The organism is Clostridia bacterium, from assembly GCA_017554615.1.
Lineage (GTDB): Bacteria > Bacillota > Clostridia > UMGS1840 > HGM11507 > SIG450.
The window spans coordinates 1-57,671 of the sequence record JAFZHY010000026.1; the positions used below are offsets into that span (position 1 = coordinate 1).

The 57,671-nt window shown below is 34.2% G+C and carries 56 protein-coding genes and 1 other annotated feature (1 of these 57 running past the window's edge); of the genes, 23 read left to right on the forward strand and 33 right to left on the reverse strand.

Features of this window, described 5'->3' with window-relative positions:
• From rpsH to rpsJ, 16 genes are all read right to left on the reverse strand, one after another.
• The coding region (gene rpsH, locus IKZ35_05820) for a 30S ribosomal protein S8 (GenBank protein MBR4893472.1) at nt 1-141 on the reverse strand (141 nt) is incomplete at its 3' end.
• Nucleotides 142-203: 62 nt separating this feature from the next.
• Nucleotides 204-389 carry a type Z 30S ribosomal protein S14 gene (locus tag IKZ35_05825; protein ID MBR4893473.1) on the reverse strand — a complete coding sequence of 62 codons (186 nt, stop codon included), beginning with the start codon at nt 387-389 and terminating at the stop codon, nt 204-206.
• A 21-nt stretch (nt 390-410) separates the two neighbouring features.
• Entirely contained in the window at nt 411-953 is a 543-nt protein-coding gene (gene rplE / locus IKZ35_05830; GenBank protein MBR4893474.1) for a 50S ribosomal protein L5, read from the reverse strand.
• Between the two features lie 26 nt (nt 954-979).
• Entirely contained in the window at nt 980-1,303 is a 324-nt protein-coding gene (gene rplX / locus IKZ35_05835) for a 50S ribosomal protein L24 (protein MBR4893475.1), read from the reverse strand.
• Nucleotides 1,304-1,322: 19 nt separating this feature from the next.
• Nucleotides 1,323-1,691, reverse strand: a complete 369-nt coding sequence (gene rplN / locus IKZ35_05840; protein ID MBR4893476.1) for a 50S ribosomal protein L14 — start codon at nt 1,689-1,691, stop codon at nt 1,323-1,325.
• Between the two features lie 30 nt (nt 1,692-1,721).
• Nucleotides 1,722-1,979, reverse strand: a complete 258-nt coding sequence (rpsQ, locus tag IKZ35_05845) for a 30S ribosomal protein S17 (GenBank protein MBR4893477.1) — start codon at nt 1,977-1,979, stop codon at nt 1,722-1,724.
• Nucleotides 1,980-1,999: 20 nt separating this feature from the next.
• A complete protein-coding gene (gene rpmC, locus IKZ35_05850; protein MBR4893478.1) occupies nt 2,000-2,200 on the reverse strand; it encodes a 50S ribosomal protein L29 in 201 nt (66 codons plus the stop codon).
• Nucleotides 2,190-2,627, reverse strand: coding sequence for a 50S ribosomal protein L16 (gene rplP, locus IKZ35_05855; GenBank protein MBR4893479.1), 438 nt, complete (start codon nt 2,625-2,627; stop codon nt 2,190-2,192). The genes rpmC and rplP overlap by 11 nt, the downstream gene beginning before the upstream one ends.
• A gap of 2 nt (nt 2,628-2,629) precedes the next feature.
• Nucleotides 2,630-3,298, reverse strand: a complete 669-nt coding sequence (gene rpsC / locus IKZ35_05860; protein MBR4893480.1) for a 30S ribosomal protein S3 — start codon at nt 3,296-3,298, stop codon at nt 2,630-2,632.
• Nucleotides 3,299-3,313: 15 nt separating this feature from the next.
• Complete coding sequence (gene rplV, locus IKZ35_05865; protein ID MBR4893481.1) at nt 3,314-3,649, reverse strand: 50S ribosomal protein L22; 336 nt, start codon at nt 3,647-3,649, stop codon at nt 3,314-3,316.
• A gap of 46 nt (nt 3,650-3,695) precedes the next feature.
• On the reverse strand, nt 3,696-3,971 hold the full coding sequence (gene rpsS, locus IKZ35_05870; GenBank protein ID MBR4893482.1) for a 30S ribosomal protein S19: 276 nt from the start codon (nt 3,969-3,971) through the stop codon (nt 3,696-3,698).
• Nucleotides 3,972-4,007: 36 nt separating this feature from the next.
• A complete protein-coding gene (rplB, locus tag IKZ35_05875) occupies nt 4,008-4,841 on the reverse strand; it encodes a 50S ribosomal protein L2 (protein MBR4893483.1) in 834 nt (277 codons plus the stop codon).
• A gap of 37 nt (nt 4,842-4,878) precedes the next feature.
• Nucleotides 4,879-5,175 (reverse strand): 50S ribosomal protein L23, encoded by a 297-nt coding sequence (gene rplW, locus IKZ35_05880; protein ID MBR4893484.1) that lies wholly within the window; start codon nt 5,173-5,175, stop codon nt 4,879-4,881.
• Nucleotides 5,175-5,798 (reverse strand): 50S ribosomal protein L4, encoded by a 624-nt coding sequence (gene rplD, locus IKZ35_05885; GenBank protein MBR4893485.1) that lies wholly within the window; start codon nt 5,796-5,798, stop codon nt 5,175-5,177. Before rplD ends, rplW begins: the two co-directional genes overlap by 1 nt.
• Before the next feature lie 27 nt (nt 5,799-5,825).
• On the reverse strand, nt 5,826-6,455 hold the full coding sequence (gene rplC / locus IKZ35_05890) for a 50S ribosomal protein L3 (protein ID MBR4893486.1): 630 nt from the start codon (nt 6,453-6,455) through the stop codon (nt 5,826-5,828).
• Nucleotides 6,456-6,550: 95 nt separating this feature from the next.
• On the reverse strand, nt 6,551-6,862 hold the full coding sequence (gene rpsJ / locus IKZ35_05895; GenBank protein MBR4893487.1) for a 30S ribosomal protein S10: 312 nt from the start codon (nt 6,860-6,862) through the stop codon (nt 6,551-6,553).
• Between the two features lie 467 nt (nt 6,863-7,329).
• Between rpsJ and IKZ35_05900 the strand changes: the two genes are divergently transcribed.
• Nucleotides 7,330-8,289: an RluA family pseudouridine synthase gene (locus IKZ35_05900; GenBank protein MBR4893488.1), complete on the forward strand. Its 960-nt coding sequence runs from the start codon at nt 7,330-7,332 to the stop codon at nt 8,287-8,289.
• Between the two features lie 71 nt (nt 8,290-8,360).
• Nucleotides 8,361-8,750 (forward strand): transcriptional repressor, encoded by a 390-nt coding sequence (locus tag IKZ35_05905; GenBank protein MBR4893489.1) that lies wholly within the window; start codon nt 8,361-8,363, stop codon nt 8,748-8,750.
• A gap of 62 nt (nt 8,751-8,812) precedes the next feature.
• Here IKZ35_05905 and IKZ35_05910 read toward each other — a convergent pair whose 3' ends face one another.
• The 5 genes from IKZ35_05910 to IKZ35_05930 all read right to left on the reverse strand — a co-directional run bounded on the left by IKZ35_05910 (nt 8,813) and on the right by IKZ35_05930 (nt 16,391).
• Complete coding sequence (locus IKZ35_05910) at nt 8,813-10,417, reverse strand: extracellular solute-binding protein (protein MBR4893490.1); 1,605 nt, start codon at nt 10,415-10,417, stop codon at nt 8,813-8,815.
• Nucleotides 10,418-10,555: 138 nt separating this feature from the next.
• Nucleotides 10,556-12,160 (reverse strand): extracellular solute-binding protein, encoded by a 1,605-nt coding sequence (locus IKZ35_05915; GenBank protein MBR4893491.1) that lies wholly within the window; start codon nt 12,158-12,160, stop codon nt 10,556-10,558.
• A gap of 146 nt (nt 12,161-12,306) precedes the next feature.
• Complete coding sequence (locus IKZ35_05920) at nt 12,307-14,676, reverse strand: NAD(P)-binding protein (protein MBR4893492.1); 2,370 nt, start codon at nt 14,674-14,676, stop codon at nt 12,307-12,309.
• A 16-nt stretch (nt 14,677-14,692) separates the two neighbouring features.
• Complete coding sequence (locus IKZ35_05925) at nt 14,693-15,763, reverse strand: Gfo/Idh/MocA family oxidoreductase (protein ID MBR4893493.1); 1,071 nt, start codon at nt 15,761-15,763, stop codon at nt 14,693-14,695.
• Between the two features lie 19 nt (nt 15,764-15,782).
• Nucleotides 15,783-16,391, reverse strand: a complete 609-nt coding sequence (locus tag IKZ35_05930) for a TetR family transcriptional regulator (GenBank protein ID MBR4893494.1) — start codon at nt 16,389-16,391, stop codon at nt 15,783-15,785.
• Between the two features lie 172 nt (nt 16,392-16,563).
• Nucleotides 16,564-16,775 (forward strand) — a binding site (T-box leader).
• A gap of 64 nt (nt 16,776-16,839) precedes the next feature.
• Between IKZ35_05930 and pheS the strand changes: the two genes are divergently transcribed.
• From pheS to IKZ35_05950, 4 genes are all read left to right on the forward strand, one after another.
• On the forward strand, nt 16,840-17,892 hold the full coding sequence (gene pheS, locus IKZ35_05935) for a phenylalanine--tRNA ligase subunit alpha (GenBank protein MBR4893495.1): 1,053 nt from the start codon (nt 16,840-16,842) through the stop codon (nt 17,890-17,892).
• Nucleotides 17,893-17,903: 11 nt separating this feature from the next.
• On the forward strand, nt 17,904-20,264 hold the full coding sequence (gene pheT, locus IKZ35_05940) for a phenylalanine--tRNA ligase subunit beta (protein MBR4893496.1): 2,361 nt from the start codon (nt 17,904-17,906) through the stop codon (nt 20,262-20,264).
• A gap of 86 nt (nt 20,265-20,350) precedes the next feature.
• On the forward strand, nt 20,351-20,593 hold the full coding sequence (locus IKZ35_05945; GenBank protein MBR4893497.1) for an IreB family regulatory phosphoprotein: 243 nt from the start codon (nt 20,351-20,353) through the stop codon (nt 20,591-20,593).
• A 57-nt stretch (nt 20,594-20,650) separates the two neighbouring features.
• Nucleotides 20,651-21,700 carry a hydroxyacid dehydrogenase gene (locus IKZ35_05950; GenBank protein MBR4893498.1) on the forward strand — a complete coding sequence of 350 codons (1,050 nt, stop codon included), beginning with the start codon at nt 20,651-20,653 and terminating at the stop codon, nt 21,698-21,700.
• 54 nt (nt 21,701-21,754) lie between these two features.
• On the opposite strand, the gene IKZ35_05955 is transcribed toward IKZ35_05950, so the two are convergent.
• From IKZ35_05955 to IKZ35_05965, 3 genes are all read right to left on the reverse strand, one after another.
• On the reverse strand, nt 21,755-23,929 hold the full coding sequence (locus IKZ35_05955; GenBank protein ID MBR4893499.1) for a topoisomerase IV: 2,175 nt from the start codon (nt 23,927-23,929) through the stop codon (nt 21,755-21,757).
• 5 nt (nt 23,930-23,934) lie between these two features.
• On the reverse strand, nt 23,935-25,911 hold the full coding sequence (locus IKZ35_05960) for a DNA topoisomerase (protein ID MBR4893500.1): 1,977 nt from the start codon (nt 25,909-25,911) through the stop codon (nt 23,935-23,937).
• A gap of 383 nt (nt 25,912-26,294) precedes the next feature.
• Nucleotides 26,295-28,925 carry a pyruvate, phosphate dikinase gene (locus IKZ35_05965; protein MBR4893501.1) on the reverse strand — a complete coding sequence of 877 codons (2,631 nt, stop codon included), beginning with the start codon at nt 28,923-28,925 and terminating at the stop codon, nt 26,295-26,297.
• Nucleotides 28,926-29,121: 196 nt separating this feature from the next.
• Here IKZ35_05965 and trpB point away from each other — a divergent pair, with 196 nt between their 5' ends.
• From trpB to IKZ35_05980, 3 genes are all read left to right on the forward strand, one after another.
• A complete protein-coding gene (trpB, locus tag IKZ35_05970; GenBank protein ID MBR4893502.1) occupies nt 29,122-30,363 on the forward strand; it encodes a tryptophan synthase subunit beta in 1,242 nt (413 codons plus the stop codon).
• A gap of 183 nt (nt 30,364-30,546) precedes the next feature.
• On the forward strand, nt 30,547-31,746 hold the full coding sequence (locus tag IKZ35_05975) for a coenzyme F420-0:L-glutamate ligase (GenBank protein MBR4893503.1): 1,200 nt from the start codon (nt 30,547-30,549) through the stop codon (nt 31,744-31,746).
• 282 nt (nt 31,747-32,028) lie between these two features.
• Complete coding sequence (locus IKZ35_05980) at nt 32,029-32,682, forward strand: HAD family hydrolase (protein MBR4893504.1); 654 nt, start codon at nt 32,029-32,031, stop codon at nt 32,680-32,682.
• Between the two features lie 53 nt (nt 32,683-32,735).
• On the opposite strand, the gene IKZ35_05985 is transcribed toward IKZ35_05980, so the two are convergent.
• The 3 genes from IKZ35_05985 to smc are packed head-to-tail and all read right to left on the reverse strand — an operon-like array spanning nt 32,736 to nt 39,904.
• Nucleotides 32,736-35,417: a UPF0182 family protein gene (locus IKZ35_05985; protein MBR4893505.1), complete on the reverse strand. Its 2,682-nt coding sequence runs from the start codon at nt 35,415-35,417 to the stop codon at nt 32,736-32,738.
• 18 nt (nt 35,418-35,435) lie between these two features.
• Nucleotides 35,436-36,341 carry a signal recognition particle-docking protein FtsY gene (gene ftsY, locus IKZ35_05990; protein ID MBR4893506.1) on the reverse strand — a complete coding sequence of 302 codons (906 nt, stop codon included), beginning with the start codon at nt 36,339-36,341 and terminating at the stop codon, nt 35,436-35,438.
• Nucleotides 36,341-39,904: a chromosome segregation protein SMC gene (gene smc / locus IKZ35_05995; protein MBR4893507.1), complete on the reverse strand. Its 3,564-nt coding sequence runs from the start codon at nt 39,902-39,904 to the stop codon at nt 36,341-36,343. Before smc ends, ftsY begins: the two co-directional genes overlap by 1 nt.
• 126 nt (nt 39,905-40,030) lie before the next feature.
• Here smc and IKZ35_06000 point away from each other — a divergent pair, with 126 nt between their 5' ends.
• The 13 genes from IKZ35_06000 (at nt 40,031) to upp (ending at nt 51,628) form a co-directional block, all read left to right on the forward strand.
• Complete coding sequence (locus tag IKZ35_06000) at nt 40,031-40,633, forward strand: M23 family metallopeptidase (GenBank protein MBR4893508.1); 603 nt, start codon at nt 40,031-40,033, stop codon at nt 40,631-40,633.
• The gene (locus tag IKZ35_06005; protein ID MBR4893509.1) at nt 40,630-41,454 is read left to right on the forward strand and encodes a hypothetical protein; all 825 of its coding nucleotides are present in this window, start codon (nt 40,630-40,632) and stop codon (nt 41,452-41,454) included. The genes IKZ35_06000 and IKZ35_06005 overlap by 4 nt, the downstream gene beginning before the upstream one ends.
• Before the next feature lie 65 nt (nt 41,455-41,519).
• The gene (gene priA / locus IKZ35_06010; GenBank protein MBR4893510.1) at nt 41,520-43,955 is read left to right on the forward strand and encodes a primosomal protein N'; all 2,436 of its coding nucleotides are present in this window, start codon (nt 41,520-41,522) and stop codon (nt 43,953-43,955) included.
• An 88-nt stretch (nt 43,956-44,043) separates the two neighbouring features.
• Nucleotides 44,044-44,493 carry a peptide deformylase gene (gene def / locus IKZ35_06015; GenBank protein ID MBR4893511.1) on the forward strand — a complete coding sequence of 150 codons (450 nt, stop codon included), beginning with the start codon at nt 44,044-44,046 and terminating at the stop codon, nt 44,491-44,493.
• A gap of 13 nt (nt 44,494-44,506) precedes the next feature.
• Complete coding sequence (fmt, locus tag IKZ35_06020) at nt 44,507-45,445, forward strand: methionyl-tRNA formyltransferase (GenBank protein MBR4893512.1); 939 nt, start codon at nt 44,507-44,509, stop codon at nt 45,443-45,445.
• Between the two features lie 15 nt (nt 45,446-45,460).
• Nucleotides 45,461-46,147, forward strand: a complete 687-nt coding sequence (locus tag IKZ35_06025; protein ID MBR4893513.1) for a zinc metallopeptidase — start codon at nt 45,461-45,463, stop codon at nt 46,145-46,147.
• 1 nt (nt 46,148) lies between these two features.
• A complete protein-coding gene (locus tag IKZ35_06030; GenBank protein ID MBR4893514.1) occupies nt 46,149-46,382 on the forward strand; it encodes a hypothetical protein in 234 nt (77 codons plus the stop codon).
• Between the two features lies 1 nt (nt 46,383).
• Nucleotides 46,384-47,718, forward strand: coding sequence for an MATE family efflux transporter (locus IKZ35_06035; GenBank protein ID MBR4893515.1), 1,335 nt, complete (start codon nt 46,384-46,386; stop codon nt 47,716-47,718).
• Nucleotides 47,719-47,739: 21 nt separating this feature from the next.
• Complete coding sequence (locus IKZ35_06040; protein ID MBR4893516.1) at nt 47,740-49,410, forward strand: formate--tetrahydrofolate ligase; 1,671 nt, start codon at nt 47,740-47,742, stop codon at nt 49,408-49,410.
• Nucleotides 49,397-49,831 (forward strand): tRNA (adenosine(37)-N6)-threonylcarbamoyltransferase complex ATPase subunit type 1 TsaE, encoded by a 435-nt coding sequence (tsaE, locus tag IKZ35_06045; protein ID MBR4893517.1) that lies wholly within the window; start codon nt 49,397-49,399, stop codon nt 49,829-49,831. Before IKZ35_06040 ends, tsaE begins: the two co-directional genes overlap by 14 nt.
• A gap of 1 nt (nt 49,832) precedes the next feature.
• Nucleotides 49,833-50,519, forward strand: coding sequence for a tRNA (adenosine(37)-N6)-threonylcarbamoyltransferase complex dimerization subunit type 1 TsaB (gene tsaB, locus IKZ35_06050; protein ID MBR4893518.1), 687 nt, complete (start codon nt 49,833-49,835; stop codon nt 50,517-50,519).
• Between the two features lie 15 nt (nt 50,520-50,534).
• Nucleotides 50,535-50,969, forward strand: a complete 435-nt coding sequence (gene rpiB, locus IKZ35_06055; GenBank protein ID MBR4893519.1) for a ribose 5-phosphate isomerase B — start codon at nt 50,535-50,537, stop codon at nt 50,967-50,969.
• A 29-nt stretch (nt 50,970-50,998) separates the two neighbouring features.
• Nucleotides 50,999-51,628 (forward strand): uracil phosphoribosyltransferase, encoded by a 630-nt coding sequence (gene upp, locus IKZ35_06060; GenBank protein ID MBR4893520.1) that lies wholly within the window; start codon nt 50,999-51,001, stop codon nt 51,626-51,628.
• A gap of 200 nt (nt 51,629-51,828) precedes the next feature.
• On the opposite strand, the gene IKZ35_06065 is transcribed toward upp, so the two are convergent.
• Nucleotides 51,829-52,017: a 50S ribosomal protein L28 gene (locus tag IKZ35_06065; GenBank protein ID MBR4893521.1), complete on the reverse strand. Its 189-nt coding sequence runs from the start codon at nt 52,015-52,017 to the stop codon at nt 51,829-51,831.
• A 175-nt stretch (nt 52,018-52,192) separates the two neighbouring features.
• Here IKZ35_06065 and yunB point away from each other — a divergent pair, with 175 nt between their 5' ends.
• Nucleotides 52,193-52,906 (forward strand): sporulation protein YunB, encoded by a 714-nt coding sequence (gene yunB, locus IKZ35_06070; GenBank protein MBR4893522.1) that lies wholly within the window; start codon nt 52,193-52,195, stop codon nt 52,904-52,906.
• Between the two features lie 51 nt (nt 52,907-52,957).
• Here the strand turns inward: yunB and IKZ35_06075 are convergent, their stop codons facing one another.
• The 5 genes from IKZ35_06075 to trkA all read right to left on the reverse strand — a co-directional run.
• Nucleotides 52,958-53,812, reverse strand: a complete 855-nt coding sequence (locus tag IKZ35_06075) for a nucleotidyltransferase (protein ID MBR4893523.1) — start codon at nt 53,810-53,812, stop codon at nt 52,958-52,960.
• The gene (gene galE / locus IKZ35_06080) at nt 53,796-54,809 is read right to left on the reverse strand and encodes a UDP-glucose 4-epimerase GalE (protein ID MBR4893524.1); all 1,014 of its coding nucleotides are present in this window, start codon (nt 54,807-54,809) and stop codon (nt 53,796-53,798) included. The genes IKZ35_06075 and galE overlap by 17 nt, the downstream gene beginning before the upstream one ends.
• Nucleotides 54,810-54,842: 33 nt before the next feature.
• Nucleotides 54,843-55,031 (reverse strand): PspC domain-containing protein, encoded by a 189-nt coding sequence (locus IKZ35_06085; protein MBR4893525.1) that lies wholly within the window; start codon nt 55,029-55,031, stop codon nt 54,843-54,845.
• 77 nt (nt 55,032-55,108) lie between these two features.
• Nucleotides 55,109-56,545, reverse strand: a complete 1,437-nt coding sequence (locus IKZ35_06090) for a TrkH family potassium uptake protein (protein MBR4893526.1) — start codon at nt 56,543-56,545, stop codon at nt 55,109-55,111.
• A 53-nt stretch (nt 56,546-56,598) separates the two neighbouring features.
• Nucleotides 56,599-57,671, reverse strand: partial view of a Trk system potassium transporter TrkA gene (gene trkA / locus IKZ35_06095; protein ID MBR4893527.1) — the 3' portion only. The gene runs 292 nt beyond the window's last position; the window shows 1,073 of its 1,365 coding nt (coding positions 293-1,365); its start codon lies off the right edge, out of view — the gene reads right to left on this strand; it ends in the stop codon at nt 56,599-56,601.

The window sequence follows — 57,671 nt, forward strand, 5'->3', positions numbered from 1 at the left end:
CTTTATATATCCTTCTTCAAGTAATATTTCTGCTATTGATTTCTTTAAATTAGACGCCGGAATGTCAACTGAAAGATGTCTTGCTGAGTTAGCATTTCTTATTCTTGTTAACATATCAGCGATTGGATCTGTGATTTGCATTCGTCATGCCTCCTTCCGTTTAAATAAGACTGTCAAGCCTTATCTCTTACGCAACATAATTTTTACCAACTTGCCTTTTTAACACCAGGAATTTGTCCTTTGTAAGCTAATTCTCTGAAACAAATTCTGCAGATGCCAAATTTTCTAAGATATGCATGCGGTCTTCCGCAAATTTTACATCTATTATAAAATCTTGTTGAAAACTTAGGTGTTCTTTGTTGTTTTAAAATCATCGCTTTTTTAGCCACTATTAAGAACCTCCCTTCAGGTTAGTTTTTAGCAAATGGAGCGCCCATAAGAGTTAATAACTCTTTTGCTTCTTCATCTGTTTTAGCGGTAGTAACAAAATTGATGTCCATACCTCTTAATTTTTCAATTTTATCGTATTCGATTTCAGGGAAAATAAGCTGTTCCTTAAGTCCCATAGAGTAATTACCTCTTCCATCGAATGAGTTAGGGTTAATTCCTCTGAAGTCTCTAACTCTTGGTAGTGCTACGTTAAATAATCTGTCAAGGAATTCGTACATTCTCTTGCCTCTTAATGTAACTTTGCAACCAAGTTTCATTCCTTCTCTAACCTTAAAGTTTGAAACTGATTTTTTCGCTGTTGTTATAATAGGCTGTTGACCTGTTATAATAGCAAGTTCTGAAACAGCAGCATCTAAAAGTTTGGAATTATCTTTAGAATCCCCGGCTCCGATATTGATTGTTATTTTATCAAGTTTTGGAATTTCCATAACATTTTTATAACCGAACTTTTCTTTAAGTGCTTTCGCAACTTCGTTCTTGTAGTATTCTTCTAATCTTGCCATAATTGTAAATCCTCCTTCCCAAACTTTTAGTTATCAATAACTTCGTTACATTTTTTACAGAATCTAACTTTTGTGCCGTCTGCAAGAACTTTTTTACCAACTTTTGCAGCGTTTTTGCACTTATCACAAACATACATAACTTTAGAAGCACTGATTGGAGCTTCCTGTTTAACGATACCGCCAACATCTCCCTGCTTTCTTGCTTTAGTATGTTTTGTAGCAATGTTGATACCTTCAACAATTACTTTACCTGTTTTAGGCATTACAACAAGAACTTTACCTTCCTTGCCTTTATCCTTACCGGATATAACCTTAACAGTTTCACCTTTTTTAACGTGAATTTTATTAATCATCTCTAATTTACCCCCCTTACAGTACTTCAGGTGCAAGAGATAAAATCTTCATGTATTCTTTATCACGTAGTTCTCTTGCAACAGGGCCAAAAATACGGGTTCCTTTAGGGTTTTTATCATCTTTGATGATAACTGCCGCATTTTCGTCAAATTTTATATATGAGCCGTCGGCTCTGCCAACGCCTTTTTTAGATCTTACGATAACTGCTTTAACAACTTCGCTTTTTTTCACAACTCCGCCGGGTGTTGCTTTCTTAACAGTAGCAATGATAACATCGCCAACGTTAGCGTACTTTCTTTTAGAACCACCCATAACTCTGATGCAAAGAAGTTCTTTAGCGCCGGTGTTGTCAGCAACTTTTAATCTTGTTTCTTGCTGGATCATAATTATCCTCCTTCTTTTACTAAGTTAGGATTATTTTGCTTTTTCGATTATTGAAACTAATCTCCATCTCTTGTCTTTAGATAGAGGTCTTGTTTCCATAACCTTAATTCTATCTCCTACTTTACATTCATTGTTTTCGTCGTGTGCTTTAAGTTTATATGTTCTCTTAACAACCTTTCCGTATAAAGGATGCTTAACGCTATCAACCACAGCAACAACAACGGTTTTGTCCATTTTATCACTTACTACTATACCTACTCTAGTTTTTCTGAAATTTCTTTCGGACATTTTAAACCCTCCTTACTGAATTAGTTAGCGTTTTTGATTTCCCTCTCACGAAGGACTGTTTTAATCTGCGCTATATTTTTCTTAACTTCCTTTATTCTCATAGGATTGTCAAGTTGGTTTATTTCTAATTGGAATCTTAAATTGAATAATTCTGATTTAAGTTCAGCTAATTTTTGATTTAATTCAACATCAGCCATTTCAATAATTTCATTAAACTTCACTGACTTCACCACCCTCTGATTGTTCACGAGCTATGATTTTACACTTAACAGGTAATTTATGCATAGCAAGTCTTAATGCTTCTCTTGCAACTTCTTCTGAAACCCCTGCAATTTCAAACATAACTCTTCCAGGTTTAACTACAGCCACCCAGTATTCAGGTGAACCTTTACCACTACCCATACGAGTTTCAGCAGGTTTTTCTGTTATTGGTTTGTCAGGGAATATTTTAATCCAAACCTGACCACCTCTTTTTATATAACGTGTCATAGCTATTCTGGCTGCTTCAATCTGATTTGAAGTAATCCATGAAGGTTCAGTCGCTACTAAACCAAAATCACCGTAAGCAACTTTGTTACCTCTTGTAGCAACACCTTTCATTCTGCCTCTCTGAACTCTACGACGTTTAACTCTTTTTGGCATTAACATTATTATTTTCCTCCTTCCGCTTGAGCTTTTGCTCTCTTGTTTTCAGGAAGAACTTCACCTTTGTATATCCAAACTTTAACGCCTATTTTACCATAGGTTGTATCTGCTTCCCAGAAACCGTAGTCAATGTCAGCTCTTAAAGTCTGTAGTGGAATAGTTCCTTCATGATAATGTTCACATCTTGCGATTTCAGCACCGCCTAAACGACCTGAAACTGCAGTTTTGATACCTTTTGCTCCCATTTTCATAGTTCTTTGCATACACTGTTTCATCGCTCTTCTGAAAGATATTCTCTTTTCAAGCTGAGCAGCAATGTTTTCTGCAACTAACTGTGCGTTCATATCAGGAACTTTGATTTCAACGATGTTTATGTGAACGTCTTTGCCGATTAATTTTTTAACATCTGCTTTTAACTTTTCAATTTCTGCTCCACCTTTACCGATGATGATACCAGGTTTAGCAGCATGAAGAGTAATTAATGTTTTTTCCTGTTTCTTTTCAATTTCGATTTTAGCAATACCGGAATTGAATAATTTTTTCTTTAAAAATTTTCTGATTTTATAATCTTCAACCAAACTGTCTCCGAAATCTTTGCGGTTAGCAAACCATTTGGAATCCCAGTCTTTGATTATTCCGACTCTAATACCATGGGGATTAACTTTCTGTCCCATAATTTCGCCTCCTTATTACTCTTTTTCTGCAACAACAACAGTTATATGGCTGGTTCTTTTGTTAATTCTGAACGCTCTACCCTGTGCTCTTGGCATAATTCTTTTAAGAATTGGACCAGGATTTGCATATATTTCTTTTACATATAAATTGTCAGCAGTCATATTGTGATTTGTTTCTGCATTTGCAATAGCAGATTTTAATAATTTTTCAACAATTGGAGATGCAGCTTTAGGAGTTGTTTTTAAAATACCGATCGCTACTCCTACTGGCTTATTTCTGATTAAGTCTATTACTATCTTAACTTTACGCGGAGAAATTCTCGCATAACTAAGCTTTGCTCTTGCTTCCATTGTTTAGTCCTCCTTTCATAACCGTAAAAAATCAGTTAATCTTATACTATCTAGCACCGGTTTTGGAACCTGCATGGCCTTTGAAAGTTCTTGTAGGTGCGAATTCACCTAACTTGTGTCCAACCATATCTTCGGTTACATAAACAGGAACGTGTTTTCTGCCGTCATAAACAGCGATTGTATGTCCAATGAATTCAGGGAAAATTGTGGATGCTCTTGACCATGTCTTAAGCACTCTTTTTTCTCCTTGAGCATTCATTTCTTCTATTCTTTTATATAGTTTAGCGTCAACGAAAGGTCCTTTTTTCAAAGATCTACCCATTTGACAACCTCCTCTCTTATAAAAACCGAAAAGTTATTATTTAGCATTTCTTGCCTTAACAATAAACTTACTACTTTGTTTTTTCTTACTTCTGGTTTTAAGACCAAGAGCTGGTTTACCCCAAGGAGTAACCGGTGCAGGTCTACCGATAGGTGATTTACCTTCACCACCACCGTGAGGGTGATCGCAAGGGTTCATAACAACACCTCTAACGGTTGGTCTCCAACCAAGATGTCTTTTTCTTCCGGCTTTACCGATAGAAACGTTTTCGTGGTCAACGTTACTAACCTGACCAATAGTTGCTTTACATACTGTAAGCACCATTCTAACTTCGCCTGATGGAAGTCTAACCTGTGCATATTTACCTTCTTTAGCCATAAGCTGAGCAGAGTTACCTGCACTTCTTACTAACTGAGCGCCTTTTCCTGGTGCTAATTCAATGTTGTGAATTATTGTACCAACAGGAATGTTTGCGATTGGTAATGTGTTACCAGGTTTGATATCTGCAGAAGCACTTGAAATAACAGTGTCTCCAACTTTAAGACCGTTTGGAGCGATGATATAACTCTTAACTCCGTCTTCATACTGGATTAAAGCGATAAATGCGCTTCTGTTTGGATCGTATTCAATAGTTAATACTTTTGCAGGAATATCTAATTTATTTCTTTTGAAATCGATAATTCTGTATTTTACTTTGTTTCCGCCGCCTCTGTGTCTTACAGTGATTCTACCGTAAGAGTTTCTGCCGGCAGTTTTCTTTAAGTTAACCAACAATGATCTCTCAGGTTTTACCTTTGAAAGTTCAGAATAATCTGTAACTGTCATAAATCTTCTTGAGGGAGTGGTTGGTTTATAACTTTTTATAGCCATAATTTTTCATCTCCTTATCTTATTTATAGGATTTATGCTACGCCATACTTTCAAAGAATTCGATAGACTTACTGTCAGCAGTAAGAGTAACAATGGCTTTTTTGTAGCTTGGTCTTCTACCGGTATGAACTCCTACTCTTTTCATTTTACCGGTAACGTTAACGGTGTTAACGCTTTTTACTTTAACGCCTTTGAAAACAGTTTCGATAGCGTTTTTGATTTCTATTTTGTTAGCATCTTTAGATACTTCGAAAGTATATTTCTTATCTGCGATACCTGACATACTTTTTTCAGAAATTATTGGTCTTCTGATAATATCGTGTGCATACTTCATTATGCGTACACCTCCTCTAATTTCTTAACAGCATCAAGAGTGATAACAAACTGTTCGCAGTTTAATACATCATAAGTATTAAGTGAAGTAGAAAGAGTTGTTTTAACATCCGGAATATTGTTTGCGGATTTAACAACAAAATCATTCTTTTCATTTAAAACGATTAATGCTTTTTTATCAACTTTTAAGTTAGCAAGCATTTTAACCATTTCTTTTGTTTTGTATTCTGCAACAGCAATATTATCAACAACGATAATGTTATTATCTATTACTTTGCTTGAAAGAGCAGATTTTAAAGCAACCTGTCTTAATTTTTTGTTTAAGCTGTATCTGTAGCTTCTTGGTTTAGGACCTAACGCAACACCGCCACCTGTCCACTGTGGAGCACGGATAGAACCCTGTCTTGCACGGCCTGTTCCTTTTTGTTTCCAAGGTTTGATACCGCCGCCTCTAACTTCAGTTCTTGTTTTAGTGCTTTGTGTACCCTGTCTGGAGTTTGCTAAGTGGTTAACAACTACAGCGTGCATAGCATTGTTATTTATTTCAACGCCAAATACTTTATCGCTTAATTCGATATCTCCAATTACTTTACCTTCCATATTATATAAATCAACTTTAGGCATGGTAATCCTCCTTTCTCAATTAATCATTTATTTCTTAACTGAATCTTTTATAATTAAAATGCCGCCTTTAGGACCAGGAACTGAACCTTTAACTAATAATAAGTTTTTGTCAGCCATAACTTTAACTACATCAAGATTCTGAACTGTAACTTTTACATTACCCATGTGTCCAGGTAATTTCTTTCCTTTATAAACTCGGGATGGAGATGAACAAGCACCCATTGAACCTGAGCTTCTGTGGAATCCTGAACCGTGAGTCATAGGACCTCTGTGGTTGCCCCATCTTTTGATAACGCCTGCGAAGCCTTTACCTTTAGAAGTTCCTGTAACGTCGATTTTGTCGCCGTCAGCAAAGATATCTGCTTTAACTTCGTCGCCAACGTTTAATGATGAGCAGTCATCAAGTCTGAATTCTCTTAAGAATCTTTTGTAGCCAACTCCTGCCTTGTCATAATGACCTTTAAGCGGTTTGTTAACTTTCTTTTCTTTCTTGTCGGAAAAACCTAACTGTACAGCTTCGTAACCGTCATTTTCCACTGTTTTCTTTAAAACAACTGGGCAAGGACCAACTTCTACAACTGTTACAGGAATAAATTTTCCGTTTTCATCGAATAACTGGGTCATACCCAATTTTTTACCGATAATTCCTTTTTGCATTTTCTTTTACCTCCTTGGTTATTGGTTGACTTATGCCAACTTGACCTTCGTGCCTTTCATAAAATATTTAAAAGGCATCGTTTAAACTTTAAAAATTAAAGTTTGATGTTGATTTCTACACCTGCAGGCAAATCAAGCTTAGTTAAAGCTTCAAGTGTTTTAGGTGTTGGACTTAAAATGTCGATAAGTCTTTTGTGAGTTCTCATTTCGAACTGTTCACGAGAATCTTTATACTTATGAACCGCTCTTAAGATAGTTACTACTTCTTTTTTAGTTGGTAGCGGAATAGGTCCTGAAACCTTCGCTCCGGTTCTTTTAACAGTTTCAACTATCTTTTCAGCTGACTGATCGATAAGCATATGATCGTACGCTTTAAGTCTGATTCTGATTTTTTCGTTTCCTGCCATTTCTGTTATACCTCCCTTAAGATTATTAGGTACGACAGTAAAAACTAATAACTCCGCCGTGTGTTTCGCTCTCATCCATTTTAAAACCCGCTTTCGATTTAACAAGCGGGTAAGCATAGATAACGCGCAAAAAAGGCATAGATTGCCTAATCGTTGCATGAGTTTATATAGTGCCTGCCGCCCGGTTTAAAATCGGACATACTCCATGGAAAAACCGGCTTTCGCCGCAACCTCCCACTTCATCGCATAATATTTTTTACTAACCCATTTTACCTTATATATCAAGGTTTTGCAATAGTTTTTTCAATATTTTTTTAAAAAATATAAACTTTGTATACTTGCACAATTATTTTCGCTATTTATATGTATTCTTTTGTGCATATTTACTATAATTTATTAAAAAATTGATTTTTTATGGGTGTAATGTTATTATAATATATATAAAATGAAAAATAAAGGGTTTTATTATGAAAAAAATAATTGTAAACTCGAATGATGCCAATCAGAGAGTAGATAAATTCTTAAGTAAATATTTAAAAAATGCACCGATGTCAGTTATATATAAAGCAATAAGGAAGAAAAGAGTTAAACTAAACTCTAAAAGATGTGATATATCCACAAGGCTTTCAGAGGGGGATGTTCTTGAACTTTATATAAACGACGAATTTTTTGAAGTAAAAGAAAATGAAAGAGATTTTTTAAAAATTACTCCGAATCTTGATATCGTGTATGAAGATGAGAATATTATGCTTATAAATAAAAATCAGGGGATAATAGTTCACAGTGATGAAAAAGAAACTTTCAACACTCTTATAAACCATATTCTTTCATACCTATATATAAATAAGGAATATGACCCCGACAATGAACATTCCTTTAAACCTGCTCTTTGCAACAGGATAGACAGGAATACTTCGGGAATTGTTATGGCTGCTAAAAATGCGAAGACGCTGAATTTAATGAATGAAAAAATTAAAAACAACGAAATTCAGAAATATTATCTTTGCATAGCACTTGGAAAATTTAAGAATAAATCAGGGATATTAAAAGATTTTCTTATAAAAGATGCTTCTACAAATACCGTTAAGGTTATAAAGGAATATAAAAAAGGAGCAAAAGAGATTATCACCGAATACAGAGTTTTAAAGGAAGCAAATAATCTTACTTTGGTTGAAGTGCATCTTATAACAGGAAGGACCCACCAGATACGCGCCCACATTGCATCCATCGGCCACCCTCTTTTGGGAGATACAAAATATGCGCATCTTTGTGATATGCCTGTTAAAAGCAGAAAACAATATCTTTGCTCGTATAAGACATATTTTGATAAAACAGATGAAGAAAATCATCTTTCATACTTAGAGGGAAAAACCTTTGAAATAAAAGACCCTCATATTTTAGGCGATTTTGAAAAATTTACCATATAAAAACTCTTGATTTTAGTATGAATATATGTTATTATTAATAATAATTATTGATACTGATAAGGAGAATACATATGATACAAAGAAGATTTTCAAAACAGAGGCAGATTATATATGATATGATAGTAAACAACCCTGTGCATCCCACTGCGGACTACATATATAATTTTTTAAAAGGGGAGTATCCTGAATTAAGTCTTGGCACAGTATACAGAAATCTTAATGTACTGACTGAAATGGGGCTTATATTAAAAATAACTTCCCAGTCTGACAGTGAGCATTATGACGCAAACACCTCCAACCATTATCATCTTATGTGTGAGGAGTGTAATAATATTTTTGACTTATCCGTTCCATATCTTGACAAGATAGAAGAGGACGCACAAACAAACTGCAAACATAAAATAAAATATCACAGCCTTGTGTTTACAGGAGTTTGCGAACATTGTATAAATGAAAAATAAATACTACTAAAAGTAATATACAAAAAAGCCACAGTTTTCACTGTGGCTTTTTAATATTAAAACTAAATTGTTAACTGGTCGTATCTTACCTGAGCGGCATTACATACTTCAACAATTTTATCAGCGCCTAATCTCTTCGCTTTTGCTACCCATTCGTTCCATTCTTTGTCACCTAAGTTATTAAGAACATATTTGGTTGCAAATTCTTCGGCTGCTTTAGAGATACCTGCTGAATACTGAGAACTGATTTTTCTTTCTTCAGGAGTGAAGCTTAAAACTGGGTCCTGCGGTAAGTATCCGCCACCCTCTTTATTATTCATCATATCCTGTGCTTCCTGTTCTCTTGCGGTAAAGTCATAGTAAGAACTTCTTCTGTCAAATCTCTTATACACACCTGAGATATACATACCATATTTTTCTTCAAGGTCGTTAATACTTACCCCTCTTTTACCTTCAAAGCCGATATATTCAGCTCTTCCGTCTTCTCTTAGGTTATAAGTAACACCTTCTATACCCATTGTAAGAAGCTGAGCACCTGAATCAGATAGTAAGTAGTCGCATAATTTTAAGCTAAGAAGTTCAGTAGGACCTGATTTAATACAAGAGCCCATACCTGTTTTAGCCAATGTTACAACTTTTCCGCCGATAGGATATCCGTATCTTAAATCATAGCCAGGAACAGTTGAAGAATCTGTGAACTGGTCAAGTCTTCCTATCCAGTCCCATGTAACAAACGCTTTGTCAGCCTGAGTCATCTTATTTGTCCAAGCATTCTGAGTTGCTGTTAAGAATTCAGGGTCTAACAGTCTTTCATTATATAATAATTTGATAAAGTCAAGAACTTCTTTAAATTTAGGGTCTATACATCCGTATTTCCATGAACTTGTTTCTTCATCGAAATACATATTGTAACCGTTAAGTCCCCAGCTGTAACCGATATCTCTGAAAATTGTTGTCTGGGTTTTTGATGCAAACGGTGTAGAGTTAGGATATAGTCTCTTAAGTTCTCTTAAAACTTCGATGAAACTATCTTTATCGTGCCACATCTCAATACCGTGTTTATCAAAGATATCTTTACGGTAAAGCATACCGTGGTTTACATCACGGTTGATATCATAAATAGGGAACATATATAACTTTCCGTCAGGAGACATATAGTTTTTAATTGTTCCTGCTAATCCTCTTTCTTCTGCTTCGTCAATAAATATCTTTTTAAAGTTAGGAAGGTCATCTTTATATGCTAAAGTGTTAGCAAACGCTCCCTGATGACCGAAATCATTAACTTCATCTGTTGAAAAACCTGATGGATATAAGATTTCAGGCATTTCTTCTTTAGTAGCGATAAGAACTTTTGCCTTTTCTTTATATGTAGCAACAGGAACAGCCTGAACCTGAACATTAATACCTGTTCTTCTTCTTAGTTCATTGATAATAACACTGTCGTTATTAGATGTAACATCTGTTGCACAAAGGATACGGATAGTTGTACCCTCTTTGTCAAGCGGCAATTTTAAAGAACCATAGTCGCCGATTTTTGAAGGGCTTAGTTCGGATCTTGATGCTATTTCAATGCCGCCAACAGTTCTGTTACCTGCACAGCCTGCAAAAAGAGAAACAACCATTGCAAGACATACAAGAAGTAAAATTGCTTTTGAGAATCTTTTCATTTTCATTCCTCCCATTTATTTAAAACTTGTAACCATATTATAACATACTGATTTTGAAAAGAAAAGAGTTTTTTAACATTATAAATAAAAAAAGAAAAGGCACTCTTTAAAAGTGCCTTTCCATTTTTTATGATTAAATTAGATGTCTAACTGGTCGTATCTTTCCTGAGCTTTGTTGTACTGTTCTGCAACTTTGTCTGCTCCAAGGCTCTTAGCCTTTTCAACCCATTCGTTCCATTCTTTTTCGCCATAGCCGTTAAGAATGTATTTAGTAGCGAATTCTTCAGACGCTTTTGCAAGGCCAGATTCATACTGAGATCTGATATCTCTTTCTTCTGCTGTGAAAGCAAGTACTGGATCGATTGGCATATAACCGTCTTCTTTACTGTTCATAAGATCCTGTGCTTCCTGTTCTCTTTCAGTGAAGTCATAGTAAGAACTTCTTCTGTCAAATCTGTGGTATACACCAGCGATATATAAACCGTATTTAGCTTCTAAGTCGTTGATACTTACACCTTTTTGTCCTTCAAAGCCGATATAGTCTGCTCTTCCGTCTTCTCTTGCATTGTATGTAACGCCTTCGATACCCATTGACATAAGCTGTCCGCCTGAGTTAGATAGTAAGTAGTCGCAAAGTTGTAAGCAAAGAAGTTCAGCAGGGCCTGATTTAACAACAGAACCGTTACCTGTTCTTCCTAATGTAATAACTTTACCACCGATTGGGTTACCATATCTTAAATCATAACCAGGAACAGTTGAAGAATCTGAGAACTGGTCAAGTCTGCCTATCCAGTCCCATGTAACAAACGCTTTGTCAGCCTGAGTCATTTTGTTTGTCCAAGCATTCTGAGTTGCTGTTAAGAATTCTGGGTCGATAAGTTTTTCGTTATACATTACCTGAATGAAATCAAGAACTTCTTTGAATTTAGGATCTATACATCCGTATTTCCATAGACCTTCTGCTTCATCGTAGTACATTTCCATACCGAATAAGCCCCAGCTGTAACCGATATCTCTAAAGATTGCAGTTTTTGTTTTAGATGCGAAAGGTGTAGAGTTAGGATATAATTTCTTAAGCTCTCTCATAGCATTAAGGAAACTTTCCTGATCGTGCCACATTTCAATACCGTGTTTATCAAAGATATCTTTACGGTAAAGCATACCATGGTTAACATCACGGCTTACATCGTATACAGGGAACATAAATAACTGTCCGCTGGAAGCCATTGAGTTTTTAATAGCCCCTCCGATACCTCTTTCTTCTGCTTCATCAATATAATATTTTTTGAAGTTAGGTAATTCGTCCTGATATTTTAAAATGTCAACAAATGCGCCCTGCATACCTAAATCGTTGATTTCATCAGGATTGAATGTTGTAGGGTGGATAATTTCAGGCATATCTTCTTTAGTAGCGATAAGAACTTTTGCTTTTTCATTATAAGAAGCAAGAGGAACTGCTACGATCTGAACGTTAATACCTGTTCTTCTTCTTAATTCCTTAACAATTGGACTGTCATTATTAGTATCAACATCTGTTGCACAAAGCATACGGATTGTTGTACCCTTGTTGTCAAGCGGTAATTTTAAAGAACCGTAATCGCCGATAATAGCAGGATCAAGTTCTTCTTTTGATGCAGTTTCAATGTCAACATATTCAAGACCGTTATCTCCACAGCCTGCAAACATTGAAGCAACCATTGCAAGACATACAAGAAGTAAAATTACTTTAGAAAACTTTTTCATTTTTCTTCCTCCTTTTTTACTTATAAAAAATTCTACTGTAATTATATCACATAGATTTTAAAAAGAAAAGAGTTTTTTATTTTTTATTTTCAAAATTTTTTAAAGACAATAAAAGCAGGCATCAGCCTGCTTTCATAAATGTTTTATTATACTTTAACTCCTGTATTTACCATTTCTATATTCTTGTTAGGACATCTGTTAAAGCACATACCACAGGCAACACATTCATCACCGTGGATTTCTATTTTATCTTTTTTAGGGTTGTAAATTGCAAACTCACTGCAAATTGTTTTACATAGTTGGCATCCTTCTCCACAACCGCATTTTAAGCAACGGCTTGCTTCTTTTATAGCATCTTCACAAGTTTCGATTACTGATTCTGCTTTCTTGGTATCGCCAAGGTAACCGTTTCTCTTAAGTACGTTTTCTTTCTTAACAGGAGTAACACTTTCAACACCTGTAAGTACTGCTTTATCTCCCATTAGTTCTTTATCAACTCTTGCTGCTTCGTTAACACCTTTTGCACAAGCAGCAACTATTGTTGCATTTTTGCTCCATGCATCTCCGTTATAAACTTCGTCGCAATTAATTGTAACAGTTTCTCCGACTGAGCCTTTAAATGTTGCAACTTTACCATCAAATGATACAAATTCAAGATTGTTGGCAAATTTAACGCCTTTGGCTTTTACTTCACTAATTAGTTCTTTAACGATTCCTCTGCCTTCTACCATACCGCTACCTGCGATAACAACAGAAGCAGCACCGTTAGATACAGCGTATAATGCTAAATCAAAAGCATTTTCGCCTTTGCCTGAAATAACAATGTTTTTTCCATTAACAACTGTATCTTCACCCATAAGAAGACCATATCCGCATTTAACATTTTCATTTATTTTAACTTCATTAGGTAAAAATCCATTAACAACAGCATCAAAACCGTTTGAAACATCATCTTTTGAATTAACTTCAAATTTAACGCCTTTATTTTTAAGGTCGTCAATTATTTCATTTAATACACATTCAGGAAGTCTTCCACTTGCAACCATAGTATTTAAAGAGCCACCGATAACAGCCTGTTTTTCAAATACTGTTACATCATATCCTGCTCTTGAAAGATCACATGCAGCAGAAAGTCCCATAGGGCCTGAGCCTAATACAGCAACTTTTTTACCGTTTGCAGGGATTGTTTCTTCTTTTTTATCCCAGCCTTCTTTTTTAGCCATTTGGAGAACGAATTTTTTAAGTTCACGGATTTTAACAGGTTCGCCGCCTTCTCCTCTTACACAAGCATCTTCACAAGGATGAGCACAAACATATGCACAAGCACCCTGAAGAGCACCTTTGGAGATTATAAGGTCGTAGGCTTCCTTAAATTCGCCTTTAGCAATTTTTGAAACATAAGCCTGAACAGGAACATGAAGAGGACAAGCCGCTTTACAAGGACCTGCAAGGTTAGGATTTATAATCTGAGCATAACCGTCATAAATAGTAAGTTCAGGTGCAGTTTTAAGTTCAGGAACAATTTTTCCACAGAAATCATCAATAGTTTTATATCCGTGTTTGTCCATATAGTCTTTCATACCTTTAATCATAGGACGAACAATGTCAAATCCACTGATTAGAGTTTCAGCACAAATACCAAGTAAGTTACCACCACAAAGTACCATTTCAACTGCGTCTTTCCAGTTTGTGATACCACCTGCAGCCATAATTTTAGGACCGTTACCGTTAACTTTTCTTATTTCGTATGTATCTCTTTGAGCAAGTGGTTTTAACCAGTTACCGCAGTAACAACTCATACTTGCTTCGTCCTGAAGATGATATATAGCCTTTTCAGGATGGTCTAAGTCTAAATCAGGAATACCAAGTCTGTTACCTGTACCACCGACTGCATCTGCCCCTGCTTCGTATAATGCAGCAGCGATTGTTGCAATCTGTCCGCCTTCAGGAGTTAGTTTTACAAATAAAGGAATAGAAATTACCTTTTTGATTTCACGAACGATTTCGGCAACTGCGTCCCCTTGCTGACCTAAACTTGCGCCTGTCTGTTTTGCAGCAGATTTACCTCCGCCACTTGTTAAACTAACATTATAAGACATATTAGGGCAACACATATTAAGCTCGATAATGTCTGCCCCTGCTTCTTCAAATTTTTTAGCCATATTAACCCAGCCTGAAACCCCTGCATCGCCTGCATATGTGATGTTTGCAAAAAGTTTAAGGTCTGTTAATACTTTTTTAGATTCTCTTACAAGTTCCAACCCCTGTTCAAAGGTAAGTCTTTTTTCTGCTGTAAATGCAAGTGCATTAGTTTCTTTGAACATTGCATAACGAGGTTTACGGTTGATATACGGTGCAGGGTCAATAGAAAGTTTGATACTTGCAGCCGCCCAGCCTGTTTCTTCTATTCTTTTAAGTTGTGCAACAGATTTTGTTGTAGGACCTGATGCAACAAAAAACGGATTTTTAAATTCCACACCGCCAACGGTAACAGGAATTCTGATATCATTTAACATAATTTACACCCCTTAATTATTTTAAATCAGGATTTACAATTTTAATTCCTTCTTTAGCAGATTTATAAATGTAATTAACAACCTTTAATATTTCAAGACCGTCAACGCCTCTTAAACCAACTTTTGCGTCTTTGTTGTCTCTTACACATTCCATAAAGTGTCTGATTTCTCCGATATAACCTAAGTTATATTTTTCGTCAACTGCAGGTCTTGACCAGCCTGTTGTAACTTCTGCTTTTTCAACTGTGTAGTTAGCGCCAGGGATAGAGTATAACTGAATTGGAGAAGAGAAGGTTAAGTCAACTGCCATTTTACCTTCTTTACCATAAATTTCAATACTGTCTTCCATACCACCACATGCTAAGTAGTTTGCTTCAAGCAAAGCACTTGTACCGTCTTTGAATTTAATCATAACAGCAGCCCAGTCTTCGCCTTCCATAGATTTATGCCACATATTGTTTTCCAAACCGCCTGATGTCATAGCAACAAGTTCTGTCCATTCATTGTTTTTCATAGCAAGCATAAATCCGATTGGATGACATCCTAAGTGAATCATACTTCCGCCGCCGCAGAACTGAATTTTCTGAGCGAATGGAGAGTGAGAACCACAGTGGCATTCTCTTGCTCTTACATATGTCTGTTCGCCGATTGCGCCTTCTTTAACAAGTTCTAATGCTTTGTTAAGTGCAGGAGCGAAAAGCCAGTCTTCAGCATAGTATAATTTTTTACCTGCTTTTTCTGCTGCTTCTAACATTTCTTTAGCATCTTCCAATGTTGTTGCAATAGGTTTTTCTGTAATAACATTTTTACCTTTTGAGAAAGCATAAACAGCGATGTCATGATGTAAAAAGTTAGGTAAGCAAATGTCAACCACATCACAGTCAACAGAATCGATTGCTTTATAAGCATCATCATAAACTTCTACATCTTCAAGACCGTATCTTTTAATAATATCGTTTGCTCTTTCGGTTGCTTTATCACAAATAGCAACGATTTTTGCAACATCTGTACATCTTGCATATCCGTCCATATGTAAGTCTGCGCTGAATGCTGCCCCAACAACTAAAACTTTTACTTTGTTTGCCATAACTTAAATCCTCCGATAATTAATTATTTTTTATTTTAGATAATATCATTTCCGTAACATCTTCAACCCTTTTTAAAAAGTCAATATCCTCTTTTAAAAAGTTTGACATAGTGTGCCTGTTTGAAAAATAAGAAAAGGTAAATGTCATAATGGAAAACACAACCTGATTTTCATCAGTATCTTCTTTAAACTCGCCTTTTTGTTTCCCCTCCGAAAGAACTGAATACATATAGTCTATAACCTTTGTTTTAATATCGGATAAATCCATTTCTTTAATATATTTACCCTCATTAAGATTTTCCCACAAAATAAGTTTGACATATGACGGATTGTTATTTAAAAACTCAAAATACATTTTAATAACATTTCCGATAGCCTCTTCACAGGTTTTATAAGGCGCAAAAATTTTACTTTCTGCATTTGTCATCTTTTTATATGCCTTGTGAAGAACTGCTTTATATAGTTCTTCCTTTGAAGAAAATTCTTTGTAAATAAGCCTTTTGTTAACACCTGACAAAGCGGCAATTTCATCTACTCTTGCCCCAAAGAGACCTTTCTTTGAAAAAACCTCTTCTCCTGCTTTTAAAACAAGGTCTTTGTTGGTGTTTTTATTAGTTTCGCTCTCCATTTTATCACCACCAGACTTCAAACAGAATTCTCCACAGTAACTATTTGGTTACATTGTAGCACCAAAAAATTTTTTTGTCAATAGAAAAATTTAAAAATGGCACCCTTAATTTCAAGGTAAAATAAGCCTTGCATTTTTTAAATTATATGCTATAATATATAGGAATAATATTGAAACGTTTGTATTTAAGAAAGTAGGCTTATAAAAAGCATCAGAGAGAAAATGCCGTTGGCTGAAAGCATTTTTTGTATTTTTTTAAGTTGAAGTTCGCTTAAAGAGTTCTCCATAGGAAATGATGGGGCGTAAATTCTGCGTTAAAGAAGTAAGCGTCAATTTTTATTGAAAATTGGGTGGTACCGCGGGTTTAATATGCTCGTCCCTTTGTTGGGGCGGGTATTTTTTTATATAATCTTAAAATTATGAGATATTTAAGAAAGGAATTTTAAAAATGATTAACAAAGTCAGCGAATTAAGAGAAAATCTGATTTCAAAACTTTTAGTTGTATCCGATATGGCCGAGATAGAAAACATAAGAGTTGAATTTCTTGGTAAAAACGGTCTCATTACAGGGCTTTTAAAAGGAATGAAAGACTTATCCATCGAAGAAAAGAAAGACTTTGGGGGAAAGGTTAACGAACTTAAAAATGAAGCAGGGGAACTTATCTTTAAGAAAATAAACGACCTTAAAGAAGCAGAAATCAAGGCAGAACTTGAAAAAATGCCTGAAATTGATGTTTCTGTTCCACTTGATTTAAAAAGAGGGTCTTATCATCCTATTACATTAGTTCAAAGAGAGTTGGAAAAAATATTTAAGTCTATGGGCTTTAATGTTGAAGATTACAGCGAGGTTGTTACCGACTATGAATGTTTTGAATCACTAAATATTCCAAAACATCATCCCGCAAGAGATATGCAGGATACTTATTATTTAACCAACGGTCAGTTATTAAAATCTCAGACATCTGCTGCTCAGAATGCAATTTACAAAAAATATAAGGATGCATTATTTAACGAGGGGATGCCAATTAAAGCAATATTCCCAGGAAGATGCTTCAGAAACGAAGCAACAGATGCTTGTCATGAAAACACCTTCTTCCAGATGGAAGGGGTAATGGTGGATAAAGATATATCTATTTCCAACCTTATCTTCTTTATGAAGAGAATGTTATCCGAAGTTTTTAAAAAGGATATAAAAGTAAGATTAAGACCAGGCTTTTTCCCATTCGTTGAACCTGGCTTTGAACTTGATATAAGTTGTCTTATCTGTGGCGGGGAAGGATGCCCTTCTTGTAAGCACTCAGGCTGGCTTGAACTTTGCCCTTGCGGTATGATTCACCCTGAAGTGTTAAAGGCAGGGGGAATTGACCCTGAAGAATACACAGGCTTTGCTTTCGGTCTTGGTTTAACCAGACTTGCAATGATGAAATACGGGGTAAAAGATATAAGAGATTTAAACAGCGGAAACTTAAAATCATTATCCCAGTTTACATTTGACGAATAGGAGGTAGGCTAATGTTATTATCAATGAATTGGATATCAGACTTTGTTGACTTAGAAGGTCTTGATAAATTAAAACTTATAAATCAGTTTTCTCTTTCTACTGCAGAAGTTGAAAACGAAATATTTTTTAAAGGCAGTGATATTTCAGGCATAGTTGTTGCCGAAATCAAAGAAGTAAACGACCACCCGGATTCAAAAAAACTTCATCTTTTAAAAGTTGATGCAGGAGACGGTGCGCTTACCGATGTTGTTTGCGGTGCTCCTAATGTCAGAGTGGGTATGAAAACTGCTTTTGCAAAAGTAGGCGCAAAAATAGGGGAAATAGAAATTGCTCCACGCGCTCTTGCAGGTTACACATCATACGGAATGTGCTGTTCTGAAAAAGAGCTTGGAATGTCTGACGATAACAGTGGTATTATGGACCTTCCAATAGAATTTAAAAACGGTACAGACTTAAAAGATATTTACGAAATAGAAGATATTGTTTTTGAAGTTGACAATAAATCTTTAACCAACCGTCCTGACCTTTGGGGGCATTACGGTATAGCAAGAGAATTTGCTGCTCTTTCAGGAAGAGAGTTAAAGCCACTGCCAAGTGTTGACTTATCTTTGTATAATAATCTTCCAAAAGTGGATATGAAGATTGAAGACCCTCTATGTTTAAGATATTCCTGTATTCAGGTTGAAAACATTACAAAAAATGTATCCCCTGTTAATATGAGAATAAGACTTTTCTATTGCGGTCAAAGATCAATAAATCTTCTTGCCGACCTTACAAACTATATGATGCTTGAAATGGGTCAGCCTATGCACGCATTTGACTCAAGAAAAGTTGAAAAAATAAGAATTAAAAAGTTTGACAAACCGTTTACTTTTAAAACTTTAGACGAAGTTGAAAGAAATATTGACGAAAATACTCTTATGATTTGCAACGATAACACTCCTGTTGCCATTGCAGGTATTATGGGAGGGTTAGAGTCCGAAATAGTTGAAGATACTACACGCCTTACTTTAGAATCTGCAACTTTTGATTCAGTATCAGTAAGAAAATCTACCGTTCGCCTTGCTCACAGAACTGATGCGTCAATGAGATATGAAAAGAGCCTTGACCCTGAAATGACAGTTCCTGCAATCGGAAGATTTTTAGATTTACTTCTTAAAATTGACCCTCAGGTTAAAGTTGTATCATCTCTTACTGACGAGTATGCTAAAAAATATGACGAAATCAACCTTGAATTTGATAAAGCATTTGTTGATAAATACACAGGTATCGAAATTTCAAATGAAACAATTTTAAATACTCTTAAATCTTTAGGCTTTAAGGCAGAATGTGAAAATGATAAATTTAGAGTATCTGTTCCAAGTTTCAGAGCCACAAAAGATGTTACAATGAAGGCAGATATTATAGAAGAAATTACAAGAATTTACGGTTATGATAATTTTGATATAAATACTGCAAAATCACCTTTATATCCTGTAAGAGAAGATATTGAGAAAAAGGATGAAGACAATATCAAGGATATTTTAGTTAAAAAATATTCTCTTCATGAACTTCATTCTTATATCTGGACATATAATGACGAATATAAGGCGTTAGGCATTGAAGTAGAAGACAACATAAAACTTTTAAATGCCACTAACCCTAACATTGAAACAATCAGAAATTCCATTATTCCTACTCAACTTTGCCAGATTAAATACAATACAGGCTTTTTACCGGAATTCGGCGTATTTGAAATAGGCAGGGTTATTGAAGGGCTTGATAAAGATAATATGTGCATAGAAAAGAAGAAACTTGCAGTTACTCTTTTCTCAAAAGAAAGCGATATTACCACTCTTTACCTTAAATTAAGAGATATAGTTGCTCTGTTATGCGACGAAATTAAACATCAGCAGGTTGTATTTAAAAAGGAAGAAGCAACACATTCTTTCGAACACATTAAAAACCTTAACGGAATTTATGTTAACGATATAAGGCTTGGAAAGATGGGAATTGTTCATCCTACTGTTTCTAAGAAGATTGATAAAAAGGCTTCCATTGTATTTTTTGAAATTGATGTGGAAGAATTTGCAAAACTTGATAATTTAAGTATTTCATACAGTGAACCATCCCGTTTCCCTGAAATGGAAATTGACCTTTCATTTATTACAGATAAGTATGAACCTATTGGAAAAGCAATAGAAAAACAGGCTTGTCCGCTTATTAAAAATGTAAAGGTAACCGATACTTATATAGACGAAAACGGAAAATCTATAACTGTAAGAATACTGTTTTCACACAGCGAAAGAACTCTTACAAGAGAAGAAGTTATGGAAATTGCAAACTCTATAATAAATGACCTTGCCAAAGAGGGAATAGAGCTTAAATCTTAAAGTAAAAAATATTTTTGATAATTATTCTAAAACTATTGAAATAGCATTATAAATGATATATTATAAGTAAAAAAGGAGGGCTTATTATGAGTGAAACAAGGTTAATTCCTAATTACAAAGAAGAAAAAGACCCAAGATATATTATTGATACGGTTTTTAACGCCTTGAAAGAAAAGGGGTATAACCCTATCAGCCAGTTTACCGGATATTTAATTTCGGGAGACCCTACTTATATTACCAGTCATAATAATTCCAGAGTTCTTATAAGTTCATTGGAAAGAGATGAAATATTGGAAGTTTTAATCAAGAATTATTTAGGTGAAGAATAATTTAAAAATTTTTAAGATACTTTGTATATTTAATAAGAAGAAAAGGTTGTGTTTTAAATGAAAGTTTTAATATGTTCAACAAAAGAATCTATGACCAATACCAGGGGAAATACAAATCCTGAATTTGTATTCTTCGGCGAAGAAAATATCAAAAAAGTTGAGAGTATGTTTGATGAAGTAATCTGGAACGAAACAGGCCGTCAGTTTACTACTGAAGAACTTATTGAAAAAGTTAAAGATGTTGATGCTGTTATTACATGCTGGGGAAGTAACCAGTTTACAAAAGAAATTCTTGACAATGCTCCAAAACTAAAAATAATTGCTCATCTTGCAGGTTCAGTTGCAAGACAAGTTACAGAAGATGTTTATGACAGAGGCATTAAAGTTATAGGCGCAAATGACACTCACTTCTCCGAATCTGTTGCAGAGGGTGCATTGGCTTATATGATGATGAGTTTAAGAGGATTAGACTCAATAGTTAAAATATTAGACGAACATAAAGACGAAGGTTGGGCAATAGTTAGACAAACTCCTGAAAGAAGAGGGGTTATGGACAGAACAATCGGTCTTGTTAGTTTTGGTGCTATTGCAGAGCATCTTGCAAGAATGCTTCAGCCTTTCCACTGTAAAATAAAAGTTTATTCAAGAGCAATTTCAGACGAAAAACTTAAACAGTATAATATGGAAAGAGCAAGTTTAGAAGAAATCTTCTCTACATGCGATATTATTTCTATACATACAGCATGGAATAAACATACTGAAAATATGATTTCAAAAGAACTTTTACAGATGATTAAAAAAGATGCACTTTTAATCAATACTGCAAGAGGTAAGGTTATAGACGAACCTGCTATGATAGAAGAACTTAAAACAGGCAGATTTAAAGCAGTGCTTGACGTGTTCTGGGAAGAACCTCATCCATACGTTCCAGGTGGGCTTTATGACCTTGACAATGTTATCGTTGTTCCTCATCAGGGCGGTCCTACTACTGACAGATACAGATGGATAGCAAATGACATTCTTGACGAAATCTACGGTTACTTAAAAGACGGTAAACCTCTTAAGAGTGAAATTCCTAAAGAACGTGCTATCAATATGACAATCTAAAGAAATATTTAAAACCCCTGAAATGACTTGAATCATTTCAGGGGTCTTTTAATATTATTCATCAGTTCCAAAAAGGCTTATCTGTGTTTCTTCGCTTTTCTGGAAACATCCAACAGCAGGAATATTTTTTGTTCTGTAATAATCAGGCTCTTTAAGCCTTGTTTTTGAAAGTTCTACAATTCGCTTTAGTTTTGCTCCTTTTTTAAGAGTCATAACATTAACCCCTGCAGAGTTCCTTGTTGCTTTAGGGCTTATACTTAAACTGTTAAATACCAAAATTTTTCCTATGTTTGAGTACATTACCATATCGCAGTCTTCACTTAAATAAATAATCTTACAAAGTTTATCTTTTAAGCTGAAACTATTGATAAGTTTTTTACGGTTTGCCTTTGTTTCGTAAGACTCAAGTGGAATTTTTGCAATTTTTCCGTTTTCAAAGGCAAATAAAAACATTCCTTTATATTTATAACTTGGGAAAACATCTATAATTTCTTCGTCTGCTTCACATTCTAAAACGCTCTTTAGATATTCGCCCATCTGGCTTAACTTACAGTCAGGAATAGTGGAAATCTTAAGTTTATATACATTTGCTTTGGATGAAAAAACAATAAGTTCGCCAACATTTGTTTCGTCAAACTCTTTTATTACCTTGTCATTTTCCTTTAACTTATGCTCTCCTCCTGCACGAAGGGATACCAAAGGAATTTTCTTTAAATAGCCCTCTTTGGTAAGATAAATCTTTAAGTTATAGTCTTCTACTGCTTCTTCCTTAGAATATGTTTCCACACTGTCAGACGAAAGTATCTGGCTTTTTCTTTCCATACCGTATTTTTTCTTAATCTCGGTAAGTTCGCCTATTATAAGTTTTTTAATTAACTTAATATCGCCTAAAAGTTCGTTTAATTCTTCAAGTTCCCTCTTTAGTACATCTATATCGGCAAGACGGGTTAAGATATAGTTTTTATTAAGGTTTCTTAATTTTATTTCTGCAACATATTCTGCCTGAACCTTATCAATACTAAACCCTTTCATAAGGTTTTCAACAACCTGATTGTCGTCTTCTGTGTTTCTTACTATATCAACTGCTTTATCAATATCAAGAAGAATTTTCTTCATACCGTTTAAAAGATGCAGCCTTTCACTTTTAACGCCTATTTCATATCTTGTCTGGCGTTTTACGCACGAAATTCTAAAATCGCTCCACGCTTCGATTATCTCTTTAACACCTAACACCTGAGGCATTTCGTTAACCAAAATGTTAAAGTTACAAGGGAAACTGTCTTCAAGCGGTGTCATTTTAAATAATTTTAGCATAAGTGCATCAGGGTCGGTTGATTTTTTAATATCAATAGCAAGTTTTAAACCCTTGATGTCCGTTTCATCCCTTACATCGTTTATCTCTTTAATCTTACCTGCCTTAACAAGTTCGATTATTTTTTCCATTATTATTTCAATGCTTGTTGTGTAAGGAATTTCGGTTACTTCTATTATATTATTCTTCTTATCATACTGGTATTTTGCTCTTAGTTTAAAACTGCCTCTGCCTGTTCTTAAAATTTCTTCCATCTGCTCTTTTTCATATATAATATACCCTCCTGTAGAAAAGTCAGGGGCTTTTATATATTCCAAAATATCGCAGTCAGGATTTTTAAGGTAATTAATAACTGCATCACACACTTCGGATAGATTAAAACTTGAAATGTTAGACGCCATACCTACTGCAATACCCTGATTTGCATTAACCAAAACAGTCGGGAAAGTAACAGGAAGTAAAACCGGCTCTTTCATTGTTCCGTCATAATTATCTGTAAAATCAATGGTATCTTTATCTATGTTTTTAAAAATTTCTGCACAGATCGGTTCAAGTTTTGCTTCGGTATAACGGGGTGCAGCAAACGCCATATCCCTTGAGTAAACTTTACCAAAGTTCCCCTTTGATTCAACCAAAGGATGAAGCAGGGTTTCATTACCTCGGGTTAGACGCACCATAGTTTCATAAATTGCCATATCCCCATGCGGATTTAACTTCATAGTCTGCCCTACAATGTTTGCAGACTTTGTTTTTGTACCTTTTAAAAGACCCATTTTATACATTGTGTATAAAAGTTTTCTGTGGGAAGGTTTAAAACCGTCAATCTCAGGAATTGCACGGGAAATAATAACGCTCATTGCATATGGCATATAATTTGTTTTAAGTGTTGATACAATAGATTTTTGAGTATAATTCATACTTATTAACTGATATCAAGATATTCCATATAGTCCATACCGAAATCTCTGATATAATCCTTCCTTCCTTGAATATTATCTCCTAAAAGAAGTTCAAACATTTCCTGAGTAGTTTTTGCATCGTCAGGCATAACTTTTATAAGACGCCTTGTTTCAGGGTTCATTGTGGTTTTCCACATCATCTCAGGGTCATTTTCGCCCAGCCCTTTAGAACGCTGGATGGTATATTTGCCTTCGATTTTATCTATAATCTCATTCTTTTCTCTTTCGTTATAGGCAAAAAATGTGTCCTTGCCTGATGTAATCTCAAAAAGAGGGGACTCTGCAATATACACCTTTCCCTTTTCTATCAATGTTGGTGCAAGACGATAAATCATAGTTAAAATAAGAGTTCTTATCTGGAATCCGTCAACATCGGCATCGGTACATATTATAATCTTGTCCCATCTTAGTTTATCAATGTCAAAAGCAGATAAGTCTTTTGTATGCTTAAGATTTATTTCAACTCCGCATCCTAATACTCTCATTAAGTCGGTTATAATTTCGCTTTTAAAAATCTTGTCATATTCGGCTTTTAAGCAGTTTAAAATCTTACCTCGAATAGGCATTATAGCCTGAAACTCTGCATTTCTTCCCTGAACGCAAGATCCCTTAGCCGAATCACCTTCCACAATGTAGACTTCTCTTTTTTCCACATCTTTTGTTCTGCAGTCTACAAACTTATTTACCTTATTTGTTATATCTATTTTGGATGTAAGTTTTCCTTTTATATTAAGTTTGGCTTTTTCTGCATGTTCTCTACTCTTTTTATTTATAAGAATCTGCTCAACTATTTTTTCTGCTTCTTTTGGGTTTTCCACAAAATAAATTTCAAGTTGCTCTTTTAAAAAGTCGGTCATAGCATCCTGAATAAATTTATTGGTAATTGCCTTTTTAGTCTGATTTGCGTATGAAGTATAGGTGGAAAAAGAGTTGGAAACAAGAACTAAACTGTCTTCAATATCATTAAAGTTAATTTTCGAGTCGTTCTTTGTGTATTTGCCAACCTGTTTTATCTGTTTATCAATAGCATAAACAAAAGCATTTCTTACTGCCTTGTCAGGAGAGCCTCCATGCTCTAAGAAACTTGAGTTATGATAATATTCTAAAAGATTGATATGATTATTAAAGCAAAATGCAAAGTGCATTTTAACCTTATAGTCCTGTTTATCGCTTCTGTCTTTCCCCATCCTTTCGCAGGAAATGGAATGAATAGAAGTAAACTCTTTATCTTCGTTTATCTCTTTTATATAATCTATAAGCCCGTCTTTATATTGAAAATCAAACTGCTCAAAACTTCCGTCTTCTTTTTCGTTAAATAATTTAAAAGTTATACCAGGGTTTACAACTGCCTGTTTTTTCATAACAGTTATAAAATATTCAAGTTCAATATTTATATCGGTAAATACATCTAAATCAGGAAGCCATCTTATTATTGTTCCTGTTTTTTTATCTTTTGGCTCGTGTTTTTTAAGCCCTCCGATATTTTCGCCCTTTTCAAAATGAAGGGTATAAAGAGTGTTATCCCTTTTAACAGTAACATCCATATATCTTGAAGAATACTGTGTTGCACAACTTCCAAGACCGTTTAAACCTAAAGAAAATTCGTAGTTTTCCCCGTCAGTATTGTTATACTTACCACCTGCATAAAGTTCGCAGAATACAAGTTCCCAGTTAAATCTTTCTTCAACAGGGTTGTAATCAACCGGTATACCTCGCCCATGGTCTTCAACCTCAATGGAATGGTCAAGATATCTTCTTACTTCAATTACTTTTCCGTAACCCTCTCTTGCTTCGTCTATTGAATTGGAAAGTATTTCAAAAAAAGCATGTTTGCAACCTTCGATATCATCCGAACCGAAAATAACTGCAGGTCTTTTTCTGACTCTGTCTGCCCCTTTTAAGGCAGAAATACTGGAATTACCATACTCTTCTTTTGCCATAATTTCCTCCGTTAACATTAAAAAATATCCTTATATAGTAGTATAACATAACTTAAAACACAAAATCAAGGGTTTTTAACATCTTAAAAAAGAGACTGTTCATAAAGTTGATACTTTTTGAACAGTCCTTTATTCGTTCATATGGAGATAGGTAAAAATGTTTGGAATGGACAAACTTAGCCAAAGTTTTACTTTGGGTTACCCGACGCTGTATGAGATACAGCGAGTGGCTAAGTTTGTTCATAGCAAAAAGTTTTCAATTCCAAAGATTTTTAAGTTTCTTAAAAATCTTTACCTTTTTACAATTACCCTTATATATTATGAATATTTAAATATTTAATTTTATTTACTTTTTGCGTTCCAGACTTTTTTAACATCTCCAATTATTTTGAGTCTTTTAGGGCTGCCTGTGCTGCCGCAAGTCTTGCAATAGGCACTCTAAATGGTGAACATGACACATAGTCAAGACCGATTTTATGACAAAATTCAACTGATACAGGGTCGCCACCGTGTTCACCGCAGATACCACAGTGAATTTCAGGCTTAGTTCCCTTTCCTAATTTAATTGTCATTTCCATAAGTTTACCAACGCCTGTCTGGTCAAGTTTGGCAAACGGGTCATTTTCGTATATTTTTTTATCATAGTAAGCGTCTAAGAACTTACCTGCATCGTCTCTTGAGAAACCAAAGGTCATCTGAGTTAAATCGTTTGTACCGAAACAGAAGAAGTCTGCTTCTTTTGCGATTTCGTCTGCTGTAAGACACGCTCTTGGAATTTCAATCATTGTACCCACTTCATAAGAAAGGTCAATTCCTGAATTTTTGATTTCTTCATCGGCAGTAGCAACAACAATATCTTTAACATATTTAAGTTCTTTAACTTCGCCTGTTAAAGGAATCATAATTTCAGGCTTAACTGCCCAATGAGGATTCTCTTTTTTAACATTTATTGCAGCACGGATAACTGCCTTTGTCTGCATTTTTGCAATTTCAGGGTATGTTACACTAAGTCTGCAACCACGGTGCCCCATCATAGGGTTAAATTCGTGAAGGGAAGCAATAATTGCCTTTATATCTGAAACAGATTTACCCTGTGCATCGGCAAGTGCCTTGATATCTGCTTCTTCAGTTGGAACAAACTCGTGTAAAGGCGGGTCTAAAAATCTTATTGTAACAGGGTTTCCTTTTAACGCTTTATAAAGTTCTTCAAAATCGCCCTGCTGATAAGGAAGAATTTTTTCAAGTGAGCGTTCTCTTTCTTCCAAAGTATCTGCACAAATCATTTCTCGAAATGCTGCAATTCTGTCAGCCTCAAAGAACATATGCTCTGTACGGCAAAGACCGATACCTTCTGCACCAAGTTCAACTGCTTTTTTAGCATCATAAGGTGTGTCTGCATTTGTTCTTACCTTAAGTGTTCTTACTTCGTCTGCCCACTGCATAATAGTTTTAAATTCTCCAACTATTTCTGCGTCAACAGTAGGGATAATACCATCATATATATTACCTGTTGAACCGTCTATTGAGATATAATCTCCCTCTTTATAAGTTTTTCCTGATAGAGTAAACTTTTTGTTTTCTTCATCCATAATTATATCGCCGCAACCTGATACACAGCAAGTTCCCATACCACGGGCAACAACTGCAGCGTGAGATGTCATACCACCTCTTACAGTTAAGATACCCTGAGCCGCTTTCATACCGGTTATATCTTCAGGAGAAGTTTCAAGTCTTACCAATATAACCTTTTCGCCTTTATTATTCCAAATTTCAGCATCTTCTGCAGTAAATACAACCTTACCACACGCAGCACCAGGAGATGCGCCCAAGCCTTTTCCCATAGGAGTTGCAGATTTTATTGCTTTTATATCAAACTGAGGGTGTAAAAGTGTATCAAGGTTTCTTGGGTCAATCATTGCAACAGCATCATTTTTATCTATCATTCCCTCTTCTACTAAATCACAGGCAATTTTAAGAGCCGCTTTTGCAGTTCTTTTACCGTTTCTTGTCTGAAGCATATATAATTTTCCTGCCTGAATGGTAAATTCCATATCCTGCATATCTCTGTAATGGTCTTCTAAAGTTTCGCAAACTATATTAAACTCTTTAAACGCTTCAGGGAATTTATCAGCCATTTCACAAATAGGCATAGGAGTTCTGACCCCTGCAACAACATCTTCCCCCTGAGCATTAACTAAAAATTCGCCCATAAGACCTTTTTCGCCGGTAGCAGGGTCTCTTGTAAAGGCAACACCTGTTCCGCAGTCATCTCCCATATTACCAAATGCCATCATCTGAACATTTACTGCTGTACCCCATGAATAAGGGATATCGTTATCACGACGGTAAACATTTGCTCTGTCATTATCCCATGAACGAAAAACTGCTTCAACAGCGCCCATAAGTTGTTCTTTAGGGTCGGACGGAAAATCTTTTCCGATTTTCTTTTTATATTCTTCTTTAAATTTACCTGCAAGGTCTTTTAAATCGTCGGCAGTAAGTTCAACGTCTAACAAAACACCTTTTTCTTCTTTCATTTTATCAATGAGTTCTTCAAAGTATTTCTTTCCGACTTCCATAACAACGTCAGAATACATCTGGATAAATCTTCTGTAACAGTCCCACGCCCAACGAGGATTACCGCTTTTTGAAGCCATAACTTCAACAACTTCTTCATTAAGCCCAAGATTTAGAATAGTATCCATCATACCAGGCATAGATGCTCTTGCACCTGAACGAACAGAAACAAGTAAAGGGTTTTCCTTATCACCGAATTTCATTCCGGTAATACCCTCCATCTTGTCAATATATTCCATAATTTCTGCCTGTATCTCATTATTTATAACTCTACCGTCTTCATAATATTTAGTACACGCCTCGGTTGTAACTGTAAACCCTTGAGGTACAGGAAGACCGATTTTGGTCATTTCTGCAAGGTTAGCACCCTTTCCTCCCAAAAGTTCACGCATTGAAGCATCACCTTCGGAAAACAAATAAACATATTTTTTTGCCATAATATGTTTCCTCCTATGTTTAAAATCTAATATTTCCATATTTTAACACAAATTGCACCTTAAGTAAAGGAAAAGATAAAAGATTTTGAATTTCATTACTATAAACACTTGAAAATCAAAGAAATTTGGTATATATTATATGTTAGTGTAATATTTTTATTCTTTTTATATAAGTGTGAAAAGAGGAGTTATAATTATGAACAAATACAGAGAGTTTGAAAACTATTTAAAAGAATTTCCTGATGAAAACGGATATTTCGGGGAATATGGCGGTGCATTTTTGCCTGATGAACTTATTCCAGCATTTAAAGAAGCAGATGAAGCCTATGAATCTATCTGCCATTCTGCGCAGTTTATAAATGAACTAAGAAGAATAAGAAAAGAATTTCAAGGAAGACCGACTCCTGTTTATCACTGCGAAAGGCTTTCAAAGATTTTTTCAAACTGCCAGATATATTTAAAAAGAGAAGATTTAAACCATACAGGCGCTCACAAACTTAATCATTGTATGGGCGAAGGTCTTTTAGCCAAATTTATGGGCAAAAAGAAACTGATTGCAGAAACAGGTGCAGGTCAGCACGGGGTTGCCCTTGCTACTGCTGCTGCATACTTTGGTTTAAAATGTGATATATATATGGGGGAAGTAGACATTTTAAAACAGCATCCGAACGTTATAAGAATGAAAATGCTCGGAGCAAATGTTATCCCTGTTACCCATGGGCTTAAAACTCTTAAGGAAGCAGTAGATGCAGCGTTTGATGCTTATCTTAAAGAATATAAAGATGCTATTTACTGCATCGGCTCTGTTCTTGGCCCTCATCCGTTTCCTAAGATGGTAAGAGATTTCCAGACTGTTATCGGCTACGAAGCAAGAGACCAGTTTTTAAATATGACAGGTATTATGCCTGACGCTGTATGTGCATGTGTGGGCGGAGGCTCTAATTCTATCGGTATGTTTACTCCGTTCCTTGCAGACCCTGTAGAAATTTACGGTATTGAGCCTCTTGGAAAAGGGGAAAATGCAGGAGACCATGCAGCCACAATGAAATTCGGCACAAAGGGAAAACTTCACGGTTTTGAAAGTTATCTTCTACAGGACGAACAGGGAGAACCTTTACCTGTATATTCTATTGCAAGCGGTCTTGACTATCCTGGTGTTGGCCCTGAACATGCTTATCTAAAAGATACAGGCAGAATTCATTATGAAGCAGTAACCGATGAAGAAGCAATGGAAGCATTCTTCCTGCTATCAAGATATGAAGGAATTATCCCTGCAGTAGAATCTGCTCACGCTGTTGCATTTGCTCTAAAATACGCGAAAGAGCATAAAACAGGCTCAATTCTTGCCTGTCTTTCAGGAAGAGGGGATAAAGACATTGATTATGTTTATGAAAACTACGGTTGCGGAGAAAAGTTTAAATTAGACTACAAAATATAATTTTTTATAAAACCTCGTTATACTTTAGGTATTACGGGGTTTTAAATTTATCAGTATTTAACTTTATAAAAAATTAAATAAAAATTATAATTTTTTGTTGAAATCAGGGCAGAATAGTGCTATAATTGTATAGCAAAAAAATTTTGGTAAATTATTGAAATTTATATAGAAAGATGTGATTAAATGAAATCATTTGAAAGAAGAGTGGGCACAGTTTCAAGAGGCATAAGATGCCCTATTATAAGACAGGGGGACGACCTTGCAGCAATTGTTGCATCAAGCGTTCTTGAAGCAGCAGAGTATGAAAACTTTGAAATCAACGATAAAGATGTTATCTCTGTAACTGAATCAATAGTTGCGCGTTCACAGGGTAATTATGCTTCAATTGACCATATTGCAAAAGATGTTAAAGAAAAATTAGGCGGAGAAACTGTTGGCGTTATATTCCCTATACTTTCAAGAAACCGTTTTGCAATTTGCTTAAGAGGTATTGCAAGAGGTGCTAAAAAAATTGTTTTAATGTTAAGTTATCCGTCAGACGAGGTTGGTAACGGGTTAGTAAGCCTTGATAAAATAGACGATGCGGGAATTAACCCATATTCAGATGTATTATCATTAGAAAAATACAGAGAATTATTCGGAGAAAATAAACACGAATTTACAGGCATTGATTATGTTGAATACTATAAAGGAATAATAGAAGAAGAGGGAGCAGAGGCAGAAATTATTTTTGCCAACCATGCAAAAACTATTCTTAACTATGCCGACTGTGTATTAACCTGTGATATCCATTCAAGAAACCGTACTAAGAGAATTTTAAAAGAAAACGGTGCAAAAACTGTTTGCGGACTTGATGATATTTTAACTGCATCAGTTGACGGTAGCGGTTATAACGAAAAATACGGTTTACTTGGCTCAAACAAGTCTACTGAAGATACAATTAAACTTTTCCCTCAGGAATGCAAACAGTTAGTTTTAGACATTCAGGAAAAAATTAAAGATGCAACAGGAAAACACGTTGAAGTTATGGTATATGGAGACGGTGCTTTCAAAGACCCTCAGGGTAAAATATGGGAACTTGCAGACCCTGTTGTTTCTCCTGCATTTACAGACGGACTTATAGGTACACCAAGCGAACTTAAACTTAAATATCTTGCAGATAATGACTTTAAAGATTTATCAGGAGATGAACTAAAAGAAGCAATTTCAAAAAGTATTCGTTCAAAAGATAACGACTTGGTTGGAAATATGGCGTCTCAGGGTACAACTCCTCGTCAGCTTACTGACCTTATCGGTTCTCTTTGTGATTTAACATCAGGCTCAGGGGATAAGGGAACACCTGTTGTACTTGTTCAGGGATATTTTGATAACTACACAAACTAATATTTAAAATTAAAAAGTCCGAAATACAGCCAAGTGTGCTTTTTGTACACTTGGCAGTTTTATTCGCCTTAATGCGAGTGATATTTACTTTGTAAGTGATATTGCTTTGCAGTGATATTGACTTCGTCAGTTTACAGGCGGATAAAATATCACTAAAACCAAAGGTTTTAATATCACTTTTAGATTATTAAAAATATCACTCTGCATAAAATGCAGAATATCACTTTTTCTATTGTTGTTTAGTTTTATTTAGTGGTCTACTTAATCAGAAAGGAAAGAAAAATGATAAAACTTATGATTTTTGACCTTGACGGAACGGTGCTTGATACTATTTCAACCATTTCTTATTACGCAAACTTATCTTTAGAAAAGTTTGGATTACCCCAACTTGAAAAAGACAAATATAAATATTTTACAGGCGAGGGAGCAAAAAATTTAACTTTAAGAATGTTAGAAGATATTGGGGCATATACCCCCAATTTACATAAAAAACTATATGATTTTTATATGAAAAGTTATAATGAGGACCCTACATATAAAACTGCCATTTTCCCATATCTTAAAGAAACGCTTGAAAAAATAAAAGAAAAAGGCATAAAAATAGCCATACTTTCAAACAAACCCCACTTTGCAACAGTGGATGTAACCAAAAAACTATTTGGCAATGATTTTTTTGACCTTGTATTAGGGCAAAGAGAAAATACACCTCTTAAGCCTGACCCTCAGTCAGTTTATGAAATTATGGACTTTTTTAATGTTAAAGACTATGAATGTATATTTATAGGCGATACATCAACCGATATTAAAACAGGGAAAAATGCAAATCTTTATACCGTGGGCGTTTTATGGGGGTTTAGAAACTTTAAAGAACTCTCCGATTCTGGTGCAGATGTAATAATAAGTAAACCTGATGCAATTCTTAAAGTATTAAATTAAATTTATAATCAAATAGCCAAGTGTTTTCAAAGGACACTTGGCTATTTTTAATATTATCTTATTTTTTCTATTTCTTTTTCAAGTTCATCAAAGGCTGAGCCAAAGTTTTTCCAGTCGCCATTTTGCATTGAACTTTTAAGTTTATCATAAAGTTCTACCAGTATTTTAGTGTTGCCTGTTTCTTCGTTTTCTATATTTTCCTCCACTTTGTCATCCGGTATCAATACATTATCCATATTATAATCAAAAAGTTTAGACAGTGCTTTTTCCAAAGTTTCTTCCATAACTATTTCATTATTATATGCAACAATTATTCTCTTAAGTTCAGGCATAGAACTCTGAGTTCCTGAAGAAATATACACAGGCTCGATATATATAAGAGAATTTTTAACAGGGATAGTAAGCATATTTCCTCTTATAACTGTACTTCCGCCTTGCCCCCATAGAGTCATTTCCCTTGAAATTTCAGGGTCGTTATCTATTTTATTTTCCATCTGCATAACACCGTAGATATTTTCGCCTTTAGGGAATGTGTATAAAATCATATCCCCATATCCCTCTTTATCGCAGTTAACAGCAAGCCAGCCAACTAAATTCTGTTTGCCGGACATTGTATAAGGAATCATTAAAACAAGTCCGCCATTTTCTTTAAAGGTAGTCATTATACTATAATAAGGGCTTACATTCTTTTCTTCTCCCTCATATTTTTCCTTTGCATAACTCCATAGGTCTGTTTTATTATAGAATATTTCAGGGTTTTTTGTATGGTATCTTTTTAGTATTTCCGACTGTGCATTAAATATTGCTTCAGGATACTGAAGATGCTCACTTAAACTATGAGGTAAATCCTCATCTTCAAAAAATGACGGATAAATCTTTTTATAAGTATTGGCAATCGCATCATTTTTATCTGTAATATAGAATTTAACATCTCCGTTATACGCATCTACAACTGCTTTTACCGATTCTCTTATATAATTTATTTCTTCGCCGAATATTATAAGAGATTTTGAATAAGGATAGTATCTTGTTTTAGTATAGCAGTTTACTATCCATTTAAGGCTTCCGTCTTTGTCAATAATCATATAAGGGTCATTATCAACCGATAAAAACGGTGCAACTTTTTTAACACGCTCACAGACATTACTGTTTATTAAAAGTTTTGAGTTTTCGTCTACATAGTTGGAAATTAAAAGTTGGAAATCGCCTAAATAAAGTGAATATAAAACTTTATTTAATGGTGTCATCCTTATCCCTGCACTTCCTGTGTAGGAATATTCAACATCGGTATCTCCTAAAGAATAGTCAAGTTCTTTATACTTAGAACCTGCAATTACATAGTCGTTATCCGTTTCTCCGAAATAAATTCTCGGCTGGGTAACATTAAGTTCTGAAACTGACGACTGAGATGGAATATCTTTTACAAAAAACTGAGGCTGACCCTCTTTTGTTACTGAATTTACAGAAACTGCCGCAATACCAAAACCGTGAGTAAATCTTAATCTTCTGTTTATAAAAGACTGAGCAGATTCCTTGATATTTTCAAGATTAAATTCTCTGGTGGCAATACCTACTGCAGTAGGCTCTCCTAAAATATCATATTTAACTATATCAAGGTCGTTAAATTTATAATAGTTTCTGATGCTTTGAACCTGATTTATAGCTTTTAAGGTTGACGGATAGTCAATTATTCTTGTATTAGATACTGTATTTTTTTCTTCGTTTAAATCCTCGGCTGTAAGATTATACTCAATAGGGAAGACTTCGTCTTTAATTTCATTAACCTTATACGCCGCTCTTGTATATTCTATATTTCTTAAAATATATTCTCTTTCTAATGAAATCTCAGACGGGTTAACAATAAAACTCTGGGTAAAAAAGGCAGTAACGCTAAAGCCTATATAAATTAAAGGATATACTAAAATCATTGAAACTGCCAATTTCCTTTTTTTCTTAAAGTATAGAATAATACCCAAAACCAACGCAATAATTAAAGCATACGGAATAATATTATAATAATGGCGCCAGATGTTTACGCTTGTGTACCCTGCACCTGTAAAGGATGCATTGTTATTATAAAGCATATTATAAGCATCAAATTTTAAGGAAATAACTTTACATATCACAACTAAAATAAAGTTTACAATATTATGAATTATAATTTCCTTTTCGTTTAAGATATTTCCTATATCAGTAATTCCAAGTCTTAAGTATAAAAATACATAAAGAATTAAAACCCCTGCAAATATAAGGAAGAAGACACCTGTTAAAGCGTCAAACACTGCAGAGTAAAAAGGCCATTTAAAAATATAATATCCCAAATCTTTATTAAATACAGGGTCAGAGACTTCTAAAAGTGAAGCATTTTTAAATAATAAGAACTTATCATAAACTGCCACCTGAAACATAACGCTTATTACGCCTGACAAAAGGGCAGAAACAAGAAGAACTACGCTCTTTTTATTTAAAAAATCGTATAGCGAATCTATTTTTCTTAAATTCTTTGATAAGAATAAAATACTCATAAAGGATAAGGCAAACACCAGAATAAAACTTAATGCTTGAAAAATAAGTTTTACTTTAAAATTAGTAAAGAAAACCTCTAAAAAGTTTTCGCCTATTTCTTTATAAGCATTATATTCAAAATAAATATTAAAGCATGATATCAAAGATATTAAAATAAGAGCAATTATTCCAAAAGTTATATAAACTTTTGCGGGAATTCTTCTTTCCATATCATTTTCCTTTCTTTTTTATACTAACGCTTTTGCAAACTCCCCGGAATCAAACTTCATAAAGTCTTCCTTTGCTTCTCCCACTCCGATAAACTTAACAGGAATGTTTTTATCCTTACAGATAGAGAGAACAATACCACCTTTTGCAGTACCGTCAAGTTTAGTTAAAATTATTCCTGTAACCTCTGTCTGTTTGGTAAATTCCTGTGCCTGAATAACTCCGTTCTGCCCTGTTGTAGCGTCAACTACAAGCAGGGTTTCTAAATCACTGTCGGGAAGTTCTCTTTTTATAATTCGGTATATCTTATTAAGTTCGTCCATAAGATTTTTCTTATTGTGCAGTCTTCCTGCAGTATCGCATATAAGTATATCAGTACCCTTTGCTTTGGCAGATGTGATAGCATCAAAGACAACTGCTGCAGGGTCTGCCCCCTCAGTATGCTTGACAATAGGGCAACCTACCCTGTCTGCCCATATTTTTAACTGCTCGCTTGCTGCTGCTCTGAATGTATCTCCTGCCGCAAGCATTACAGATTTGCCCTCTTCTTTAAAAAAATGGGCAAGTTTACCGATAGATGTGGTTTTTCCCACTCCGTTAACCCCTACAACAAGGATAACCGATGGTTTTGTATTAAGTTTTAGAGTGTTATCATTTTCATTTAGTATTTCTGAAATAACTTCGAATAATTCTTCTTTTACCTCTTCTGATTCGGTTAATTTATTTTCTTTTACTCTGTCTTTTAATATATCTATTATTTCCATTGAAGTATATGCGCCCACATCTGCTGTAATAAGCGCTTCTTCAAGTTCTTCATAAAGTTCTTCGTCTACCTTTTTAAACACCGAAAACACATCGTCAATCTTGCCTTTAATTGCGTTTCTTGTGTTTGTAAGGCCTGACCTTAATCTGTCAAAAAAAGCCATTATTTTTTCTCTCCCTCTTTTTCAACTTCGTCAATGTTTAAAGAAATAAGTTTGGAAACACCCTTTTCCTGCATGGTAACACCGTACAAAGTATCTGCCGCTTCCATTGTACCCCTTCTGTGAGTGATAACGATAAATTGGGTGTTCTTTTTGAATTTTTCAAGATAATCGGCATATCTGTAAACATTGTTATCATCAAGTGCCGCTTCAATTTCGTCAAACAGGCAGAAAGGAGTAGGCTTAACCTTGATAATTGCAAATAAAAGCGCAATAGCAGTAAATGCTTTTTCCCCACCTGAGAGAAGACTTATTGTAGTAAGTTTCTTTCCTGGCGGCTGAACTTCAATTTCAATGCCGCTTTCTAATATATTATCAGGCTCGGTAAGTTTTAACTCGCCTCGTCCTCCGCCGAAAAGTTCAATATATGTTTCGTTAAAAGAGTCGGCAATAAGTTTAAACTGCTTACTGAATATATCCCTCATAAGTTTTACCATATCGGATATAATAGTTTCTAAATTATCCTTGGCAAGCATTAAATCATTTCTCTGGCCTGTTAAAAATTCATATCTTTCGCTGACTGTTTTATATTCCTCAATGGCATCTATATTTATATTGCCAAGACCTCTTATTTTATTCTTAAGATCAGATATTTTTCTTAAGGCATCCTGAATTTTACCAATGTCTTTTCTCATTTCTTCTGCGCAAGTTATGGTAAGTTCGTAACTATCCCAAAGGTTACTCACAGTCTGCTCAATATCCGAGTTAATTTTATTATACTTAATCTCAAGTTTTGTATGTGCTTCGTTTTGTGTGATAAACTTTTCTCTTTCGTCTTTTGAAAGTTTCTGACAGGATAAAAGTTCACTCTCGGTAGTTTCTTTTTTAGCCCTGTTTTCCTTGATTTTTTCTTCAAATTCCTTAATGCTTTCTTTTGCATCGGTAATCTGATTTTTTCTAAACTCTATTTCTTCGCCGATGTCTTCGATTTTTTCCCTTAACTTAAGAATCATATCATCTTTAATCTTAACATCGCTTAAAAATGCATCTTTTTGTGATGCTATTAAGTTTATTTTATCAAGTTCATAATCAAGGTCTTTGCTCTTTTCGGCAATTTTAAATCTTAAACCGTTTATTTCTTCGTTTAGTGCGTCTCTTTCTTCATTAACCTTTAAAAAGCCTGAATCAAGAGTACCTATTTCCTTTTCAAGATATGAAATCTTTACATTGATTTCGTCTTTTTCTTGGTCAATCTCTGTTTGTTTTTTGTTATTTTCTTCTATTTTTTCTTCTATCCCTTTAATATCATCCTTGACCGACTTAATGTCTTCGGTAAGAGAATAATACATTTCCTTATTATATTTAAGGGAGGAAAGAAGTTCAATTTTTTTCTGATTTAAATTCTTCTTTTCTTCTTCTTTTGCCAAAAGAATTTCCTTAGTTAATTCTGACTCTTCCTGATATTTTTTAATTTCCTCATCTAAGGCATCTTTTTTATCTAACAACTTTTCTAATTCTTTTTTAATTAAGTCAATTTCAGCCATTCTCTGCATTTTACCGGTGCTGTTTTTATATTCGCCGCCGGTTATGGAACCGCCTATATTAAATATTTCTCCGCCTAATGTAACAGCCTTAAAGGAATGTTTAAATTTATTTGTGGCAGAAATTGCACTGTCCATATCAGAAAAAACTGCAACTCTAAGAAGAAGACTGTCAACAATCTTCTCATATTTTTTATCAAATTCAACAAGGGTATTTGCCATGCCGATAAAGCCCTTTTCCCCAGATAAATCTTCTTTTATAGAGGATGTGGCTTTTACAGAGTGCAAAGGCATAAAGGTAACTCTGCCAAGTTTATTTTTCTTAAGATAAGAAATCGATGCTTTTGCATCATTTTCATTTTCGCACACTATATTGGAGGCTGCTCCACCAAGCGCTGCGTCTACTGCTTTTGCATATTCATTACTTGTTTTAATTAGGGATGAAACTGTGCCAAAGAGTTTTGCACCGTCAGGAAGTGTGTTTAAAAGTTCTTTAACCCCTTTAGGACTGCCTGAAAAATTATTTTCAAGGTCCTTTAACATATCCAGTCTGTTTTTTGCTCTCTCGCTACTGTTTAAAACTTCGTTATAAGAAAGATTAAGTTCTTTTAATTTTTCTTCCTTTTTAATTTTAAGATTTAATTCTTTTTCAAGTTCACTCTTAAGATTTTTTTCCTTAGTGTCAATATCGTCAAGAGCGTTAGTAGCATTTTTAATCTCTTTATTTAACTCTTCAACTTTTTCTTCTTTTTCTTTTATGCCAACTAAATTAAGTTCTATTCTTTCTTTTAAAGACTCATTAAGAGTAATTATTGAAGATTTGTTTGCGCCTAAAGTTATAAGTTCACTGTTTAAGTTTACAAGGCTTAGTTTTAACTTAGAAAGATGTGAGTTATGAGATGTAATATCCAAAAGAACTTTATTTAAACGCTCGGTAAGTTCATTTGCCTCTTTTTCAAGCGCTTCCTTTTCATTTCTTAAAAGGGTGGCTCTTTTTTCTAACTCTTCCTTATTTATATCAAAAGAAGAAACTTTAGTTAAAATTTCATCCTTTTCCCCACAAAGCCTTTTAATATTTTCTTCTTCGTGGCTGATATTGTTTTTAGAAATTTCTATCTGGTTTTCAAAAGTTTTTATATTATACTCTAAATTATAGTTTTCCCCTACAAGTTTATCATTTTCTTCCTGCAAATTACGGGACAAAACTGAAAGTTCTTCAATTTTTTTGTCTAACTCTTCTAACCCTGATTTTGTAGACTCCAAACATTTTGAAGAATCTTCATAATCGTTTTTAATCTTATTTAAATTCTCTTTATATTCATAGTAATTTCTAAGCCATACGTTAACTTCCAACTCTTTTAACTCGTCTCTTAAAACAAGGAATTTCTTTGCTCTTTCAGACTGAATTTTAAGAGGCTCTAACCTTACTTCAAGTTCGTTTATAATATCGTTAAGCCTTGTTATATTATCATTTGTATTATTAAGTTTTCTTTCCGCTTCGTCTTTTTTATGATGGTATTTTGAAATACCACAGGCTTCTTCAAAAAAAGTTCTTCTTTCAGACGGTTTACCTGCAATAATATTATCGATCTTACCCTGACCTACTAAAGAATATCCGTCTTTCCCAAGCCCTGTATCCATAAAAAGTTCCTGAATGTCTTTTAGGCGGCATTGAGATTTATTTATGTAATACTCACTGTCTCCCGAACGGAAAATTCTTCTTGTAACTAAAACTTCATCAAAATCTATGTTAAGGCCCCTGTCTTTATTATCAACTGTAAGACTTACTTCGCAAAAACCAAGCGGTTTTCTTTTTTGAGTACCAGAAAAAATAACATCTTCCATTTTTCCGCCTCTTAGGGTTTTGATGCTCTGCTCACCCATAACCCATCTTATAGCGTCGGAAATGTTACTTTTACCGCTTCCGTTAGGCCCTACTACACAAGTTATTCCTTTTTCAAAACTTAAATCGATTTTATCCGGAAAAGACTTAAATCCGGTCATTTCTATTGACTTAAAAAACATAATTTCTCACTTTCAATCACTATATTTTTTCATCTTGTATTATACCAAAAAAAACCTATCATTTCAAGTTTTTTTAATAATTTTGGGACAAATCAAATATACATTTAAATATAAGGAGGAATGTGTATGAAAAATAAAAAGAAAAGGGTAAAATCAAAGGTGGATAAAAAGCCTTTAAATTATAAAATGATAGGTGCAATAGTTTTACTTACAGTGCTTGTTTTTCTTAAATTAAGCCCTGTGGCTTTAAACAAAACCTTAAACGTTCTCTTTACTAATGACTGCGATTATACCCTTATGATAGAAGATATTAAAAAAACTGTCCGTTTTTACACTCTGGGGCAAAGGGTTTTTAACCTGCCTGTAAATGATGTTATAACCTCGCCTTTTGGAGAAAGAATGGACCCTGTAACAAACACACCCGCAATGCATCTTGGGATAGATATAAATGCACCTCTTAACACCGAAGTTTTCGCATCAGAAGAGGGTGTGGTTACAAGGGTTGAAGAAAATGAGTATTACGGAAAATTTATAATGATAGACCACGGAAGAAATTTTGCCACTCTTTACGGTCATCTTTCTTTGCAAAAAGTAAAATGCGGAGACAGAGTTGATAAAGACACAGTAATTGCTCTTTCAGGCTCAAGCGGAAAATCTACCGGCCCTCATCTTCATTTTGAAATAAGAAAAGAAGGGGAGCATCAGAATCCGGAGGATTATCTTAAATGAAAAACATAAAGGTAAACCCTCTGTTTTTTCCTGTTCTTTTAATTTTTATACTTTTAGGATATTTTAAAGAGTTTTTTCTTTCCTTTGCAACCCTACTTTTTCACGAAGCAGGGCATCTTTTTATGATTAAAAAAAGAGGTATTTTACTAAGATACATAAAAATTGAACCATTTGGAATTTCCATTAATCTTAAAGAAGATTTTTATAAAAATGAAAAGGATGAAATTTATGTTGCCTTTGGCGGACCGTTAGTAAACTTTATTATTGCGTTTTTTGCATTTTTATTTTTAAATAAGAGCCATTTTTTTATATATGCAAATCTTTCAGTTGCAATATTTAACCTTATCCCTGCCTATCCATTAGACGGAGCGCGTATTTTAAGGGCATATCTTACACCAAAAAAGGGATATATACTAAGTTTTCGCTTTTTGGTTATGCTGACTAAAATTATAAGTACAGTTCTTTTTATTCTGGGTGTAGTTATTTTATATAAAACACGGTTTAATTTTTCGTATTGTATAATTTCCGCCTTTTTATTTTATAACCTTTTAGGCGAAAAAAATCATACTCAGCGTTATTTACTAAAGGAAATATCAGAATATAAAGAGAAAAATAAGGATATTGAAAAAATACCTGTCAAATATATTGCAGTAAATAAAAATTACCCTTTAAGAAAGGTTATTTATGAACTTTCTTATATGAGATATCATATTTTTTCAGTAATTGACGAAGGAAAAATTGTAAAAACATTTTCAGAGGGGGAAATTATAAAAGGGCTTATTGAAAAAGGGGGAAGAGCGAGAATTTCAGACCTTTATTAAAAACTTGAAAATGTGTTCCTTATATGTTATTATAATATATAATATTATATTTAAGGACTGTTTTTATGTTTGCAGATATAGTTATAACCAAAAAAGCATATGAACTTGACCGTCTTTTCTGTTACGAAGTGCCAAGTGAACTTGAAAATGACATAGAAGTAGGAAAAAGAGTTATAATCCCTTTTGGAAACTATGGAATGACCGAAGGGATTGTTTTTAATGTTTATAAAGAAAATGCAGACTATGAAAATGTTAAAAAAATAAAAGAGGTTATTGATAATTCTTCCGTTATTACAAAAACCGGCTTTAAAATCGCAGAGTTTATGCGTAAAAAATATTTATGCACCTACTTTGATGCCTTAAAACTTAATATGCCAAGCGGCTTAAAAACTTTTGTTGACGAAAAGATTTATTTAAAAAACCCTGATGCTGCCCCTCTTAGTAAGAACGAAGAAGAAATAATATCAGTATTATATAAATATAACGGATGCACCTATAACGCTTTAAAAGAAAAACTTAAAATTAAGAAACTTCGTTCTCTTCTTTTATCAATGGAAGAAAGGGATATTATAGATATAAAAAGTATCCACGAAGAGTCTATAAAAGATAAGAAAATAAAGATTGTATCCAAAGAAAAAACAAATAAAGAGATCGACGAATATATTGAAAACAATAAAAGAAACAAACAGGAAATAAGGATACTTACTGCATTTACAAATACTAAAAGTATGACCTTATCCGATTTAAGAGGATATACCAAAGCATCTTATAATGCTATATTAAAACTTGTTTCTTTAGGGTTTTTAAGTATATCCGAAAGGGAAGTTTTAAGAAACCCATTTTTAGAAAGAGAGTTTATAAAAGATAAAAAGTTGCCCCCTACCGACGAGCAGAAAAAGGCTATTTATACAATATTAAAAAAAGAATTTGGAACCTATCTTCTGCACGGAATAACAGGGTCTGGAAAGACGGAAGTTTATCTTCAGGTTATAGAAGAACATATTAAAAAAGGAAAGAATGCAATAGTTCTTGTTCCTGAAATTTCTCTTACTCCCCAGATGGTTACAAGGTTTTTTAACCGATTCGGCAAATGCGTTTGTGTTATTCATTCAGGGCTTTCCAAAGAGGAAAGATACGATCAGTATAAAATGATAAAACAGGGAAAAATCAATATTGTTATCGGTGCAAGGTCTGCCATATTTGCACCTATTGAAAATGTGGGCGTTATTGTTATTGACGAAGAGCATGAAAACTCCTATAAGTCGGACACATTTCCTAAGTATGACACTATTGAAATTGCAAAAGTAAGGGCGAAAGCAGATGATGCAACTTTAATTTTAGCGTCTGCCACTCCGTCTGTTGTAAGTTATTATCACGCTGTTAATAACAATTATAAGCTTATAACACTTACAAAAAGAACAAATAATAAAAATACTCCCGAAGTTTATATTGTAGATATGAAAAAGGAACTTAAAGAGGGTAATTTTTCTCCGTTTTCATCTTTACTTAAAAAAGAACTTGAAGAAAGAATTGATAAAAAAGAGCAAAGCATTCTTTTTATCAACCGAAGAGGATATTCCACTTTTGTAAGTTGCAGAAGTTGCGGTTATGTTGCAAAATGCCCTGACTGCGATGTTTCGCTTACCTATCATAATAACAGTAACCGTCTTATCTGCCACTACTGCGGATATGAAAGAGATTTGTTTTTAGAATGTCCTGACTGTAAGAGTAAATATATAAAGCATTTTGGAAAAGGTACTGAAAAAATAGAAGATGAACTTAAATTATTTTTTCCAAATTCCAGTATGATCAGAATGGATGCAGACACTACTTATAAAAAATTCTCTCACGAAAAGATTTTAACAAAGTTTGAAAATGAGAATATAAATGTACTCCTTGGTACTCAGATGATAACCAAGGGCCTTGATTTTAAAAATGTAACTCTTTCTGCAGTTCTTGCGGCAGACGGAGGGCTTTATATGGAAGACTACCGTTCACTTGAGAGGACATTTTCCCAGATTACTCAGGTAATAGGAAGAGCAGGTCGAGGAGATAAAAAGGGCATAGGAATAATTCAGACATACAGCCCAGAGCATTATGTTATCCGCCTTGCCAAAGACGGAAATTATGAAGAATTTTATAATACAGAAATAAATTTAAGAAAAGAGATGAATTTTCCTCCTTTTTGTGATATAATAAACATAATTTGTCAGAGCGAAAATGAAGAACTTGGCAAAAAACTTATTAAAGACTGTTATAAAATTTTAAGAAACTCTAAAATTAATCTTAATTTAAGCGATGAAGAACTTAAAATTTATAAACCGAATTATGCTCCCCTGCCTAAAATAAAAAAGAAGTTCAGATTCAGAATTTTAATAAAGGGGAAAGACTCTGAAAACTTAAATCATATTTTAGAGAGCCTTTATGTTTACTATAACAAAAACTATAAAGTTAAAGATATTGGCTTATCCATTGATATTAACCCTGTTAGTATGTTATAATGATTTTGTATCATAACGAAGTTAACGAAAAGACATTAGCACTTATCACACTATTATTTAAAAACTATATAAAGAAAGGTAAAAACTTATGGCTATAAGAAATATTATAAAAGAGGGCGACCCTGTTCTTAATAAAAAATCACGCATAGTAGAAAAAATAGATGAAAGAATTTTAACCCTGCTTGACGATATGAAAGAAACCATGTATGACGCAGACGGTGTCGGACTTGCTGCCCCTCAGGTGGGAATACTTAAAAGAGTGGTAGTAATAGATGTGGGAGACGGAGTTTTAGAACTTATTAACCCCGAGATAGTTTGCTCAACAGGCGAACAATATGAAGTTGAAGGATGTTTAAGCCTTCCTGGCGTGTCAGGCGTAACAGAACGCCCTATGAATGTTCAGGTTCGTGCTTTGGACAGAGAGGGTTACGAAGTTTTAGTTACAGGCACAGGCCTTTTAGCAAGAGCGTTATGCCATGAAATTGACCATCTTGACGGAATTTTATTCAGACAAAGAGTTACAGAATATTTAGAATAATGAGGTTTTATATATGAAAGTTATTTTTATGGGAACACCTGATTTTGCAGTTGACTGTTTAGAAATGCTTATAAACGAGGGGTATGAAGTTCCTTTGGTTGTTTCCCAGCCGGACAGGCAAAGGGGAAGAGGCCATAAGGTAACATATTCTCCTGTTAAAGAATATGCACTTTCTAAAAACATTCCTGTTTTTCAGCCCGAATCTTTGAAAAACTTTGAACTTTCAGAGTATCTTAATGAAATAAAACCTGATGTGATAGTTGTTGTTGCATATGGCAAAATTCTTCCCGAATATATCCTTAACTATCCGAAATTCGGCTGTATAAATGTGCATGGCTCTCTTTTGCCCAAATTAAGAGGCGCTGCCCCTATCCAGTGGAGTGTAATAAACGGAGATAAGGAAACAGGGGTTACCACAATGCTTATGGATAAAGGAATGGATACAGGGGATATACTGTATAAGGCATCTATTCCTATTGAAGAAAATGACACTGCGGGAACATTATTTGATAAACTTAAAGTTTTAGGTGCATCACTTTTAAAACATACCTTGCAAAAAATTAAAAACGGAAGTTATGTAAGAATACGCCAGAACGAAGAAGAAGCAACATATGCGCCTATGATTATGAAAAAAGACGCTTTGATTGATTTTTCAAAGAGTCCAAAAGAAATTATAAATATGTTAAGAGGTTTAAATCCTGCGCCTGTTGCCTATACTTATTTAGACGGGAAAAAAATTAAAATATACGAAGGCTTTTTAGGCGAAGAAACAGACGATACCGACTATGGCAAAATATGGGGATATATTGAAGACAAAGGCCTTGGAATTGTGTGTGGAGGAGGAATATTATATATAAAAGAACTTCACGCAGAAAATTCAAGAAAAATGACCGTTTCAGAATATATGCTTGGCCATAAACTTGAGCCTGGAGACCGTTTTACAAACTCTTAAAAAAGGAGCAGATTTATGTATAATTTATATATGGGGGATATTTACTATCTGATACTTGTTATACCTGCGCTTATTTTCGCACTTGTTGCGCAAAGTTATGTTAAATCTACATTTAACAAGTATTCGCTTATTCCTACATCATTTATATCAAACGATATTGTTGAGAAAATGCTTCATAAAAACGAAATATATGATATTTCAATCGTGAGCGTTTCAGGATATTTAAGCGACCATTTTAATTCAAGCAAAAAAATTATAAGCCTTTCTCAGCCGGTTTATAATAATAATTCCATAGCAGCCCTTGGTGTTGCGTGTCATGAAGCAGGTCATGCCCTGCAGTATAAGGCAGGATACTTGCCTCTTAAAATAAGAAACTATATTCTTCCTGTTGTAAAATTTGCATCGGGTATGGCGCTTCCACTTGCCATTATAGGTCTTATGATATCTGATGCACTTGCAAAGGCAGGAGTTATACTGTTTTCTGTTACCGTGCTTTTTCAGTTGCTTTTACTTCCTATTGAATTTAACGCATCAAAAAGAGCAGTTAACGAACTTGACCTAAACTTATCAGATGAAGAATTAAAGGGAGTTAAAAAAGTTTTATTTTCGGCAGCCCTTACCTATGTTGCATCAAGTCTTGTTGCTGTTGCCAACTTTTTAAGAATACTTCTTATAATAAACGGAAGAAACAGGAGAGATTAAAATGAAAAAAGAGGATGTAATTCCTTTATGGACTCAGGAAACCCCCTCAATATGCCGTTTTTGTGCATATGCTAAAAGGTTTTCTGCAACATGTGATATATACTGCGAAAAAAAGAAGAATTTTTTACACGAAGAAGAAAGTTGCAAAAAGTTTAAATACGATATTTTAAAAAAAGAATTAAGGCGAAACAGCCGACCTGTTAAAAAACATACGCCGGAGGAATTTAAAATATAAAATGAATAGTTTTTATAAAAATTTTATTTTAATTGCTCTTCCTATGGCATTTCAGAATCTTGTAACAACCTCGGTAAGCCTTATTGACAATCTTATGATCGGGCGTCTGGGAGATGTGGCAATAGCGTCTGTCGGCCTTGCCAATAAAGTGTTTTTTATCTATGTTCTTGTAATATTCGGTTTGTGCAGCGGGGCGTCTGCCTTTATTGCACAGTTCTGGGGTAAAGAAGATTTAAAGGGGATAAAACAGGTAGTATTTATAAATACACTGGTTGCATTATCAGTATCATTTGTATTTGCGATTTTCGGCTTTTTTATGCCGACTCACATAATGACTCTTCTTACCGATGATAAAGAGGTTATTTTTGAGGGTGCAAAATATTTAAAGATTATATCGCCGAGTTTTATATTAGTCAGTATAATTCATGTGTGTTCTTACACTTTAAAAACTTTAGAGCATCCGAAAATTCCGTTATTTGCATCCCTGATTTCGATTATAATAAACGCATTTCTTAACTACATATTGATTTTCGGGAAGTTGGGCGCACCCCGTCTTGGAGTATCAGGCGCAGCATTTGCTACCCTTAGCGCAAGAATCTTTGAAATGCTTTTTATAGTTTTGGCTACAAGAAAGAAACTTACTTTTCTTTTTTACGGCATTTCCCATTTAAAAGATATAAAAAAAGATTTTCTAAAATCGTTCTTTATAAAAGTTATTCCTGTTATATTAAATGAAACAATGTGGTCTCTTGCTACTACTATGATGGTTTCTATATATGCAAGAATTTCCACTCAGGCTGTTGCAGCAGTTAATGTTATTACCATTTTAAGAGATTTAACAAGTGTGTTCTTTATCGGCGCAGGTAATGCGGCAGCCGTTTCGATAGGAAAACTTATAGGCCTTAAAAAATATGACGAAGCATATGAAAGGACATATCAGTTATCTATATATGTGCCAATATTTGCAGGAATTTTTGGGCTTTTAACACTTCTTGTATCGAAAAATTTCATAGGGCTTTTTAATATTTCCGTTGAGACTTTTAATATAGCAAACAGTTTATATATTACAGCAGTTATCTTTATGCCTTTTGCATCTTTTAATCATCTTAATATATGCGGAAGCCTTAGAGCAGGAGGAGATTCTTTCTACTGCCTTGTATCAGACGCAGGTTCAATCTGGGCAGTCGGAGTTTTCGGCTCGTTTATATCTGGTACAGTTTTCGGCTTGCCAATACTTTACGTTTACATAATTTCAAGATGCGAAGAAATTTTAAAGGCGATACTGTTGTTTATACGAATTAAAAAAAGAAAATGGATAAAAGATTTAGTTAATTAATTATAAAGGGGGCATTTATTTATGTTATCTGACATAAAGATTGCGCAATCTGCAAAAATGGAGGGAATTTGCAAGGTAGCAGAAAGCCTTAACATTTCTTCCGATGAACTTGAACTATACGGAAAATACAAAGCAAAACTTTCTTTTGAACTTATTGACCGTGTGAAAAATAACAAGGACGGTAAACTGATATTAGTTACTGCTATTAACCCTACACCTGCAGGAGAAGGTAAAACAACTACAACTGTGGGCTTGGGACAAGCATTTTTTAAATTAGGCAAAAATTCAGTTATAGCCTTAAGGGAGCCATCTTTAGGCCCAACATTCGGTTTAAAAGGCGGAGCAGCAGGTGGCGGATATTCTCAGGTAGTGCCAATGGAGGATATAAACTTACACTTTACAGGGGATATGCATGCAATAACCTCTGCAAATAACCTTTTATGTGCTATGGTGGATAATCATATACATCAGGGAAATGCACTTGGCCTTGACCCTAAAAGCATAAAAGTAAAAAGAGTTATTGATATAAATGACAGAAATTTAAGAAACATTGTAATAGGTTTAGGGGAAAAAACAGATGGACAGGTAAGAGAAGACCATTTTATGATTACAGTTGCTTGTGAAATTATGGCAATTCTTTGTCTATCCTCTGATATAACCGATTTAAAGAAAAGACTTTCACAAATTATTATCGGTTATTCATATTCAGGAAAAATTCTTACAGCAGGTGATATAAATGCGCAGGGAGCATTATGTGCACTTTTAAAAGATGCAATAAAGCCTAACCTTGTTCAGACACTTGAAAACTCGCCTTGTATTATCCACGGTGGTCCGTTTGCCAATATTGCTCACGGATGCAACAGTTTAATTGCAACAAAATTATCTTTAAAACTTTGTGATTATGTTATAACAGAGGCAGGATTTGGTGCAGATTTAGGTGCTGAAAAATTCCTTGATATTAAATGCAGATTAGGTAATTTAAACCCGTCTTTAGTAGTGCTTGTTGCTACTGTCCGTGCGCTTAAATATAACGGTGGCGTAGGAAAAGAAAACCTAAGCGAAGAAAATATAGATGCTCTTAAAAAAGGTATTGTGAATTTAGGCAAACATATAGAAAATATTAAAAAATTCGGTCTTCCTGTTGTGGTTGCGCTTAACCACTTCTTTACAGACACCGAAAAAGAAATTGAAACTGTTAAAGAATACTGCGCTTCGTTAGGCGTAAGGTGCGAAATTTCAAAATGCTTTGCAGAGGGTGGCGAAGGAACACTTGATTTGGCAAACGCAGTGCTTTCAACTCTTGATAAAGACGAAGCAAACTTTAAGCCTATATACGAAGACAGTTTATCAATTAAAGAAAAGATAGAAAAAATAGTTAAAGAAATATACGGTGGAACTCAGGTAATATATGAGCCAAAGGCAAATAAGGAAATTAAGTTTTTGGAAGAAAACGGATTTTCCAATCTGCCTGTATGTATGGCAAAAACTCAGTATTCTCTTTCAGATAACCCTGCTCTTTTGGGAAGACCTGAAGGCTTTAGCGTTACCGTAAGAGATTTATATGTTAATGCAGGTGCAGGTTTTATCACAATTCTTACAGGAAAGATTATGACAATGCCCGGGTTACCTAAAGTTCCCGCTGCAGAAAAAGTAGATGTTGACGAATTTGGAGTTATAGATGGACTATTCTAAAATTACAGTAAATACACCCGAAGAAACCTTTAAGGCAGGTTATGAATTTGCAAAAACCTTAAAGGCAGGAGATATAATTACATTAGACGGAGACCTTGGCGCAGGAAAAACCGTTTTTACAAAGGGAATATGTCATTATTTTAATGTTACCGATTATGTTGTAAGCCCTACTTACACCATTGTCAATGAATACAAAGGCGATATATCTGTTTATCACTTTGATATTTACAGAATAAATGATGAAGAAGAACTTTATAACATAGGCTTTTATGAGTACCTTGATAACGATGGCATTAAAATAATTGAATGGGCAAAGAATGTGCCTGAGGCTTTTTTGGGATATAATGTAAAAAAGATAGAGATAATAAAGGACAAAGACCTTATGTCTCAGAAAAGATATATTAAAATAAGGGAGGGGTAAAATGATAATACTTGGCATTGATTCATCTTTTAAAACTGCATCTGTTGGAATTTTGGAAGATGATAAAGTTATAGTTTCATATACCCTTAACCATAAAAGAACTCACTCGGAAAAACTTTTAGAGATGATAGATATGGCTCTTAAAATTGCAAAACTTGATATTTCGGATATTGATGCATTTTGCGTTACTAAAGGGCCAGGCTCATTTACAGGGTTAAGAATAGGCCTTGCCACCATAAAAGGCTTATGCCATGCTCTTAATAAGCCTTGCTATCTTGTATCAACACTTGATGCACTTTATGAAAATGTATATGCACCCTATTTTGATGATATAATCTATGCTCCCATAATGGATGCAAGACGAGGGGAAGTTTACTGTGCAGCGTATAAGAATAATGAAAAAATAATAGAAGACTCGGCTCTTAATATAAACTTATTTTTAGATAAATTAAATAAATTTGAGTGTAGAAAAATTGTATTTACAGGAGACGGAGTTGTACCTAACAAAAATATAATTTCAGATAAACTTTTAGATAAATGCGAATTTGCACCCGAGCATCTTCTGTTTGGAAGCGGAGAAGCAGTTATTAGTGCAGGGCTAAAATACGGTAAAAAGGTTTTATATAATGATATTCTTCCTGAGTATCTTCGTATGTCTCAGGCAGAAAGATTAAAAAATGAAATATAAAGGAGAAAAGAAAAAATGAAAATAGCAATTGGAGCAGACCATGGAGCATTTGAATTAAAAGAAGTTTTAATACCATACCTAAAAGATAAAGGATATGAGGTAGAAGACTGTGGTACATATGATTTATCAAGCGTTGACTACCCTGATATAGCAGAAAAAACTGCTAAAAAAATTATTGATAAAGAATGTGAAAAAGGCATTCTTCTATGTGGGACAGGCATTGGAATATCTATTGCGGCAAATAAAGTAAAGGGTATCCGTGCTGCTCTTTGTGCTAATGAATACAGTGCGAAAATGAGCAGAAATCATAATGACGCTAACATTCTTTGCATGGGTGCAAGAGTAACAGGGGTAGAACTTGCAAAATCAATTCTTGACACCTTTTTAAAAGAAGAATTTGAAGGCGGAAGACACCAAGTTAGAGTTGACAAAATAATGAATATAGAGTAAAATTATAGAAAAAAACGGAGGTATTTACTATGGGTAAAGTTACTGTTATGGATCATCCTTTGATTATCCACAAAATGTCCCTTTTAAGAGATAAAAAAACTACAAGTAAAGAATTCAGAGAACTTGTTAAAGAAGTGGCAACTCTTATGTGCTACGAAACCACAAGAGACCTTCCACTTAAAGAAATAGAAATTGAAACACCTATCTGCACTGCTAAAACTAAGGTTATTTCAGGAAAAGCATTGGCACTTGTTCCAATTCTTCGTGCAGGGCTTGGAATGGTTGACGGTATGCTTACCCTTATCCCTGCTGCAAAAGTGGGCCATATCGGTTTATACAGAGACCCTGAAACTTTTAAACCTGTTGAATATTACTGCAAACTTCCTAATAACATTGAATTAAGAGATGTTATAGTGTTAGACCCTATGCTTGCAACAGGTGGTTCTGCCATAGATGCTATTTCACTTTTAAAAGAAAAAGGATGTTCAAACATTAAGTTTGTATGCTTATGTGCTGCTCCTGAAGGTATTGATGCTCTGTCAAATGCTCATCCTGATGTTGATATATACTGTGGCGCTGTTGACGAAAAGTTAAACGACCATAAATATATAGTTCCCGGTTTAGGGGATGCAGGGGACAGAATATTTGGCACAAAATAGCAGTAGACGCTAAAAATGTCCGGAACGCAAAAAGTTAATAACTCCAAACATTTTATCTATCTACTAAATAAATAAAAATTAAAGTCTGTTTAAATAGTTTTTTTAAACAGACTTATTTTTTTATCAAAATAAATTATACGAAAAAAGGAACTTCCGTAAAAAACGAAGTTCCCTGTAAATTCGAACATATTGTTAAAAAACTATATAGCTCTGATAACTTTGTCAGAACGCATACACTTTGTGCAAACATTGATTTTTTTAGTCTGCCCGTTAACTATTGCTCTTATTTTTCTTACGTTTGGCTTCCAGGTTCTGTTGCTTCTTCTGTGAGAGTGAGAAACCTGAATTCCGAATACAGTGCCTTTACCGCACACTTCACATTTTGCCATCGAAATACACCTCCTAATAACAAAAATTATATAATATAATTTTCTTTCTTCATTTGAATACATTTTATTCTAACAAATATTTTTTAAAAAATCAAGTCTTTTTTTTATTTTTTTAGCATTTTATTTTCAAAACCTTAAATTAAGACATATAATGTTATAAAAGGGAGTGAAAATTATGAATTCCTATAAAATAAGGCGATACAAACAAACTGTCAGAGAGTCAATATCCAGAATTCACTTTTTTAAATGGATATCAATAACTGTTATAATCTTTTTATGCTTCTTTTTTATAAATATATATAACAATTCCTTTAAACCGCAGATAGCAAATCTTGCCGAATCAAAAGCAAATTACATACTTAATAATGCTGTTAACGAGGGTGTTAAAGAGGTTATAATGGCAAAAGAGATTACATATAACGAACTTGTATCTGTTATAAAAGATGACAGCGGAAAAATATCAGGAATAACTACAAATCTCGTAGCAGCAAACAGGCTAAAGTCAGATTTTACCATAAAAATAAACGAAAAAATAAACAGTCTTGAAGAAACCGAAATTTCTATTCCCTTAGGAAACCTTACAAAAATTAATACTCTCTCAGGCTTTGGCCCTAAACTTAAGATTAAACTTCTTCCGTCAGGGAAACTTTCCGTTAACTTTAAAAATGAGTTTAAAGAGGCTGGAATTAACCAGACAAGGCACGAAATATATTTAGAGGCAGTATCTTCAGCCTCCTTTTATTTGCCGACAGGAATTTATTCGGTTGCAGAAATTGTTTCAAAAATTCCCCTTTGCGAAAGCATAATTGTTGGAATTGTACCTGAAAGCCTTACAAGGCTCGAAACAAGGGATGAAACTTTAAGAGACGATATTTTAAATATATACTAAAATATTAAAAAACGACTGGCAAGTTGCCAGTCGTTTTCTTAAATTAAATTATTATTTTAAGCCTGGATATAAACCTTGTTCGTCAAATTTTCTAAATGCTTCTTTAACTATGTCAGAGTCTTCTTTATAAGTAACACCATACCATCTGTCACTTGCAGGAAGCACTTTAACTTTAGCGCCTTCATTATGAATAAGATAGTCAATAAATTTAGGAATAAAGAATTCGCCTTTCATAGGGTCATCATTAGTTTTTAGAAAATCTACAAAACCTGCTTCTAATTTATCAAAGAAATCAGGAAGAAGTCCCCACATATTCATTGAAACAAGTGTATCAAGAGGAATACCGCTGTTTTTATCAATACTTGTCATTTCAACGATTTCGTCTAAATATCCGTCTTTAGTTTTGCACACACCTCTTGCAACGGTACCGTTGTCAGAAATTGTGTTTCCAAGAAGATATCCAGCCATACACATTTCGTTGTTATGAAGAATATAATCGTGAATAAGTTTATATGCTGATTTTCCGTAATAGTCGTCTGCATTAACTATTGCAAAAGGAGTTTTAACAATATCCTTTGCAGTTAAAACTGCATGACCTGTACCCCATGGTTTAACTCTGCCTTCAGGAAGAGTAAAGCCTTTTGGTAAATCGTCAAGTTCCTGGAAAGTATAGTTAACATCTACAATACCTTCATATTTTTTACCAACAAGTTCTCTGAAATCTTTTTCTATTGATTTCTTGATTACAAAAACTATTTTATTAAATCCTGCTTCAATAGCATCATAAACAGAATAGTCAAGTATAACTTCTCCATGTGGGCCTAAAGGCTCCATCTGTTTAAGACCGCCAAATCTGCTGCCCATTCCAGCAGCCATAACTACTAATGCACTATTTTTTGTATCCATTTCTGTTTCCTTCCTGCCATCTCCAAGTATCGCGGCACATATCTTCTAAGTTTTTAACTGCTTTAAAGCCAAGTTCTCTGTAGGCTTTTTCAGGGTCAGCAAAACATTCTGCAATATCGCCTGGTCTTCTTGGGGCAATTTTATAATTTATTTCTTTTCCGCTTGCCTTTGCAAACGCTTTAACCATATCAAGTACACTGTAACCGTTACCTGTGCCAAGATTATAAGTAACTACACCTGATTTATTTAAAACCTTGTTAAGCGCTTTTAAGTGCCCGTCTGATAAGTCCATAACATGGATATAGTCTCTTACGCCTGTACCGTCATGTGTAGGATAGTCATCGCCAAATACTGATAAACATTCTAACTTTCCAACTGCAACCTGAGAAATATACGGAATAAGGTTATTAGGAATACCGTTAGGGTCTTCCCCAATTAGTCCGCTCTCATGTGCGCCGACAGGGTTAAAGTATCTTAAAATAGCAATATCCCATTCGTTATCAGATACATATAAATCTCTTAAAATATCTTCAATAAATAATTTTGTTCTTCCATATGGGTTTGTACAAGAAAGAGGGAAATCTTCCTTGATAGGCACTGTGTGAGGGTCTCCGTAAACTGTTGCAGAAGAAGAAAATACCATCTTCTTAACATTGTGTTTTCCCATAATTTCTAAAAGTTTTAGAGTTCCTGAGATATTGTTTTCATAATATTTTAAAGGAATAGACACACTTTCGCCAACAGCCTTTAATCCTGCAAAGTGAATAACTGCATCTATTTTATTTTCTTCAAATACTTTTTCTACTCCTTCATAATCAAGAAGGTCTGTTTTGTAGAATTTAAAATCTTTACCTGTTATTTTTTTAACACGGTTTAATGATTCTTCACAGCTGTTAGACAAATTGTCTAAAACAACTATATCATATCCTGCTTCCAAAAGCAATACTGATGTATGAGAGCCGATATATCCTGCTCCCCCTGTTACTAAAATGTTCATAAAATCATCCTTTCTAAAAATTTATAATTTATACTAATCAATAGGCTGAGGCATAACAATAGCAGCAATAATATATGCTATTATTCCTGAACCACCAAGAAGTGTAAATACAACCCATGCAAGACGCACTAAAGTAGAGTCAATTTCAAAATACTCAGAAACCCCACCGCATACTCCGCAAATTTTCTTATCTGTTTTTGATTTAAATAATTTTTTCCTCATATATTTTCCCCTTTCTATTGTGCCTTACTTTGTTAAATTCATTATAACACTAATTTATATTTTTTTCAAATAAAGTTTTATTTTTTCCATGTGTATTTTGAAAATAGTATAAGCATTGGGAAAATTTCAAGTCTTCCTGCTAACATATCAAATATTAAAACGAGTAATGAAAAATTACTGTAGTCTGAGTAATTTCCTGCAGGGCCAACAATATTTAAGCCTGGACCTATATTATTTAAGGTTGCCAGAACTGCTGTGGCATTTGTTGTAAAGTCTAAATTATCTATACTTATTAAGATAAGTGAAATTAAAAATATACTGATATAGGAAACCATAAATACATTAACTGCTCTTACAGTTTCGTGGTTTATTGGTCTTCCGTTTAGCATTGATTTATGAGTGCTTTTAGGATGTGCGCAAACTTTAATTTCTTTTACTACCGATTTTAGAAGAATCAGTATTCTTGATACCTTAACTCCACCACCCGTACTTCCTGCACAAGCACCTGCAAACATTAAAAATATTAGAATCATTTTTGAAAATTCAGGCCATACATTATAGTCGACAGTGGAATACCCTGTGGTTGTAATAAGTGAGCCTACCTGAAATGATATATGCCTTAGCGCATCAAAAATATTATCAAAAAGATTATAACAGTTAAGTGTAATTAAAATAATTGATGCTAAAATTATTCCTATATACGCTCTTACCTCGTCTGACCTTATAGCAGCCTTAAATTTCCTCATTATAAGAAAATAGTAAACAGTAAAATCAATACCGAATAAAATCATAAATATTGTTATTATCCATTGAACCTGAGGCGAGTAGGATGCAATACTTGAGTTTAAGATTCCAAACCCACCTGTACCTGCAGTACCGAATGTTAAAGTCAATGCTTCAAATAAATTAAGCCCGAAAATTAAAAGCAAGATGGCTTCAATAACCGTCATTGCAATATATATTAAATAAAGAATTGTTGTACTGCTTTTTACTCTCGGCACAAGTTTACTTACAGACGGGCCTGTGCTTTCTGCTTTAAGTAAATGAAGATTGCTTCCGCCAGATAAAGGCAACACTGCAACCAAAAGCACAAGAACCCCCATACCACCTATCCAGTGAGAGAAACTTCGCCAGAAGAGAATACATTTAGGAAGTGATTCCACTTCTTTTAAAACTGATGCTCCTGTGGTGGTAAAACCTGATACTATTTCAAAAAGTGCAGGGATAAAACCTTTTATTGCACCTGAAAGTATAAAAGGAAGACTTCCTATTATACTCATCACTATCCAGCTTAAACTTACTATAACAAAGCCTTCTTTTGCAAAAATATTTTTCCTGTCAGGTTTTTTGAAAGTAAGTATCACAGAAAGGATAACACATATTACGGTACAAATTAAGAAAGTGTACCATTCATTTTCAAGATATATTATACCGCAAATCAAAGGGCAGAGCATAGCAAGTCCCTCTAAGCCTATGACCATACCCAAAGTGTAAAAAATTGTTTTATAATTCATATAAACTCCCCTTAAGAGCCTTGTTTTAAATTGGTTAGTGCTGTACTACTGCACTACTCTAAATTCAAAATATCTCCGATATCCTGAAAACCCTTGTGTATTGTAACAATAACTACCGTATCTTTAGGTTTTATAACATCATAACCTCTTGGATGGATAATTGTTCCGTTACGGTTGATACATGCAATAAGAGTATTGTTCTTTAACTTTAATTTTTCAATAGGTATATTACATATTGAGAAATTCTCATTTATATTAAATTCGAGTGCTTCTGCTTTACCGTCTAAGATATAATGAAGAGTTTCTATATTATTTCCAAAAGTATTTTTCTTTGCTCTTACAAATCTTAAAATATATTCTGCAGTTATTTCTTTTGGATATATAATTGTGTCAAGGTCCATATTATCTATAACTTTATCATAGGCAATACGGTTTATTTTTGTAACTATTTTTCCCTTAGTCAGTGTTTTTGCATATAGGGAAAGCATTATGTTTTCTTCGTCAATATTAGTAAGAGTTACTACCGATTCTGCTCTTTCAATGCCTTCTTCAATAAGCACCTTATTATCAGTTGCATCTGCACAGATAATTGTCGCTTTTGGAAGATTTTGTGCAAGATATTCGCATCTTTCAGGGCTTTTATCGATTATTTTAACATCTATCCCTGTTCTAAGTAAAAGCCTTGCAAGGTAAAAAGCAGTTGCCCCTCCGCCTATAATCATGGCATCTTTAACCTTGTTTGTTCTAATTCCTATTTTCTTAAAGAAAGGAGTTGCCTTTGTAGGCGCTGCAACTATGCTTACAAGGTCTTTTTCTTTAATTACAAAATCACCCGCAGGGATAAACGCTTCGTCTCCTCTTTCAATACCGCATACTAATATATCACAATTAAGTTTATTTACAATATCCGAAACTTTCATATCATTTAATATTGAATTTTCGGGAACTTTAAATTTTAATATTTCTACTCTGCCTTCTGCAAATGTGTCTATCTGAATTGCAGACGGAAATCTTAACGCTCTTGCAATTTCACTTGCGGCTGTATATTCAGGGTTAACTATCATTGTAAGACCCAAGTCTTCTTTTATAAGTTCTATTGATTTTCTGTACTGAGGCTGTCTTACTC

What these genes read in the sequence shown, in the direction of transcription:
- IKZ35_06030 (MBR4893514.1), top strand. Translation starts at nt 46,149, where the DNA reads ATGAAAAAAGAGGATGTAATTCCTTTATGGACTCAGGAAACCCCCTCA.
- rpsC (MBR4893480.1), bottom strand. Translation starts at nt 3,298, where the DNA reads ATGGGACAGAAAGTTAATCCCCATGGTATTAGAGTCGGAATAATCAAA.
- rpsS (MBR4893482.1), bottom strand. Translation starts at nt 3,971, where the DNA reads ATGGGTAGATCTTTGAAAAAAGGACCTTTCGTTGACGCTAAACTATAT.
- IKZ35_05960 (MBR4893500.1), bottom strand. Translation starts at nt 25,911, where the DNA reads ATGGCAAAAGAAGAGTATGGTAATTCCAGTATTTCTGCCTTAAAAGGG.
- IKZ35_05900 (MBR4893488.1), top strand. Translation starts at nt 7,330, where the DNA reads ATGAAAAAAATAATTGTAAACTCGAATGATGCCAATCAGAGAGTAGAT.
- rplB (MBR4893483.1), bottom strand. Translation starts at nt 4,841, where the DNA reads ATGGCTATAAAAAGTTATAAACCAACCACTCCCTCAAGAAGATTTATG.
- trpB (MBR4893502.1), top strand. Translation starts at nt 29,122, where the DNA reads ATGAACAAATACAGAGAGTTTGAAAACTATTTAAAAGAATTTCCTGAT.
- IKZ35_05930 (MBR4893494.1), bottom strand. Translation starts at nt 16,391, where the DNA reads ATGGAGAGCGAAACTAATAAAAACACCAACAAAGACCTTGTTTTAAAA.
- rpiB (MBR4893519.1), top strand. Translation starts at nt 50,535, where the DNA reads ATGAAAATAGCAATTGGAGCAGACCATGGAGCATTTGAATTAAAAGAA.
- def (MBR4893511.1), top strand. Translation starts at nt 44,044, where the DNA reads ATGGCTATAAGAAATATTATAAAAGAGGGCGACCCTGTTCTTAATAAA.
- pheS (MBR4893495.1), top strand. Translation starts at nt 16,840, where the DNA reads ATGATTAACAAAGTCAGCGAATTAAGAGAAAATCTGATTTCAAAACTT.
- IKZ35_05905 (MBR4893489.1), top strand. Translation starts at nt 8,361, where the DNA reads ATGATACAAAGAAGATTTTCAAAACAGAGGCAGATTATATATGATATG.
- smc (MBR4893507.1), bottom strand. Translation starts at nt 39,904, where the DNA reads ATGTTTTTTAAGTCAATAGAAATGACCGGATTTAAGTCTTTTCCGGAT.
- IKZ35_06000 (MBR4893508.1), top strand. Translation starts at nt 40,031, where the DNA reads ATGAAAAATAAAAAGAAAAGGGTAAAATCAAAGGTGGATAAAAAGCCT.
- IKZ35_05945 (MBR4893497.1), top strand. Translation starts at nt 20,351, where the DNA reads ATGAGTGAAACAAGGTTAATTCCTAATTACAAAGAAGAAAAAGACCCA.
- rplW (MBR4893484.1), bottom strand. Translation starts at nt 5,175, where the DNA reads ATGAAGTATGCACACGATATTATCAGAAGACCAATAATTTCTGAAAAA.
- IKZ35_05950 (MBR4893498.1), top strand. Translation starts at nt 20,651, where the DNA reads ATGAAAGTTTTAATATGTTCAACAAAAGAATCTATGACCAATACCAGG.
- IKZ35_06040 (MBR4893516.1), top strand. Translation starts at nt 47,740, where the DNA reads ATGTTATCTGACATAAAGATTGCGCAATCTGCAAAAATGGAGGGAATT.
- IKZ35_05980 (MBR4893504.1), top strand. Translation starts at nt 32,029, where the DNA reads ATGATAAAACTTATGATTTTTGACCTTGACGGAACGGTGCTTGATACT.
- IKZ35_06005 (MBR4893509.1), top strand. Translation starts at nt 40,630, where the DNA reads ATGAAAAACATAAAGGTAAACCCTCTGTTTTTTCCTGTTCTTTTAATT.
- priA (MBR4893510.1), top strand. Translation starts at nt 41,520, where the DNA reads ATGTTTGCAGATATAGTTATAACCAAAAAAGCATATGAACTTGACCGT.
- IKZ35_06085 (MBR4893525.1), bottom strand. Translation starts at nt 55,031, where the DNA reads ATGAGGAAAAAATTATTTAAATCAAAAACAGATAAGAAAATTTGCGGA.
- IKZ35_05920 (MBR4893492.1), bottom strand. Translation starts at nt 14,676, where the DNA reads ATGTTAAATGATATCAGAATTCCTGTTACCGTTGGCGGTGTGGAATTT.
- IKZ35_05955 (MBR4893499.1), bottom strand. Translation starts at nt 23,929, where the DNA reads ATGAATTATACTCAAAAATCTATTGTATCAACACTTAAAACAAATTAT.
- IKZ35_06090 (MBR4893526.1), bottom strand. Translation starts at nt 56,545, where the DNA reads ATGAATTATAAAACAATTTTTTACACTTTGGGTATGGTCATAGGCTTA.
- IKZ35_06035 (MBR4893515.1), top strand. Translation starts at nt 46,384, where the DNA reads ATGAATAGTTTTTATAAAAATTTTATTTTAATTGCTCTTCCTATGGCA.
- ftsY (MBR4893506.1), bottom strand. Translation starts at nt 36,341, where the DNA reads ATGGCTTTTTTTGACAGATTAAGGTCAGGCCTTACAAACACAAGAAAC.
- rplE (MBR4893474.1), bottom strand. Translation starts at nt 953, where the DNA reads ATGGCAAGATTAGAAGAATACTACAAGAACGAAGTTGCGAAAGCACTT.
- rplV (MBR4893481.1), bottom strand. Translation starts at nt 3,649, where the DNA reads ATGGAAGCAAGAGCAAAGCTTAGTTATGCGAGAATTTCTCCGCGTAAA.
- IKZ35_05985 (MBR4893505.1), bottom strand. Translation starts at nt 35,417, where the DNA reads ATGGAAAGAAGAATTCCCGCAAAAGTTTATATAACTTTTGGAATAATT.
- IKZ35_05915 (MBR4893491.1), bottom strand. Translation starts at nt 12,160, where the DNA reads ATGAAAAAGTTTTCTAAAGTAATTTTACTTCTTGTATGTCTTGCAATG.
- tsaB (MBR4893518.1), top strand. Translation starts at nt 49,833, where the DNA reads ATGATAATACTTGGCATTGATTCATCTTTTAAAACTGCATCTGTTGGA.
- tsaE (MBR4893517.1), top strand. Translation starts at nt 49,397, where the DNA reads ATGGACTATTCTAAAATTACAGTAAATACACCCGAAGAAACCTTTAAG.
- rplN (MBR4893476.1), bottom strand. Translation starts at nt 1,691, where the DNA reads ATGATCCAGCAAGAAACAAGATTAAAAGTTGCTGACAACACCGGCGCT.
- IKZ35_06065 (MBR4893521.1), bottom strand. Translation starts at nt 52,017, where the DNA reads ATGGCAAAATGTGAAGTGTGCGGTAAAGGCACTGTATTCGGAATTCAG.
- IKZ35_06025 (MBR4893513.1), top strand. Translation starts at nt 45,461, where the DNA reads ATGTATAATTTATATATGGGGGATATTTACTATCTGATACTTGTTATA.
- rpsQ (MBR4893477.1), bottom strand. Translation starts at nt 1,979, where the DNA reads ATGTCCGAAAGAAATTTCAGAAAAACTAGAGTAGGTATAGTAGTAAGT.
- yunB (MBR4893522.1), top strand. Translation starts at nt 52,193, where the DNA reads ATGAATTCCTATAAAATAAGGCGATACAAACAAACTGTCAGAGAGTCA.
- IKZ35_05965 (MBR4893501.1), bottom strand. Translation starts at nt 28,925, where the DNA reads ATGGCAAAAAAATATGTTTATTTGTTTTCCGAAGGTGATGCTTCAATG.
- rplD (MBR4893485.1), bottom strand. Translation starts at nt 5,798, where the DNA reads ATGCCTAAAGTTGATTTATATAATATGGAAGGTAAAGTAATTGGAGAT.
- rpsJ (MBR4893487.1), bottom strand. Translation starts at nt 6,862, where the DNA reads ATGGCAGGAAACGAAAAAATCAGAATCAGACTTAAAGCGTACGATCAT.
- rplC (MBR4893486.1), bottom strand. Translation starts at nt 6,455, where the DNA reads ATGCAAAAAGGAATTATCGGTAAAAAATTGGGTATGACCCAGTTATTC.
- IKZ35_05925 (MBR4893493.1), bottom strand. Translation starts at nt 15,763, where the DNA reads ATGGCAAACAAAGTAAAAGTTTTAGTTGTTGGGGCAGCATTCAGCGCA.
- IKZ35_05910 (MBR4893490.1), bottom strand. Translation starts at nt 10,417, where the DNA reads ATGAAAAGATTCTCAAAAGCAATTTTACTTCTTGTATGTCTTGCAATG.
- IKZ35_06075 (MBR4893523.1), bottom strand. Translation starts at nt 53,812, where the DNA reads ATGGATACAAAAAATAGTGCATTAGTAGTTATGGCTGCTGGAATGGGC.
- IKZ35_05975 (MBR4893503.1), top strand. Translation starts at nt 30,547, where the DNA reads ATGAAATCATTTGAAAGAAGAGTGGGCACAGTTTCAAGAGGCATAAGA.
- galE (MBR4893524.1), bottom strand. Translation starts at nt 54,809, where the DNA reads ATGAACATTTTAGTAACAGGGGGAGCAGGATATATCGGCTCTCATACA.
- rplP (MBR4893479.1), bottom strand. Translation starts at nt 2,627, where the DNA reads ATGTTAATGCCAAAAAGAGTTAAACGTCGTAGAGTTCAGAGAGGCAGA.
- fmt (MBR4893512.1), top strand. Translation starts at nt 44,507, where the DNA reads ATGAAAGTTATTTTTATGGGAACACCTGATTTTGCAGTTGACTGTTTA.
- pheT (MBR4893496.1), top strand. Translation starts at nt 17,904, where the DNA reads ATGTTATTATCAATGAATTGGATATCAGACTTTGTTGACTTAGAAGGT.
- upp (MBR4893520.1), top strand. Translation starts at nt 50,999, where the DNA reads ATGGGTAAAGTTACTGTTATGGATCATCCTTTGATTATCCACAAAATG.